Origin of the sequence: Brevibacterium epidermidis NBRC 14811, from assembly GCF_001570805.1 — a bacterium.
Lineage (GTDB): Bacteria > Actinomycetota > Actinomycetes > Actinomycetales > Brevibacteriaceae > Brevibacterium > Brevibacterium epidermidis.
The window spans coordinates 113,962-164,885 of the sequence record NZ_BCSJ01000009.1 but is presented as its reverse complement, the minus strand read 5'-3'; the positions used below and the strand labels follow the sequence as shown (position 1 = coordinate 164,885).

Annotated in this window: 46 protein-coding genes (1 of these 46 running past the window's edge); 22 read left to right on the top strand and 24 right to left on the bottom strand. The window is 62.7% G+C overall.

Features of this window, described 5'->3' with window-relative positions:
* Positions 1-143 precede the first annotated feature (143 nt).
* The gene (locus tag BEP01S_RS06870) at positions 144-1,409 is read left to right on the top strand and encodes an SLC13 family permease (RefSeq protein WP_062241699.1); all 1,266 of its coding nucleotides are present in this window, start codon (positions 144-146) and stop codon (positions 1,407-1,409) included.
* 30 nt (positions 1,410-1,439) lie between these two features.
* Here BEP01S_RS06870 and scpC read toward each other — a convergent pair whose 3' ends face one another.
* From scpC to BEP01S_RS16920, 3 genes are all read right to left on the bottom strand, one after another.
* A complete protein-coding gene (gene scpC, locus BEP01S_RS06865; protein WP_062241697.1) occupies positions 1,440-2,945 on the bottom strand; it encodes a succinyl-CoA:acetate CoA-transferase ScpC in 1,506 nt (501 codons plus the stop codon).
* 113 nt (positions 2,946-3,058) lie between these two features.
* On the bottom strand, positions 3,059-3,970 hold the full coding sequence (locus tag BEP01S_RS06860; RefSeq protein WP_083532604.1) for a formylglycine-generating enzyme family protein: 912 nt from the start codon (positions 3,968-3,970) through the stop codon (positions 3,059-3,061).
* Positions 3,971-4,169: 199 nt separating this feature from the next.
* Entirely contained in the window at positions 4,170-4,313 is a 144-nt protein-coding gene (locus tag BEP01S_RS16920) for a GPGG-motif small membrane protein (protein ID WP_167195029.1), read from the bottom strand.
* 218 nt (positions 4,314-4,531) lie between these two features.
* On the opposite strand from BEP01S_RS16920, the gene BEP01S_RS06855 reads away from it, so the two are divergent.
* Entirely contained in the window at positions 4,532-5,275 is a 744-nt protein-coding gene (locus BEP01S_RS06855) for a 3-keto-5-aminohexanoate cleavage protein (protein WP_062241736.1), read from the top strand.
* A 45-nt stretch (positions 5,276-5,320) separates the two neighbouring features.
* Positions 5,321-6,109, top strand: coding sequence for a fructosamine kinase family protein (locus tag BEP01S_RS06850; protein WP_062241695.1), 789 nt, complete (start codon positions 5,321-5,323; stop codon positions 6,107-6,109).
* 2 nt (positions 6,110-6,111) lie between these two features.
* On the opposite strand, the gene BEP01S_RS17225 is transcribed toward BEP01S_RS06850, so the two are convergent.
* Positions 6,112-6,927: a DUF4352 domain-containing protein gene (locus BEP01S_RS17225; protein ID WP_062241693.1), complete on the bottom strand. Its 816-nt coding sequence runs from the start codon at positions 6,925-6,927 to the stop codon at positions 6,112-6,114.
* Positions 6,928-7,086: 159 nt separating this feature from the next.
* Between BEP01S_RS17225 and BEP01S_RS06840 the strand changes: the two genes are divergently transcribed.
* Together BEP01S_RS06840 and BEP01S_RS06835 are read left to right on the top strand one after the other, a co-directional pair.
* Positions 7,087-8,508 carry a sensor histidine kinase gene (locus tag BEP01S_RS06840; RefSeq protein WP_244882134.1) on the top strand — a complete coding sequence of 474 codons (1,422 nt, stop codon included), beginning with the start codon at positions 7,087-7,089 and terminating at the stop codon, positions 8,506-8,508.
* Positions 8,509-8,576: 68 nt separating this feature from the next.
* Positions 8,577-9,242, top strand: a complete 666-nt coding sequence (locus tag BEP01S_RS06835) for a response regulator (RefSeq protein WP_039207269.1) — start codon at positions 8,577-8,579, stop codon at positions 9,240-9,242.
* Positions 9,243-9,287: 45 nt separating this feature from the next.
* Here the strand turns inward: BEP01S_RS06835 and BEP01S_RS06830 are convergent, their stop codons facing one another.
* Together BEP01S_RS06830 and BEP01S_RS06825 are read right to left on the bottom strand one after the other, a co-directional pair.
* The gene (locus BEP01S_RS06830) at positions 9,288-10,652 is read right to left on the bottom strand and encodes an MFS transporter (RefSeq protein ID WP_062241689.1); all 1,365 of its coding nucleotides are present in this window, start codon (positions 10,650-10,652) and stop codon (positions 9,288-9,290) included.
* Positions 10,653-10,753: 101 nt separating this feature from the next.
* Positions 10,754-13,864, bottom strand: a complete 3,111-nt coding sequence (locus tag BEP01S_RS06825; protein WP_083532603.1) for a cytochrome P450 — start codon at positions 13,862-13,864, stop codon at positions 10,754-10,756.
* 111 nt (positions 13,865-13,975) lie between these two features.
* Here BEP01S_RS06825 and BEP01S_RS06820 point away from each other — a divergent pair, with 111 nt between their 5' ends.
* Positions 13,976-14,890: a LysR substrate-binding domain-containing protein gene (locus BEP01S_RS06820; RefSeq protein ID WP_062241686.1), complete on the top strand. Its 915-nt coding sequence runs from the start codon at positions 13,976-13,978 to the stop codon at positions 14,888-14,890.
* 45 nt (positions 14,891-14,935) lie between these two features.
* Here BEP01S_RS06820 and BEP01S_RS06815 read toward each other — a convergent pair whose 3' ends face one another.
* A complete protein-coding gene (locus tag BEP01S_RS06815; RefSeq protein WP_062241684.1) occupies positions 14,936-15,733 on the bottom strand; it encodes a PaaX family transcriptional regulator in 798 nt (265 codons plus the stop codon).
* A gap of 149 nt (positions 15,734-15,882) precedes the next feature.
* Between BEP01S_RS06815 and BEP01S_RS06810 the strand changes: the two genes are divergently transcribed.
* Genes BEP01S_RS06810 through BEP01S_RS06785 form a run of 6 tightly spaced genes read left to right on the top strand, consistent with a single transcriptional unit; the run spans position 15,883 to position 23,612 of the window.
* Positions 15,883-17,256 (top strand): MFS transporter, encoded by a 1,374-nt coding sequence (locus tag BEP01S_RS06810; RefSeq protein WP_062241683.1) that lies wholly within the window; start codon positions 15,883-15,885, stop codon positions 17,254-17,256.
* Positions 17,253-18,830 carry an acyl-CoA synthetase gene (locus BEP01S_RS06805; RefSeq protein WP_218004330.1) on the top strand — a complete coding sequence of 526 codons (1,578 nt, stop codon included), beginning with the start codon at positions 17,253-17,255 and terminating at the stop codon, positions 18,828-18,830. The genes BEP01S_RS06810 and BEP01S_RS06805 overlap by 4 nt, the downstream gene beginning before the upstream one ends.
* Entirely contained in the window at positions 18,827-19,651 is an 825-nt protein-coding gene (locus BEP01S_RS06800) for a crotonase/enoyl-CoA hydratase family protein (protein WP_083532597.1), read from the top strand. Before BEP01S_RS06805 ends, BEP01S_RS06800 begins: the two co-directional genes overlap by 4 nt.
* A 2-nt stretch (positions 19,652-19,653) precedes the next feature.
* Positions 19,654-21,720, top strand: coding sequence for an acetoacetate--CoA ligase (locus BEP01S_RS06795; protein WP_062241681.1), 2,067 nt, complete (start codon positions 19,654-19,656; stop codon positions 21,718-21,720).
* Positions 21,717-22,685 (top strand): 3-hydroxyacyl-CoA dehydrogenase NAD-binding domain-containing protein, encoded by a 969-nt coding sequence (locus BEP01S_RS06790; protein WP_062241679.1) that lies wholly within the window; start codon positions 21,717-21,719, stop codon positions 22,683-22,685. Before BEP01S_RS06795 ends, BEP01S_RS06790 begins: the two co-directional genes overlap by 4 nt.
* Positions 22,686-22,727: 42 nt before the next feature.
* Positions 22,728-23,612 carry an amidohydrolase family protein gene (locus BEP01S_RS06785; protein ID WP_062241730.1) on the top strand — a complete coding sequence of 295 codons (885 nt, stop codon included), beginning with the start codon at positions 22,728-22,730 and terminating at the stop codon, positions 23,610-23,612.
* Between the two features lie 57 nt (positions 23,613-23,669).
* Here the strand turns inward: BEP01S_RS06785 and BEP01S_RS06780 are convergent, their stop codons facing one another.
* From BEP01S_RS06780 to BEP01S_RS06765, 4 genes are all read right to left on the bottom strand, one after another.
* Positions 23,670-24,251, bottom strand: a complete 582-nt coding sequence (locus BEP01S_RS06780; RefSeq protein WP_062241677.1) for a PadR family transcriptional regulator — start codon at positions 24,249-24,251, stop codon at positions 23,670-23,672.
* A 78-nt stretch (positions 24,252-24,329) separates the two neighbouring features.
* Positions 24,330-25,733, bottom strand: a complete 1,404-nt coding sequence (ligM, locus tag BEP01S_RS06775) for a vanillate/3-O-methylgallate O-demethylase (RefSeq protein WP_062241675.1) — start codon at positions 25,731-25,733, stop codon at positions 24,330-24,332.
* A gap of 135 nt (positions 25,734-25,868) precedes the next feature.
* Positions 25,869-26,744 (bottom strand): formyltetrahydrofolate deformylase, encoded by an 876-nt coding sequence (gene purU, locus BEP01S_RS06770; RefSeq protein ID WP_062241673.1) that lies wholly within the window; start codon positions 26,742-26,744, stop codon positions 25,869-25,871.
* 12 nt (positions 26,745-26,756) lie between these two features.
* The gene (locus BEP01S_RS06765) at positions 26,757-27,662 is read right to left on the bottom strand and encodes a methylenetetrahydrofolate reductase (protein WP_157070531.1); all 906 of its coding nucleotides are present in this window, start codon (positions 27,660-27,662) and stop codon (positions 26,757-26,759) included.
* A gap of 258 nt (positions 27,663-27,920) precedes the next feature.
* Between BEP01S_RS06765 and BEP01S_RS06760 the strand changes: the two genes are divergently transcribed.
* Positions 27,921-29,237: an MFS transporter gene (locus BEP01S_RS06760; protein WP_244882132.1), complete on the top strand. Its 1,317-nt coding sequence runs from the start codon at positions 27,921-27,923 to the stop codon at positions 29,235-29,237.
* A gap of 52 nt (positions 29,238-29,289) precedes the next feature.
* On the opposite strand, the gene BEP01S_RS06755 is transcribed toward BEP01S_RS06760, so the two are convergent.
* Positions 29,290-30,339, bottom strand: a complete 1,050-nt coding sequence (locus BEP01S_RS06755) for an acyl-CoA dehydrogenase family protein (protein ID WP_244882131.1) — start codon at positions 30,337-30,339, stop codon at positions 29,290-29,292.
* A 603-nt stretch (positions 30,340-30,942) separates the two neighbouring features.
* On the opposite strand from BEP01S_RS06755, the gene BEP01S_RS06750 reads away from it, so the two are divergent.
* Positions 30,943-31,677: a phosphatase PAP2 family protein gene (locus BEP01S_RS06750; RefSeq protein WP_244882128.1), complete on the top strand. Its 735-nt coding sequence runs from the start codon at positions 30,943-30,945 to the stop codon at positions 31,675-31,677.
* A gap of 6 nt (positions 31,678-31,683) precedes the next feature.
* On the opposite strand, the gene BEP01S_RS06745 is transcribed toward BEP01S_RS06750, so the two are convergent.
* Complete coding sequence (locus BEP01S_RS06745; protein ID WP_062241725.1) at positions 31,684-33,510, bottom strand: acyl-CoA dehydrogenase; 1,827 nt, start codon at positions 33,508-33,510, stop codon at positions 31,684-31,686.
* A 205-nt stretch (positions 33,511-33,715) separates the two neighbouring features.
* On the opposite strand from BEP01S_RS06745, the gene BEP01S_RS06740 reads away from it, so the two are divergent.
* The 7 genes from BEP01S_RS06740 (at position 33,716) to BEP01S_RS06710 (ending at position 38,568) form a co-directional block, all read left to right on the top strand.
* On the top strand, positions 33,716-33,943 hold the full coding sequence (locus BEP01S_RS06740) for a hypothetical protein (RefSeq protein WP_062241665.1): 228 nt from the start codon (positions 33,716-33,718) through the stop codon (positions 33,941-33,943).
* Positions 33,944-34,055: 112 nt separating this feature from the next.
* The gene (locus BEP01S_RS06735; RefSeq protein ID WP_062241663.1) at positions 34,056-34,328 is read left to right on the top strand and encodes a hypothetical protein; all 273 of its coding nucleotides are present in this window, start codon (positions 34,056-34,058) and stop codon (positions 34,326-34,328) included.
* A gap of 180 nt (positions 34,329-34,508) precedes the next feature.
* A complete protein-coding gene (locus BEP01S_RS06730) occupies positions 34,509-35,828 on the top strand; it encodes a dicarboxylate/amino acid:cation symporter (protein ID WP_083532596.1) in 1,320 nt (439 codons plus the stop codon).
* 202 nt (positions 35,829-36,030) lie between these two features.
* Positions 36,031-36,471, top strand: coding sequence for a hypothetical protein (locus BEP01S_RS06725; protein WP_039207251.1), 441 nt, complete (start codon positions 36,031-36,033; stop codon positions 36,469-36,471).
* A gap of 83 nt (positions 36,472-36,554) precedes the next feature.
* Positions 36,555-37,577 carry a D-cysteine desulfhydrase family protein gene (locus BEP01S_RS06720; protein WP_062241661.1) on the top strand — a complete coding sequence of 341 codons (1,023 nt, stop codon included), beginning with the start codon at positions 36,555-36,557 and terminating at the stop codon, positions 37,575-37,577.
* Between the two features lie 38 nt (positions 37,578-37,615).
* Positions 37,616-38,083, top strand: coding sequence for a ribonuclease E activity regulator RraA (rraA, locus tag BEP01S_RS06715; RefSeq protein WP_062241659.1), 468 nt, complete (start codon positions 37,616-37,618; stop codon positions 38,081-38,083).
* A 134-nt stretch (positions 38,084-38,217) separates the two neighbouring features.
* Entirely contained in the window at positions 38,218-38,568 is a 351-nt protein-coding gene (locus tag BEP01S_RS06710) for a PH domain-containing protein (RefSeq protein WP_244882127.1), read from the top strand.
* 28 nt (positions 38,569-38,596) lie between these two features.
* Here the strand turns inward: BEP01S_RS06710 and BEP01S_RS06705 are convergent, their stop codons facing one another.
* The 10 genes from BEP01S_RS06705 to BEP01S_RS06660 all read right to left on the bottom strand — a co-directional run bounded on the left by BEP01S_RS06705 (position 38,597) and on the right by BEP01S_RS06660 (position 49,326).
* Positions 38,597-39,106 carry a hypothetical protein gene (locus BEP01S_RS06705; protein ID WP_062241653.1) on the bottom strand — a complete coding sequence of 170 codons (510 nt, stop codon included), beginning with the start codon at positions 39,104-39,106 and terminating at the stop codon, positions 38,597-38,599.
* Positions 39,107-39,199: 93 nt separating this feature from the next.
* Complete coding sequence (locus BEP01S_RS06700) at positions 39,200-40,717, bottom strand: aldehyde dehydrogenase family protein (protein ID WP_062241652.1); 1,518 nt, start codon at positions 40,715-40,717, stop codon at positions 39,200-39,202.
* Positions 40,714-41,475 (bottom strand): HD domain-containing protein, encoded by a 762-nt coding sequence (locus BEP01S_RS06695; protein WP_062241650.1) that lies wholly within the window; start codon positions 41,473-41,475, stop codon positions 40,714-40,716. Before BEP01S_RS06695 ends, BEP01S_RS06700 begins: the two co-directional genes overlap by 4 nt.
* Complete coding sequence (locus BEP01S_RS06690; protein ID WP_062241648.1) at positions 41,472-42,788, bottom strand: NAD(P)/FAD-dependent oxidoreductase; 1,317 nt, start codon at positions 42,786-42,788, stop codon at positions 41,472-41,474. The genes BEP01S_RS06695 and BEP01S_RS06690 overlap by 4 nt, the downstream gene beginning before the upstream one ends.
* A gap of 1 nt (position 42,789) precedes the next feature.
* Positions 42,790-43,110 carry a 2Fe-2S iron-sulfur cluster-binding protein gene (locus tag BEP01S_RS06685; protein ID WP_039207242.1) on the bottom strand — a complete coding sequence of 107 codons (321 nt, stop codon included), beginning with the start codon at positions 43,108-43,110 and terminating at the stop codon, positions 42,790-42,792.
* A gap of 65 nt (positions 43,111-43,175) precedes the next feature.
* The gene (locus BEP01S_RS06680; RefSeq protein WP_062241646.1) at positions 43,176-43,922 is read right to left on the bottom strand and encodes an SDR family NAD(P)-dependent oxidoreductase; all 747 of its coding nucleotides are present in this window, start codon (positions 43,920-43,922) and stop codon (positions 43,176-43,178) included.
* A 3-nt stretch (positions 43,923-43,925) separates the two neighbouring features.
* Positions 43,926-45,806: a PEP-utilizing enzyme gene (locus BEP01S_RS06675; RefSeq protein WP_244882126.1), complete on the bottom strand. Its 1,881-nt coding sequence runs from the start codon at positions 45,804-45,806 to the stop codon at positions 43,926-43,928.
* Between the two features lie 70 nt (positions 45,807-45,876).
* Positions 45,877-46,974 (bottom strand): PEP/pyruvate-binding domain-containing protein, encoded by a 1,098-nt coding sequence (locus BEP01S_RS06670; protein WP_062241643.1) that lies wholly within the window; start codon positions 46,972-46,974, stop codon positions 45,877-45,879.
* An 11-nt stretch (positions 46,975-46,985) separates the two neighbouring features.
* On the bottom strand, positions 46,986-48,254 hold the full coding sequence (locus tag BEP01S_RS06665) for a cytochrome P450 (protein WP_062241641.1): 1,269 nt from the start codon (positions 48,252-48,254) through the stop codon (positions 46,986-46,988).
* A gap of 277 nt (positions 48,255-48,531) precedes the next feature.
* Complete coding sequence (locus tag BEP01S_RS06660) at positions 48,532-49,326, bottom strand: IclR family transcriptional regulator (protein WP_062241638.1); 795 nt, start codon at positions 49,324-49,326, stop codon at positions 48,532-48,534.
* 162 nt (positions 49,327-49,488) lie between these two features.
* Between BEP01S_RS06660 and BEP01S_RS06655 the strand changes: the two genes are divergently transcribed.
* Positions 49,489-50,448 (top strand): VOC family protein, encoded by a 960-nt coding sequence (locus BEP01S_RS06655; protein WP_062241636.1) that lies wholly within the window; start codon positions 49,489-49,491, stop codon positions 50,446-50,448.
* A gap of 109 nt (positions 50,449-50,557) precedes the next feature.
* Here the strand turns inward: BEP01S_RS06655 and BEP01S_RS06650 are convergent, their stop codons facing one another.
* On the bottom strand, positions 50,558-50,924 hold the 3' portion of the coding sequence (locus tag BEP01S_RS06650) for a heavy metal translocating P-type ATPase (RefSeq protein ID WP_062241634.1). The gene runs 1,817 nt beyond the window's last position; 367 of the gene's 2,184 nt are visible here — the last part of the coding sequence; its start codon lies beyond the right edge, outside the window; its stop codon occupies positions 50,558-50,560.

Below are 50,924 nucleotides of genomic sequence, written 5' to 3'. Positions count from 1 at the left end.
CCCCCCCCCCCCCCGTAGACTGCCTGATCAGCTCATATGCCGAATAGGGCTGATCCCTCCTGGTGACATGCACTAGCTTGAATCGCGTGCCCCAGTCGCCGGCGCGAAGAAGCCGGCAGCGGATCCTAGGAGGAGCTGAGCCCATGAGTGCAGAACTGATCTGCGTCGTCGTCCTCGGACTGATGTTCGTCATCGGAACCTGGCGGGACATAAATATGGGGCTGCTCGGCTTCCTCGCAGCTGCCGGAGTCGGCGGTCTCGTACTCCACCAGGCCCCGGAGGAGTTCCTGGCAGGATTTCCCGTCGATCTCTTCCTCACTCTGGTGGGCCTGACCTACCTGTTCGGCTTCGCCCAGAACAACGGCGCAATCGAGGTGATCGTCAATTGGTGTGTGAAGCTCGTCGGCGGGCGCGTCGGACTCATGCCGTGGATCTTCTTCGCACTCACGGCTGTCCTCATCTCGCTGGGAGCGCTCTTCGCGGTGGCCATCATCGCCCCGCTGGCGCTGACATTCGCACGCCGGCACCGGATCAATCAGTTCATGGTCGGTCTGCTCGTCGTGCACGGAGCACTGGCCGGCGCGTTCTCCCCGATCAGCGTCTACGGCATCTTCATCAATGACTATCTGACCACGAACGGTCTCACACCGACGCCGCTGACCTTGTTCCTCGCTCCGTTCGTGTTCAACGCCGCCTTCGCTGTCGTCGTCTGGTTCGTCCTCCATCGCAGGCCCGGATTGCGCGCCGAAGCCGACGACGCACTCACCCAAGCCGAGTCCGTCGGCAACGACGGAACCACCATCCGGCTCACACGCTCTCAGATCCCGACCCTCATCGGGCTCATCGCCATGGCGCTCTCAGTGATCATCTTCAGCTGGGATGTGGGCCTGGTGACCATCACGATCTCGGTGATCCTCGCCGCCATCGATCCCGCCGCAGGCAAAGCCGCGATGTCGAAGGTCTCGTGGTCGATCGTCATCCTCATCTGCGGTGTGCTCACCTACATCGCAGTTCTTCAGGAAGCCGGAACCGTCGAATGGGTGTCGGCCGGAATCTCAGCGATCGGCGTACCGCTGTTGGCGGCGCTGCTCCTGTTCTACATGTCGGGTCTGATCTCAGCGCTGGCGTCGTCTCTGGCGATCATCGGGGTCGTCATCGCTCTGGCGGTGCCGTTCCTCGAATCGGGAGACGTCCATGTCGGCGGATTCGTCGCGGCTCTGGCGATCGCCGCGACCATCGTCGACATCAGTCCGTTCTCGACCAACGGCGCGATGCTCTTGGCCAATGTCCATCCGAGCATTCGCGACCGCTACTACAGGCAGATGATCGGCTACGCCGGTCTCATGTGCCTCATCGGGCCCGGGCTCGCCTGGGTGGTCGCGGCAGCACCGACCATCATCGGCAGCTGAACCGGCGGGGCCGTACGGCCCCGCAGCTGATCACATGTGACCGGTCGTAAGGAAATTCTCGTGCCAGGACAGAGCCTCGGCGAGGATGTGCGGGGTGTGCCGACCGGTCGGGTTCGCCGCGAGCGCCCGCTCGAGGTAGTCGGTGAGACGATCTCGGTAGTCCGGGTGGGCGCAGTTGTCGATGATCTTCCGTGCCCTGGCCACCGGCGGCAGTCCGCGCAGATCGGCCAGGCCCTGTTCGGTGACGAGGATCTGAGTGTCGTGTTCGGTGTGGTCGATATGGCTGGCGAACGGCACGATCGCCGAGATCGCTCCCACTTTGGCCTGCGAATTCGACACGAAGAAGTTGAGGTAGGCGTTGCGGGCGAAGTCACCGGAGCCGCCGATGCCGTTGATGATCGACGATCCGGTCACGTGCGTGGAGTTCACGTTGCCGTAGATATCGGCTTCGACCATCCCGTTGATCGCGATGACGCCGAGGCGGCGGATCGCTTCGGGATGGTTCGACATCTCCTGAGTGCGCAGCAGGATCCGGCCCTTGTACGACTCGATCCGGTCGTTGAAATCCGCCGCCCGCTCGGCAGACAGCGAGAACGCCGTCGCCGACACCGAGGTGAGCTTTCCGCTGTCGATGAGGTCGAGCATTCCGTCCTGGATGACTTCCGTATAGGCGGTCAGTCCCGCGAACTCACTGTCGGCGAGATTGCCCATCACCGCATTGGCGACATTGCCGACGCCTGACTGCAGCGGCAGCAGCTCCGACGGCAGCCGATCTGCGGCGATCTCATGGCGGAGGAAGTCAACGAGGTGGCCGGCAATCTCCTTCGAGTCCTCATCGGCAGGCTTGAACGGCAGGTTCCGGTCCGGCGCGTTCGTCTCCACCACGGCGACGACCTTCGCCGGGTCGACACGCAGATAGGGGTCACCGATGCGCTGCATCGGCTCGAGCAGCTGGATCGGCAGCCGCTCGGGCGGGCGCCGGGTTCCGTAGTAGACGTCGTGGAAGCCTTCGTACCCACGCGGGTGCCAATCGTTGACTTCGAGGATGACCTTATCGGCCAGGTCGAGCCACGTCTTCGAGTTCCCGACGGAGCTTCCGGGCACCAGCAGACCGTTGGGCAGGATCGCCGCGACTTCGACGACGGCGACGTCGAGGTTGCCGTAGAAGCCGAACCACGCCTGCTGAGCCGCATGGCTGAGGTGAGTATCGACGTAAGCGGTGTCGCCAGAGTTGATCGAGGCCCGCATCGCCGGATCGGATTGGAACGGCAGACGCTTGCTCACCGCGTTCGCTTCGGCCAGCACTCCGTCGAGTTCCGGCGCCGTCGAAGCTCCCGTCCACAGTTCGACGCGGAAGTCTGCGCCCTTCTCGTGTGCGGCCTGAGCGCGTGCGGCCACTGCCCCCGGCACTGCCTTCGGGTAGCCCGAACCGGTGAATCCGCTCATGGCCACACGTTGGCCATTGTCGATATGGCGGGCCGCAACGTCTGCGGTGACGATCTTCGTGCTCAGTTCGGGACAGGTGATTCTCGACATGACTTGAAGTCTATCGGGCGGCAATATGCTCGGCCGAGGCGGTCCCGCTGTCGATCGAGACGAAGCACCTGATGAGCCGCCTCGGTGCGGAGCTCAGGGACTGAACTCAGCGCTCAGAGCGCCTCTCGGACGACGCGGAAGCCGATGTTCGAAGCCGAGGAATCAGGAGTGTTCGACGAGCGGGCGGCCACCCGGTAGCGATTGCAGTAGGAGTCGTGGCACAGGAATGACCCACCGCGCATGATCCGCTTGTCTCCGGTGTCCGGGCCTTGCGGATCGGACTGCGGGGAATGCTGGTAGTAGTCGCGGGCGAACCAGTCGGCGCACCATTCCCAGACATTGCCGACAGTGTTGAACAGGCCCAGACCGTTGGGGGCGAAGTGCCGGGCCGGTCCGGTGCCGACGAACCCGTCGTCGAGGGTGTTCGTGCGCGGGAATTCGCCTTGCCAGATATTGCAGTTCCACTCCCCGTCGATGAGCAGTCGGTTGCCCCACGGATAGCGACGGCCTTTGAGGCCGCCGCGGGACGCGAGCTCCCACTCGGCCTCGCTCGGCAGCCGAGTGCCGGACCACTCGCAATAGGCGCGGGCATCGTCCCAGCTGATGTGGACGACGGGATGGTCTCGTCGGTCATCGATGGTCGATCCGGGACCTTCGGGTGCCGCCCAGTTCGCGCCGGAGACCTCGACCCACCAGGGCACACCCGGGGCCTGCCCGAGCACATGAGTTCGGGCTCCCGGATTGGTCTCCAGGAGCATGGCGAACACCGCCGAGGTGCCCAAACGTTCCGCCGTCGTGACGAACCCGGTGTCGGCGACGAACCGGGCGAAATCGTCGTTCGTCACGCTTGTCGTGGCGATGTCGAATTCGGTGAGGTCGACCCGGTGGCGTGGTCCCTCCCCATCGGCGGGATGACCGTCGCCGAAGGGATCTCCCATATCGAAGGTGCCGCCGACGGTGACGAAATCGAAGCTGAACTCAAGGTTCGACTCGGAACTCACGGCACGACCAACCGCAAGATCCATTGGTTGGCTGTCCCCCGCCTCGGCGCGGTTGGTCGCGGGAGCGCAGCATGAGTGGCCGTTCTGCGCTTCGGCGGCGCCGTGATCTCCGTTCTTCGTCACGTGTGCGTGCCCCTTTCGTACCGGGTCCGCCTCTGAGCGGTGCGGACTCTGGGAACACCCTATGACTTCGGCCGATGCCGGGGACAGCCCGGTCCGATAGTCAGGCGAAGAGGCTGACTCCGCCCGGTCCCACGAGGCAGCCGACGACGATGAGGACGATGCCCCACAGCAGCTGCTTGCGGAAGAGGGCGAAGATGCCGGAGATGACGAGGATCGCCGCGATGATCCAGAGAATGAAAGCCATGATGTGTTCCTGTCGTCAATTGATGCACCTCGGTCGAGGATGGTTCATCCTTGCACGAGATCTGGCTGCTTTCGGGCTCATTTCGGACGACACGCCGTATCGATCCGCACCATGACCGGTCTGTGTCTGCGCAGTGTCTTGGCGATGATTCCAGGCTGGCTTTCAGGGAGTTGCCGAAGGACCTGTACTCGCTGCCGCGAATGCGAGACAGTGGGCAGATGAACACACCTGTTTCGCCCGAGTCTCTGCTGCATGCCGCCCTCAACGGTGGTCGCGACCACCCGGCGACTCCGCGGACACCGAAGGCCATCGCCGACGAGGCGGCTGCCGCTGTGGAGGCAGGTGCTCAGGTCATCCACCTCCACCCATTCGATGCCTCGGGCCGACAGACCTTCGACGACGTGGCGGTCTCGGCCACTCTCCGAGAGGTGCGTGTCGTGTGTCCGGGGATTCCGATCTCCTTGAGCACCTCGGCCGAGATCGAGCCGGATCCGCAGAAGCGCCTGACGCTCATTGCCGGGTGGACGGAGTTGCCCGACCTCGTCAGTGCCAATCAAGGTGAGGCGGGAATTCGCGAGGTGTGCGAGATGCTCATCGGTCGCGGCGTCGGCATCGAGGCGGGTCTGCTCAGTGTCGACGATGCGACGTCATTCGTCGGCTCGGGCCTGACAGACCGCTGCGAACGCGTACTCGTCGAAACCACCGAGACCGATCCGGATCGTGCCCTGACGGACGCCGCCGCGATCGAGCGGGTCATCGCCGAGGCGGACATCGAACTGCCGCAGGTCCATCATGGGGAGGGCATCGCCTCCTGGGTCGTCAATGCCCGAGCCATTCGGCGCGGCCATGGCATCCGCACCGGTTTGGAAGATACTCCGGTCCTCATCGACGGCAGTCAGGCAGCGGGCAATGGCGAGCTCGTCGCAGTGGCGGCTGGCCTTCTTGCCGAGCTCGGGTCCTGATCTGAGATCACGCGGCCGATCGCGCAATCCGGTTAGCCTGGGGCCATGACTGATTTCCTCAAACTGCGGAAGTCCGCCCCGGACGGGTTCTTCGCCGCCGAGGCCGCCGGGCTGAGATGGCTGGCCGAACCGGGTGTGGTCCCGGTCGTCGACGTTGTCGAACATGGTGCGGATTTCCTGCGGCTGCGCCGCCTCGAAGAGACCGGTCCTTCCGCCGAGGCGGCCGCCGCCTTCGGTCGCGACCTCGCTCGGCTTCACGATGCAGGTGCTCCCGGTTTCGGATGGGCACCGGCTCCGCAGTCGTTCTTCGGCCCCCTCGACAATCCCTTCGAAGTCCCGGCCGAGCCTGTCAGCGACTTCACCGAGTACTGGGTCGAGCAGCGCCTGCGCCCTTTGGTCACGGCGGTTGCCGGGGACCTCACGGGTGCGGATCGGGCCACGGTCGCCTCGGCAATCGATGCGATCTCATCCGGAGCCTTCGCCGGGATCTGCGGCGAAGGCGAGGAGGCACCGGCACGCATCCACGGTGATCTGTGGGCGGGCAACCTCATGTGGACTCCCGACGGCGTCACTCTCATCGATCCGGCCGCGCACGGCGGTCACCGGTTGGAAGATCTGGCCCTGCTCGGCCTCTTCGGAACCGCACATCTCGACGAGATCTATTCCGGCTACGAACAGACCCATCCGATGCCGGACGGGTGGCGGGATGACCTGCCGGTTCACAGCTTCTTCGCTCTGCTCGCTCATATCCGTCTGTTCGGTCGCGGGTTCCTCGGGCAGACGGTCCGTGCCGCCCGGTCGATCATCGCCCGGGCGGACCAGCTGGACCGGTGAGGTCACTTCAAGGAGATCTCCACCGGGTCGGAGAACAGTCCGCCGGCGAAGGTCAGCTTGCTCGGATCGACGTCTTCGGGAACGTCGAAGACGAGGACGCCGTCGGCGGTGTTTCCGGGATTGATCTCTTCGAGGAAGAGGATGTTGTTCTCGGCCGCATAGATACCGGCTTCTGAGTCGGCGGAGTAGGTGTTGCCGGCATCATCACCGAGTTTGATGTCGTCTTCGAAGAAGAAATTCGGTTCCGATCCGGTGTTCTTCACCGACAGTTCGATCTGGACGAACTGTCCCTGAGCCTGCGCGTTGAGGAATTCGTCGCCGACCTGTGAGACTCCGTCTTCGACCTTGGCGACGGTGATCTCCCAGTCATCGGCAGCCACAGTGTCTCCGATTCCATAAGATGCTTCCTCCGCAGCCTTGTCCGCAGCCTCCTTCTCCGCTGGCTTCTTCTCCGCGGACTCCCCCGACTGCTGGGCGTCGGACGAGCCGCTCTCCGAGGTGCCGGTGTCCTCTCCCCCGCCGCCGAGCGCGCTGGCAATGGCGATGACGACGATGACGACGAGCAGCCAGAACCACCAGCGTTTGAGCAGCGGTTTCTTCTGTTTCGGCGGCTTCTGACCGTAGGGCTGCTGCGGGTAGCCGCCGGTCCCGTAGGCCGGTGCGTTCTGTGCCGGTCCCCACTGCTGGGGGCCAAAGTTCTGCGGCGAGGTTTGGTGCTGGGCGTTGTGAGGGGGCTGGTGCTGCGGGGACCACTGATGCTGGGGCTGTGGAGACTGCGGCTGCTGCGGGGTGGTCTGGGGATTCTGGGGATGGGACATGACGCTCCTTCGAAGCTGGATCTGGCTGACTGCTCCAGCTTCGTCCCGTCCGCGCTTCGGCGCGTCCACACTCGGGCTGGATCCTGCCAGCCGATCGGTTGACCTCCTCCAGCCTGAAGGTGGACTACGCGTGTCAGCCCCCGCGGTTACGATTCTCTTGTGTCAGAACAAACCGTCCCTCGCCGCAGGATCCCGCGCGGTGTGCGCATCGCCGGCAGCATCCTCATCGGTGTCATCGCCTATCTCTTCGGGTTCTTCACCTCGTCGATGGCGCTGACCGCGAACGCCTGGGCTTTCTCCGACGGGGAACTCAACGACACGGGGCTCGTGGCCGTCCTGCTGCTGTTCCTCGTGTGGGGACTCGTCTTCCTCCGACACAGTTGGCCCTGGGTGCCCTTCGTCGCCGGAGCACTGCTCACAGCGGGGTGGGGCGATGCGCTGATGCTCCTCATTGCGGTCTTCCACCTCGTCATCCGAGCACCCCGGCGGCAGGCGATCATCGCCTCGGCGGTGAGCACCGGACTGATGGCGTTCTCCACGGTGAGGATGTGTCTGGCACCGCCGGAGCACAATCCGTTCAGCATCTTCTTCCTGCCCGACCCGGCACAGGTCACGGGACTCGAGGCGACCATCCCTCCGGAGGATTCGCACCTGGCGATCAGAATCATCACGATCGCAGCCGGCGTCATCGGATTGTGTACGGCGCTGGGGGTCGGCGCGCTTCTGCGTCGGACGCGGAGGATGAGAGCGGTCGAGTCGATCGCCGAACGGCAAGCACAGCGCAATGAGTCGCTCACGGCCGAGATCGCGCGGCAGTCCGAACGAGAGCTCTTGGCACGCGAACTTCACGACACGCTCTCCCACCGCCTATCGGTGATCTCGCTGCACACCGGCGCCCTTGAGGTCGGAGCACAGACCGACCCCGAGGTCGCTTCGACGGCGTCAGCTCTGCGGGAGGAGGCCCGCGCGTCACTGGAGGATCTGCGTCATCTGGTGGGTGGCGTGAGGAACGGCGATCTGGCTGATCCGCGGCCGGGCCATGAGAACTCGTCCCCTCCGAGCCGCGCAACGATGGCTGCGATTCCCGAACTCATCTCCTCCGTGGCGTCCACAGGCACGGTCATCCGTCCACTCATCGTCATCCAGGACGTGGACTCGTGCCCGCCCGCGCTCGACCGTGCGGCCTATCGAATCGTCCAGGAGGCACTGACGAACGCGATGAAACATGCGCCGAATCTGCCGGTGACGGTGGACATCGCAGTCTCGGCGGCCCGCGGCATCCGGATCTCAGTGAGCAATCCGCTCCCCAGCGCTCCAGGCCCAGTCGATGTTCCGCCGCGCCCACGATATGCGCCGGGACCGGCGCGAGGAGCCGGTGCCGGCGCGCCCGATCACGGACCGGGACCGGCCGGTCACCGCCCGGGTCCGCAGGACGCTCAGTTGGGATCGACCGGATCGGGATCCGGTCTGGTCGGCATCCGCGAGCGCACCGAGATGTTCGGCGGCGAAGCGTCGATCGGGGTGTTCGGCAATGAGTTCCGTGTCCAGGTGTGCTTTCGATCCCTCTCACCCCGGACCTGAGGCGATGCGGAACAGGGACTTCCGCGCCGCGCCGGTCCGTGTCATGGGCCTCGGGTATTGTGACGATCATGAACCAAGCCGCCCCGATCCGAGTCATGGTCGTTGATGACGATCCCATGGTCATCACCGGGATCCGGGGAATCCTCCAGGCCGCCGACGGCATCGACGTCGTCGCCTCGGCGCTGAGCGGGGAAGAGTCCATCGAGAAGGCGTCTCTGCACTATCCCGATGTCGTGCTCATGGACATACGGATGCCGGGAATCGGCGGGATCGAAGCCACCCAGCGTCTGCTCAACAGCGTCCGGCCGCCGAAAGTGGTGTCCCTGACGAGCATGAGCAGCGACGACTACCTCTTCAGGGCTCTCGAGGCAGGTGCCGCCGGATACCTCCTCAAGGACATCGGCCCTGTGGATCTCGCCGCTGCGGTACGCAAGGTCCACGCCGGTGAGCCCATTCTTGCTCCGCAGTCGATGCGACAGGTCATCGCCAAGGTCAGGTCGAACTCCGATCATCGCCTGCAGCGGGAGGCTGTGGAGCTGTTGGCAGGGCTCACCGACCGCGAGCGGCAGATCGCCGAACTCGTGGCCGACGGCCTGTCGAATCAGGAGATCGCCGAGGAGACGTTCATGAGTCTGGCAACGGTCAAGACTCACCTCAACCGGATCAACGTCAAACTGGACACGAACAATCGCGTGCGCATCGCCACGATGGTCGTCAGAGCTCAGAGGAACTGACGCTCCCCCGGCATGCCCGGCCCCAGCAGGTTCGGCTCGGCCGATTCAGCGTTTCGCGATCCGCCACGTCCCGGCACTCTGCTCATCTTCGTTCGCCACCGACAGGTCGATGCCCTTCCGGTCGCGGACCAGCGAAACCGCCAGCAGCGAGATCCCAGACATGACCAGCAGGTACAGCGACACCGAGGCGGTGCTCCCTGTCGCCTGCAGCAGGCCCTGAGCGATCGTCGGGGCAAACGCACCACCGAGGACGGCTCCCAAAGCGTAGGAGATGGCCACCCCGCTGAACCGGATCGAGGCAGGGAAGAGCTCGACGTACAGAGCAGCCTGCGGGCCGTAGGACAGCCCCAGTCCGATCGAGAAGATACCCAGTGCCAGATACAGCAGGCCGAGGTTGCCGGTGTCGATGAGCCAGAACAGCGGGAAGGCAGTGACGATCAGGATGATGAATCCGATGACGTAGGTCTTCACTCGCCCGATGCGATCGGCCAGCACTCCCGAAGCCGCGGTGGAGACCAGCCAGACGAATGATCCGAAGGTGATAGCCAGAAGCACATCCGTCTGGTCGAAGCCGACAGGGTCGGTCGCATACTTCGTAACGAAGCCGCCTGTCGTCATGTACCCGCTGGCGTTGTTGCCCGCGAAGATCAGAGCGGCGACGAGGACCAGGGGCAGGTGCTTCTTGAAGAGCACGAGGATCGGTGCCTTGCGTTTGGCGGTCTCGGCGGTCATCTCCTGGAACACCGGGGTGTCTTCCACTGCGCGACGCACCCAATAGCCGACGCCGATGAGCGCGACGGACAGCAGGAACGGTATGCGCCAGCCCCATTCCATGAAGGCCTCGCCCGGTGAGATGACGCCGGTCATCAGCGCGATCACACCGGAGGACAGCAGCATCCCCAGCGGAACGCCGAGCTGCGGGTACGATCCGGCTCGTCCGCGTGAACCGGCATCGGCGTGTTCGACGGCGAGGAGCGCTGCGCCTCCCCATTCTCCGCCTGCGGACAGCCCTTGGACGATGCGCAGCAGGATGAGCAGTATCGGTGCGGTGATGCCGATGGTCTCGTACGTGGGGATGAGTCCGATGAGGGCGGTCGCCACACCCATCGTGACGAGGGTGACGACGAGGATGGCTCGGCGCCCGAGGCGGTCGCCGAAATGTCCGGACAGGAATGCGCCCAGAGGGCGGAAGAGGAAGGAGATGCCGATGGTGGCGAAAGCCAGCATCTGCCCGATGCCCTCCCCCGCCGGTGCGAAGTAGAGATGGGCGAACACGAGTGCCGCAGCCGTCGAATAGGTGAAGTAGTCGTACCACTCGATGGTGGTGCCGATGACGGCGGCGAAGGCGACTCTGCGTTGGTTGGTCTTCTGTGTCGGCTCAGCTGCCGCCGAGGTGGGTGTCCCTGTCATGTGAACGTCCTTGTCCAGTTGTGGTCGGTCTTCTTTGTCCGGGTTGGTGAGATCGTCTCGGACCGTGCTCGGATTTCCTCTCCGAGCACGGTCGGTCGCCGTCAGACGGCAGCGAGTTCGGTGCCGACTGTGGTGAGTACGCCTTCGGCCCACTCGCATGCTGCTTCGGCTGCCGGCACGACTGCGCCTGCATCATGGCGGCCGTATTCGGCTTCACGCACCGCGCCTCTTGCCTCGAGAGCTTCAGTGAGAAGCTCACTTCCGCGCGAGTAGGTCCGTGTGTAGCTGGCATCGCCGAGGCCGAACACGGCGAAGCGGATTCCCCGGAGGTCGACGTCCCGCGCCTTCAGCGACTGGTAGAAGTCGGTCGCCGATCGCGGTACGTCCCCGTCCCCGTAGGTTGAGCAGATGATCAGGTGGAACCGATCTGGGTCGAGGTCGTCCGGAGAGATTTCTGCAAGGTCGGTGACCTTCAGATCGTCGCGGTCGCCGAGGAATGCGCCGATCTCTTCGGCGACGAGTTCCGCATTGCCGGATTCCGTGCCGAACAGGACAGTGACCGGCAAGCCGGGGGCCAAGCCTTCCGAGGAATTCGCCGAGGTGTCCTGCAGCGACTCGTCGAGGCTGCAGTCGCCGGCCACCGCCAGGAGTTCGTTTTGTGAGGTGATCTTGGCCCTGCATCGTCCGGGTCCGGCGCCGAGGCGCTCCTTGAGATCGATGCGCCGCCAGGATGCGAAATCGGTGGCCTTGGCGTGCGGAGCCAGTCCGGGGGCACCGGTCGTCATCGATCCGGCGTTCAGCTCTGCCGCGATCTGTGCGGCCAGGCTTCGCGCATCGGCCCGCTGGTCGGGGATGGTCCCTCGGCCGTTGCCTTTGAGCCAGCCGATGGCGAAGAGACCGTCGCTGATCTTTCCGTCGCCGGGAATCGGTGAGACGGGGCAGATGCCCTGTCGGGCGCTTGTCATCGGGTCGCGGACGAATCCGATCGCGGTGATCACCGAGTCGACGTCAAGGCGGATGTTCTCTTCGCCGGAGCACCGCAGCTCGATCTCGGACACGGCACCGTCCCCGGTGAGCGCCTCGGGGGTCGTTTCGAACCACCAGTGGAGGTGGATAGTGTCGTCTGCTGCCTGCGCAGGCGCGGAGTGCGTGAGTTCGGCGAGGGCATCGAGTTTCGCGTCCTTTCCGGGGATGCGCGTCGTGAGGTCGACACCATGGAGTTCGTGTACAAGACCGGTCAGTCGTCCGACTTCGCGGATCATCACGGGGTCGAACTTCGCCGTAGCTGCGGTTGAGCGGCCGATGATGTCGATCCGAGAGATGTCGCGTCGCAGTGCGCTATAGGCGCTGTCATCGATATCGCTGCCGTCGAGCGCTTGAGCATCGCAGGTGAGGAGTCGAAGCACGTCGATGGCGACGTTGCCCTGGCCGATCACGGCCACCCGTGAACCGAGAGCGGGATTGTCGGTGAGGCCGTCATCGTCTCGTTCGTCGGGGTGGCCGTTGAGCAGTCGGGTGATTCTGCCGGCCGAATAGACGTGGTTGAGGTCGGCGCCGGGGATGTCGAGGGGACGGTCGTGGGACAGACCGCTAGCGAGGACCACTGAGTCGTATCCGGACTTGAGTTCGTCCATGGTCACATCGACGCCGAGTTCGGTGTTGCCGATGAATGTCGCACGGGGATCGGTGAAGAGACGGTCGAACTGTGCGGATACGGATTTGGTTCCCTGGTGATCTGCGGCCACTCCGTAGCGCAGCAGTCCGTAGGGGACGGGGAGCCTGTCGTAGACGTCGACTCGGCTTCCCAGCACCTGGCGGAGGATCTCCTTCGCAGAGAAGCAGCCGGACGGACCGGCGCCGACGACGGCGATTCTCGGACCTTCGGCGTCCGGCGAAGCACCGGCATCGTCCTGAGTGCCGGAGCCGGTTCGCTCGTCTCTATTGGTGCGGGAGATGCCGTAATTCGGAGTGTCTTCTGCCGAATCCCAGGTCACCGGGAGGCTGAGCATTCCGCGGAAAACCCAGCCGCCGATTCGGGTCTCCCGGGTTCGGTCGATGTCGAGTCCCTTGAGGGAGTTGAAGAGGAGGGGCAGCGCCACCTCCGCGATCTCTGCCCGTGCGGCCCAATTGCCCAGGCATACGTGCACACCTTTGCTGAAGGCCAGGTGGGGTTTGACTTCGCGGTGGATGTCGAAACGATGCGCGTCGTCCCACACACTTTCGTCACGATTGGCCGAGAGAACGCAGATGCCCAGCTTCGCGCCTGCGGGAAGCAGTTTGCCGGCGAGTTCGGTCTCGCACGTGGTCTGGCGGGAGTACATGCCGATGGGCGCGACCCAGCGGATGGTCTCTTCGAATACGGTCGGCCACAGTGAGGGATCGGCGATTGCCGCGGCCCGCTGGTCTGGATTCTCGAACATCGCCAGGGCTGCGACGCCGAGAGCGTCGCGTGGTTCGTTGAGGCCGCCGCCGATCGTCATCTTGATATTGGCTCGGATCTGCTCGATGGGCATCTGGTCGCCGGGCATGGACAGCAGCCCAGAGATCAGCGAGTCATCTCGGTGGGCCAGGTGGTATTCGAGCATCTCGTCGAGCGCGGCGTCGACTTCGTCGAAGGACTTCTTGCCCTTCGCCCAGACGTCAGGATCATCGGCGTAGTTGCCGGTGGCGTCGATCATCGTCTGCGACCAACGCTGCAGATCCGACTGGTCGGCGTTGTAGAGTCCGAGCATACGGCGCAGCGTCTCGCTCGCGTACGGTGCGGCGAAGTCCCAGATGAGATCCGCCTCAGGGCCTTTTCGAATGAGGTCGGCCAGAAGGTCTTCGGCGACCTCGCGGTACATCTTCGTCCAGACTCGTTTGACGTAGCCCGGTTTGAGGACAGGCTGCCAGGCGCGTCGCTGTTCGTAGTGCATGGGATCGTCTCGGCGCAGCATGGAGTGCCCCATGGCACGGATCTGCAGGGATCCTTCTTCGTCTGCGGAGAAGACTTCCTGGTCGTGTTCAGTGGCACTGACGGCTTCGTAGCTGGTGATGAGGTAGCGATTGACGGCAGGAACCCAGTGCACGCCACCTTCGGCTCGAAGACGTTCGTAGGTCGGGAACGGATCGTCGTAGAGCTCCGGGATCGTCACCCAGTCGGCAACCGGGACTGTCGACGCTGCGCGGGAAACGACTGCGGATCGGTTGGGGGCATGCAGTTGAGAAGTCATCGCCGTCTCCTCTTCGTTGAGTGCTTCTGTGAGGCTGTTCACATCAGTATGTGCACTACCCTTAGAAAGGAAAAGCGGAATTAACCGGATAACTAAATCGGATCTGCGAATATGAACTCTGACCAGCCACCGAACTTCACTCTGCGACAACTGTCCTACCTGATGGCAGCGGCTCGCCTGGGGACGATCTCCGCCGCTGCGGGAGAGCTGCACGTCTCGTCGTCGGCGATCTCTGACGCCATCACCGCGCTTGAGCACGAACTTCAGTCTCAGCTCTGCATTCGGCGGAAGTCGCAGGGTCTGGTGCTCACTGCCGCAGGCAGGCAGGTTCTCGACAGGGCCCGCCCCCTGCTGGCCGATGCACGCGACCTCGAGCTTCAATTGAAGACGACGGACGGTCAGCTCGCCGGCCCAATCACCATCGGCTGCTACCCGACTTTGGCACCGATGGTCCTCCCGGTCCTGCTCGACGGCTTCGGACGACTTCACCCGCAGGTGAGCCTCGAGATCATCGAGGCCACCCAGGATCTCCTCGTCGGCAAACTCGACTCGGGCGAGATCGACCTGGCATTCGTCTACGAGACGCTCGTCCCGGGCACACCGAACCGCGCCGCGCTCTTCGCACAGCCTGCACACGTCGTCCTGGCTGCCGATGATGAGTTCGCCCGACGGGAGACGATACGACTCGAAGACCTGGAGAATCGGGATCTCATCCTGCTCGATTCACCACCGTCGAGCCACCACACCCTGTCGATGTTCGCCGATCGACAGCTCCACCCGAACATCCGGCACCGCACGACGAGCTACGAGGTGGTCCGGACCCTCGTCGCACGTGGGCTCGGATATGGAATCCTGGTCCAGCGCCTAGCGAACCCGAACAGCTACGAAGATCTGCCGTTGGTCACCAAGGAGATCGAGCCCGCGGTGAAGCCGGTCAGCGTCGAGGCGATCTGGCCCGCTCATTCCACGATCGCGCCCAGGGTGCAGGCACTCATCGAATTCGCGCTGGCGCAGAAGTGGATCTGACCGGAGACACAGGAAAACAGCGTCAGGACCTTCGCCAGGTTGCGTCTACTCGAGCGTGCCGGCGAAGAAGTCGCCGAGGACAGGCGCTTCTCTTTCACCGAGGCGCTCGTTGAGCTCGCCGAACAACTGAGCCTGCATCATTCCGGGCCAATCCTGCGGCAGAAGGACAGCAGGCAGTTGCGGATCCAACCGGGTCAGGCCCAGCCATTCACATTGCAACTTCACTCGCGCCACCAGTGCTTCCACTGGCGACATAGCTTCCGAGTCGAAAATCTGCCACCGGTCGCCGAAGGCAGCGTATTCCACTGAGAGCGCATCGAGATCGAACGCCGCCACGAGTTCGTCGTCAGTCGTAGGAGGTTGAGGTCGGCCGCAGATGACGATCGGGGAGACTTCGAGCTGCTCGGCGTCCAGCACAGACATCAGCTCCCGCTCCCCCGGGGCCACCCAAGTGCCGCCGTCGACCTGACCGAAACCCGCCCACGACAGCTGGGACCAGATCTTCTGCCGTAGTGATCTCCGCGACTCAGGCACCTGAATCCTGACCATCGTCCAACCGCCATCCCAGTCCTGGGACCGCCATCCCGTGAACATTTTGCGGCCACCTTCACCGAGGATCTGAGACCCGGTCTCGGTCAACGCGTAGAACGTCTTCCTACCCTCCTTGTGACGGGATACAAATCCCTTGGCAGTCATTCGCTGCAGCACCGACCTCGCTGCGGTCTCACCGACGCCGAGCCTATTCATAACGAAGACGATCGAAGCTCCACTGAGGGGACGAGTCGATCCAAGCAGGTGTTCACCGACGAGGGCGAAGAAAAGCGACTGCGGGCGAAAGTCCATACCCCGATTCTATGTGCACCCTCCACTCGAAAGCGCATATATACCGCAATCTATTGACGCTCCGTCTGCACATTGCATAGTATCGAACCGGTTCGATCACCGCCGATCAAACCTTCAGCCAAAAGAGCCGTTCAGTCAGCGAGGATTACATGGCTTCCGCGAACTCCACCTCAAGCAAATCGACACCGATGCTCAAGCGAGCTGCCGCATCGGCGTACCTCGGCAGCGTCATCGAATACTATGACTTCTTCGTCTACTCGGTCTGCGCCGCCCTCGTATTCAAGGACGTGTTCTTCTCCAACCTCTCCCCTGCGGTCGGCACTCTCGCCAGTCTGGCCACATTCGCAACCGGCTATCTGGCCCGCCCCCTCGGAGGCATCGTCTTCGGCCACTTCGGGGACAAACTCGGCCGCAAACGCATGCTCGTGCTCAGCATGTTCACTATCGGAATCGCCTCAACTGCGATCGGCTTGCTGCCGACCTACGAACAGGCGGGACTCATCGGTCCCGTTCTCCTCATCCTCATCCGTGTCGTCCAGGGTGTTGCCATCGGCGGCGAATGGGGCGGAGCCATGCTCATGTCCGCCGAGCACTCAACGAAGAACCGCGGCTTCTGGGCCAGCTTCACCAGCGCCGGCGCTCCCACCGGGCAACTCGTCTCCGCGCTCGTCATCGCCGCAGTCCTGGCGCTCATGGGTCCCGAGGCCTTCATCGCCTGGGGCTGGCGTCTGCCGTTCCTCGCTTCGATCCTTCTGCTCGTCGTCGGCATCATCGTCCGCTCTGCAGTCGACGAATCTCCTGAGTTCCTCGCCGCGAAGACACGCGCGCCCTCACGGCGCATCCCGATTGTCGCTGCTCTGCGCGACCAACCCGTGACCCTGCTGTTCGCCGTCGGAGTTGGCTTGTCCGCGTTCATGTTCCAGGGCCTGCTTACAACCTATTCCGTGGCCTACGGCGTGCAGATCGGTGTCGAACAGCAGACGATACTCAACGCCTTGTCATTCTCCTCGTTCTTCGCGATCTTCGGGATCATAGGCTGGTCCCGACTGTCCGATACGATCGGTCGTCGGCCATTGGTCATCGCCGGTGCCGTGCTCATCGCTGTGTGGAGCTTTGTCCTCTTCCCGATGATCGAGACCAAGGACGGTCTCATCATCACCATCGGCATGATCATCGGCCAGGGCGTCATCCACCCGATGATCTATGGACCTTTGGCCGGTCTCTACTCCGAACTCTTCGACACCGAGCACCGCTACACCGGGGCATCACTCGGCTATCAGATCGCAGGTATCGGCGCAGGCATTTCACCCGTCCTGTTCGCCGCAATCATGAGCTCGGCCGATTCTCCCTCCACGGTCCCGCTATCGATCGTCATCACGGTCGTCGCCGCCATCAGCATCCTGTGCATCTGGAGGCTCGGCGAGACGAAATCCCGCAACCTGTCAGAACAGTACCCCGGCGAGACACCTACCAACTCCAAGAACGGCACTCCGCCTGCAGTAACGGAAGGACCAACCCTGTGACCTTCTCCCACCCCACTCTGACCCGACTCTCTGAAATCCAGGCCACCGATTACGGCAACAAGGTGGCAATCAGCTTCGACGGCATCCAACACACTTACGCCCAGATGCACGAACGCACCCTGACCTGTGCGGCAGAGCTGCACGCGCAGGGAGTACGTCGTGGTGATCGCGTCGCCTACCTCGGCCCCAACCATCCGGCCCTGATCGTCGTCCTGCTCGCCTGCCTCCGCCTCGGCGTGATCTTCGTCCCGCTCAATTGGCGACTTGCGCCTCCCGAACTCGACTACCAGCTCACACTCGCCGAAGTGTCTCTGTTGTACGTGGCGCCCGAATCGGCCAAGACCGCTGACGGTCTCAGTACCGACGTGGCCCAGGAGACGGTGCAGTGGCACGATACGCCCACCTCGCCGACGGGTCCCCTCGTGCCAGCGGCCGACGTCGACGGCGAGCAGCCAGCGTTTCTACTCTTCACCTCAGGGACGACCGGACGTCCCAAAGGTGCGGTCCTCTCACACGCCAATCTGATGTGGAATTCTTTCAATCTTCTCCTCAACACGGACCTCACTGTCGACGACGTCACCCTCGTCGTAGCTCCCCTCTTCCACGTCATCAGCCTCAACCAGCAGGTGATGACCAGCTACCTGCGCGGCGCGCACATGCTCGTCGAGTCGAGGTGGGACGTCAATCGAGCCCTCGATGCCATCGAATACGAAGGACTGACCTGGATGGCCGGAGTCACAACGATGTTCGCAGACATGTTGCAGTCGCCGAGGTGGGAGAGCGCTGACCTGTCGTCACTGCGATTCGTCAATTCGGGCGGTGCCCCGGTCCCGGTCTCCCTGATCCAGAGTTACCAGGCGAAGGACATCATGTTCTGCCAAGGTTACGGACTCACCGAGACTTCTCCTGGATGCACTTTCCTACCAGCTGCACACGCCCTCGACAAGGCCGGATCGGCTGGACGGGCAGTTCCCTTTACCGAAGTCGAAGTCCGCGACGTCGCCGGAAATGCCTGCTCCCCCGGTGTCAAGGGCGAAATCGTCGCCCGCGGCCCCAACGTCACCGATGGCTACTGGAACAACCCGAAAGCCACAGATCAGGCCTTCTCCCCTGGCGGTTGGTTTCATACAGGCGACATCGGCTACCTCGACGACGACGGATTCCTCTTCATCGTCGACCGCCTCAAGGACATGTTCATTTCCGGAGGTGAGAATGTCTATCCCGCCGAAGTGGAGTCTGCTCTCTTCGAGCATCCTGGTGTCAGCGAAGCAGCGGTCGTCGCCGCAGCCGATGAGAAGTGGGGAGAGGTCGGACACGCCTTCGTCGTCTCGGCCGGATCGGACGCCTTGCCAACACCGGATGAACTGAGCGACTTCCTTCTCGCTCGCCTCGCCAAATACAAGGTCCCCAAGTACTTCGACCTCGTCGATGAACTCCCACGCACCGGCTCGGGAAAGATTCACAAGGTCTCCCTGCGCACCGCTGATGCGCTCGGCGCACACTCGAATCCTCCGGCGACGACCACGACCGAGGACAAACCAGCACCAACCGCACCATCAAAGGACCATAAATGACCAACCTCCCCTCGTCCCACCTCACAGACGTCTCCGACCAGCCGAAGACGACCGACATCTCCGAGTCCCTTCGGTTCACCTCCGAGGACGACATCGGCATCCTCACACTCGATCGACCTGCCAAGCGCAACGCCCTCGACGATGCGACGGTTGCTGCTCTCGGCGAATTCTTCCGCACCCCACCTGAGGTCTCCGCCATCGTACTGACCACCGTCGGCGAGCATTTCTGCGCGGGGCTCGATCTCTCCGAGATGGCCGAGCGCGACGCGGTAGGCGGCCTCCGCCACTCACGTTCCTGGCACGCGACGATGAATGCGATCACCGAATCCGAGATCCCCGTAATCGCCGTCCTCCAGGGCGGAGTAATCGGCGGCGGCCTCGAACTCGCGACTGCGGCTCATCTGCGGGTGGCCGAGGAGTCCGCGTATTTCGCCCTGCCCGAGGGCAAACGCGGCCTCTTCGTCGGCGGAGGCGCCTCGGTACGGGTGCCCCGCCTCATCGGACTCAGCCGAGTCCAGGACATGATGCTCACCGGCCGCCGCTTCGACGCCGCTGAGGCCGAGAGCATCGGACTTGTCAACTACCGCGTCCCCTCCGGCGAAGGACAGGCGAAAGCCCTTGAACTCGCAGCCTCGATCGCTTCGAACTCCCGGGTGACGAACTATGCGATCACCCAGGCGCTTCCACGCATCGCCGAAGCCGGCCGCGACGAAGGCTACATGTTGGAGGCCCTCATGGCATCCGTCGCCCAGTCGAGTGCCGAGGCGAAAGAGCTCATGCGGGCATTTCTCGATGGCTCCGGGCCCAAAGTGAGGAAGTGAACATGTCGACGATCATTCGAGAAGTTCCCGCCGGCGCCATCGGAGACAGCAGAATCGGTGACTTCCTGTCCTGGGTCAACGAAAAACACGGAATGTCTCTCACCAGCTGGACCGAGCTCTACACCTGGTCGGTCACCGACGTCGAGGACTTCTGGGAATCTGTGTGGATCTATTTCGGTGTCACAAGCCACACTCCATATGATTCGGTGCTCGAAGCGCGCGTCATGCCCCATGCGAAATGGTTCACCGGTGCCACGCTCAACTATGCCGAGCACTCCCTTGGCGCCCCCGAACAGGCAGACGACCTCGCCGTCACCGCAGTCTCTCAGACCCGCGACGATTTCGCTCTGACCTTCAACGAGCTGCGCTCCGAGGTCGCCCGAGTCCGTTCCGGTCTCATCGCACTCGGGGTGACCAAGGGAGATCGTGTCGTGGGCTACCTGCCCAACCAGCCCGAAGCGCTCGTGGCGTTCCTTGCCGCTGCGAGCCTGGGCGCGATCTGGGCCAGCTGCGCCCCCGAATTCGGCACCCAGTCGGTCATCGACCGCTTCTCCCAGGTCGAACCCACCGTCCTCCTGGCAATCCCCGGCTACAGATACGGGGCCAAAGACGTTGAACGCACCGACGAACTCGCCGAGGTAGTCGCCGCCCTCCCGAGCCTGACCCACCTCGTATCCGTCGACTACGGATCCTTCAGTCTCGATTCGGAGCTGCGCGAGGCTTTCACGACAGGGGCTGGACTCGACCATCCGATCGACGTCGTCGACTACATGGACCTCGGAACCACCTCGGCGAGAGATGACGGGACGAATGCGGACGGCAGTGCTCCGGACACAGTACTCACCGAGCTCGAATTCGAACCGGTCCCCTTTGACCACCCTCTGTTCATCCTCTTCTCCTCCGGAACGACCGGGAAGCCGAAAGCCATCGTGCACAGCCACGGCGGCATCCTGATCGAGACGATGAAGAATCACGGCTTGCATTTCGACCTCGGCCCAGGCAGTCAGTTCTGCTGGTTCTCGACGACCGCCTGGATGATGTGGAACGCTCTGGTCGGCGGACTCGTCGTCGGATCATCTATCGTCATGATCGACGGCAACCCGAACTACCCGGATTCGAAGGAACTGTGGCGCATCGCCGCGAGTAGCCGCACCACGCTCATGGGCATGGCTCCCGGAGCGATCATGAGCGCGCGCAAGGACGGCTTTCGGCCTACGGAGGAATTCGATCTGTCCATGGTCGAACAGTTCGGCGCAGCCGGTTCCCCGCTGCCGGCCGAGGGCTTCGAATGGCTTGTCGAGCAGTTCGGACAGGATGTGTTGGTCAATGTGGGGTGCGGTGGCACCGATGTGTGCACCGGCATCCTCCAGGGCTCACCTCTGGCTCCCGTGTATTCCGGTGAGATGACCGCGCCTTCGCTCGGCTTTGCGGCCACAGCCTTCGACTCGGACGGTCAGGAGATCCTCGACGAGCTCGGAGAGCTCGTCATCACCCAGCCCGTTCCCTCGATGCCTGTGACTTTCTGGGGAGAAGACGGCGACGACCGATTCGAGAAGGCGTACTTCGAGAAGTTCCCAGGCGTTTGGCAGCACGGCGACTGGGTTCGGTTCTCCTCTGACGGCGGAGTCGTCGTCACAGGCCGATCTGACGCCACCCTCAACCGAGGCGGGGTGAGGCTGGGCACCGCAGACTTCTATTCCGTCCTCGACACCCTCGACGAGGTGGCCGATGCCCTGGTGATCCATCTCGAGGATCCCGATGGCGGCATGGGAGAGCTCGTGGTCTTCGTCCAAACCGAATCCGACGTGTCCTTCACCGATGATCTCTCGGCCCGAGTCAGCCATGAGCTCAAGACCCGACTCTCCCCACGGCACATTCCTGACGAGATCGTTCCCGTGGCGAAGGTCCCTCTCGGTCGGACGGGCAAAAAGCTCGAAGTCCCGGTCAAACGCATCGTCCAGGGTGCCGCACTCGACGAGGTCGCGAGTCCCGGTGCTCTGCAGGATCCGCTCTCGCTTGATGAGTACGTCGCTTTTGCCGAAGCGCGGGGGGAGAGGGAGTCAGCATGAGCGCTGGGAAGAACACGAGTCCGTTCAATGATGCGAGTGAAAGACTTGCAATCGCCGTCATCGGCACTGGAGTCATCGGGGCCGCCTGGGTCTCGGGCTTCCTCGCCGCCGGCCACAGCGTCACTGCCTTCGACCCGGCTGACGGAGCGGAGAAGCGGTTGCTCGAGCAGGTGAAGGCCAACCTGGAGGTGACCGCCGGAGTCAATGACTCGCAGCTCAATCGATTGGCCTTTGCGCCCACCCTTGCCGAGGCAGTTGCCGCAGCCGACTTCGTCCAGGAGAACGGTCCGGAGCGCCTCGAGGTCAAGCAGGCGATGCTTGCCGAGGTCGACGCCATGGCACCCGAGACGGCAATCATCGCCTCGTCGACGTCGGGATTCTCTCCGAGCGAGATTTCAACTGAAGCGACGAAGGCTCCGGGCCGCATCATTGTCGGACATCCTTTCAACCCGGCGCACCTCGTCCCTTTGGTGGAGGTGGTCCCCACCCCCGGGGCTTCCGTAGAGCTCGTCGATCGGGCGATGAAGATCTACCGGTCTATCGGGAAGAAGCCCATCCTGGTTCGAGCAGAGCTTCCCGGCCATGTGGTCAACCGCCTGCAGGCCGCGCTGTGGCAGGAGGCATACTCATTGGTCAATGAGGGTGTGGTCTCAGTGTCTGACATCGACACTGCGATCTCATATGGCCCCGGGCTTCGGTGGGCGATCCTCGGACCCTTGGCTCAGCAGTCGCTGTCGGGAGGCGCCGGCGGAATGCGTCACGTCCTCGACCATTTGGGACCGCCGCAGGAGGTGTGGATGCACGACCTCAAGCAGGTTCATCTCGACGAGGTTCTCAAGGAGAAGCTCATCGCCGGCGTCGACGACGAACTCGCGGGCAGGGACTCCACCGCCATCGCTCGACAACGTGACGAGATGCTCATCAGCCTGCTCGAACTGAAATCCCGCTACGAGGAGCTTCCCTAAGCTTCGTATCCATTGTTCAACCCATGACTAGGAATTATGACGATGATCTACCAGCCAGCCATCGACACCGAGACGATCACGGCCATCGACGTACACACCCACGTCGAAGCCGACGACCACCATCACACCTCGCTCGACCAGGAGCTCCTCGATGCTTCGGCGGGGTACTTTCGGGCGTCGGTTCCCCGCACCCCTACCGTTGCCGATCTCGCCGACTACTACCGTGAGCGGAAGATGGCGGCAGTGATCTTCACGGTCGACGCCACAACAGCGCTCGGCGGACATCCGCCAGTTTCATCAGAAATGATCGCCGGACAAGCCGCGGAGCACAACGACGTCCTCATCCCCTTCGGGTCCGTCGATCCCCGCAAGCCTGCAGAAGCGGTCGACCGCATCCGCGACCTTGCGACGAACTACGGAGTGAGGGGCATGAAGTTCCACCCCAGTCTGCAGGGATTCGACCCGAGCCACTCCGACTACTACCCGATCTACGAGGTGTGCGCCGAGCACGGACTCGTCGCGCTCTTCCATACGGGCCAGACCGGAATCGGCGCAGGATTGCCAGGAGGCCGCGGGATCAAGCTGAGGTACTCGGACCCGATGCTCCTCGACGACGTCGCTGCGGACTTTCCGGAGCTGACTATGATCCTCGCGCACCCGTCCGTACCCTGGGCGGATGCATCGATCTCGATCGCCACGCACAAGGCCAATGTCTTCATCGATCTCTCCGGATGGTCGCCGAAGTACTTCCCGCCGCAGCTGACCCGGGCCATCGGATCGATGCTCAAAGAGAAGGCTCTGTTCGGCTCCGACTTCCCTCTCATCACTCCCGAGAGGTGGATCAGCGACTTCGAGAAGCTGGACGTCAGGGAAGAAGCAGTGCCGCTGATCATGAAGGAAAATGCGCTGCGCGTACTGGGCCTGTGAGCGTATGATCGAGCTGGCGTCAGCCCGGACCGGCGCAATCGGTCGAAGAGCGTGTATTCACCCCTCGAGGTGCTCGGTCAGCTTCAGCCCGCGCTGTGCCCACGCGATCTCACTGCGGGCACGGTCAGCGAGTCCTTCGTAGGCGAATCGCTTATAGGTGATTGTCATCTCACGGTCCGTGTCGGCTGTGACGGCGAGTCGACGGTTGAGCATCGGTGATTCGAGCGCATCTATGTTGGCTATCTCGTCTTCGATGTACTCGAGCTCCCCTCTCCATACTTCGATGTGCTTGCGAAGGAAGGATATCCGCGCTTCGTGGTTCGCGGATTCGAGGTAGGCGGCTTTCAGATGAGCGGCGTCGCGTGTGCGCTGATACTTCAGCGGAGAATTCATCCAATCGATGAACGATGATTCCCCCGCATCGGTGACGTGGTAGACCCGACGCATGCCAGCGGTCCCACGCGCCTGCTCCTCGGGAAGGATGAGTCCTTCTTCGGCCATCTTGCGCAGTTCCGGATAGATCTGCGAGTCGGGGGCGTGCCAGACATGGCCTACAGACTGTGAGAACTGCTTGGCCAGGTCATAGCCCGACATCGGTTCGATCCGGAGAAGCGCGAGGATGGCACTTCGTAGACTCATCTCGTTGGTCCTGTTCTGTTTGTCTGAAGACGAGGAGGGTCCGGGCTGCACAGCCCGGACCCTCTCACATTACCGTTCTCAGGCTTTGTAGCCGGTACGCCATCCTCCCTGGTAGGTCTGGCGCGCAACAGTCGAGTACGGCACGGGGCTGACTACCGCGCGAACCTCGGTCTGCTCGTGAGGCTCGACGGATGCTTTCTTGGTTCCGCCACCCGGCTCGCCCCAGACGACCTTGAGTTCGGCACCCTCGGGAACGTCAGGATCGACGACGGCCAAGGAAAGCCCGCGACGCTCGTTCGCTGAGTAGCCTGTGAACATCGAGAAGCCGACCGTATTGCCATCGGCGTCGACGACCTTGTCGTAATTTGCCGAACCGTAGTTCGCCAGCGGAAGGTCGAAGTACTTGTAGTTCGGGCCGTCGACATTCAGAGGTGAGGAGAGCACCTTGCCGAGGTCGTCTGCATCCCACGCGAGAGTGACCTTTCTGCGCTGCGCGGCCGGATCCATCTTCTCCAGGGAGCTGCGGCCGATGAAATCGTGGTCGAACTTGATGAAAGATCCGTAGCCGAGCTCCCAAGGTGTCAGGTAGTAGTCCTCGATGTTTTCGGAGACGAACGAACCTGCAAGAGTGCCGGTCGCCTCGTAGCTGTCGGCTCCGAGCCATTCGCGGAATGTCCGTTCTTCCTCGCCGGTGTAGATGGCGGGCAGCGGAGAGGGAATCCATCCCGATTCGAGGGTGTTCGATGGGTAAGCGCGCGAACCGACCTGGAGCATGCCGAATTGACTGCCGGCCTCGACGATTGCGTCACGGATGACTTTGTGGTCATCATAAGGACCCCAAAGCTCTAGGCCAGGAGCACCCGCCATGCCGTGACGCAGTGTGCGCACCTGCTTGCCGGCGATGGTCATCGACGCCATGTTGAAGAAGCCGATCTTCTCCAGCGGACCGCCGTTGAGCTTCTCGATGATGTCCCATGCCTTGGGGCCTTGGATCTGGTAGCGGTAGTACCGACGGCTGACCGGATCACCGTAGGGGCGCGACGGCGAACGACGGTCGACCTCGATGTCGAGGTCCTTGTAGTCGCCCGTCTCCGCGTGGAACATCAGCCAGTTCGAAGCTGGCGCACGACCGACGTAGACATACTCGTTTTCAGCCTCGTGGAAGAGGATGCCGTCACCGATCACATGTCCCGACGCCGTAGTCGGCACGTACTGCTTTGCCTTGTTCACAGCGAACTTCGCAACCGAGTTGATTGCGGTGTCGGAAATCAGTTTGATGGCGTCCGAACCGCGCAGGAAGACATTGTCCATGTGGTGCGACTGGTCGTAGAGGACTGCCGTCTCTCGCCAAGCGCGCTGCTCCTTGATCCAGTTCGAGAAGTCCGCAGGCACAACAGGATAGATATAAGATCCGATCTGCGAGTTGCGGAGGAGTTCGACAGGATTGCTCTTGTCGAGAATCTGCTGGAGATTGTCAGTCATCGTCGATGAACCTCTCTTGTTGTCAGGGATGCTCCGCTCTGAAACATCCGGTCTTGTGTGATGCTGGTCGGGAGTTGATGCATTGATGCGGCCGACTTTGACGTGTAGGTGAAGCACTGGAGATAAGACGCCGGATCAGTCGAATACGATGGTTTGGTTACCATGCCGGATGACTCGGTCTTCGGCGTGCAATCGGACTGCCTTCGAGAGCACCGCCCGTTCCACGTAGGCTCCTCTCGCCTGCATGTCGCCGGCGGACATCTTGTGGTCGACTCGGGTGACGTCCTGCTCGATGATCGGACCTTCGTCGAGATCCCTCGTCACGTAATGGCTGGTCGCTCCGATGAGCTTCACGCCACGTTCCTTGGCTTTCCGGTATGGCCCTGCACCGATGAAGGCGGGTAGAAACGAATGGTGGATGTTGATCACTGGAACTTGGACGTCATCGAGGAATTTCTCGGACAGGATCTGCATGTACCGGGCGAGGACTACGAGATCGACGTTGCCGGCCAGCAGCTCGATGATGCGGGCTTCTGCTGCGGATTTGTCTGGCCCCTGTGAAGGTACGTGGAAGAACGGGATTCCGAACTGGCGCACTGCTTCCGCGACGTCTGTGTGGTTCGAGATCACCAGGGGAATCGATACTGGCAGTTCGCCGCGCTGGTGCCTCCACAGCAGTTCGAGCAGGCAGTGATCACTCTTCGAGGCGAGCACCGCCATGCGTTTGAGAACCTTCTGCTCCTCGAGGCGGAAACGCATTCCGAGGGGTTCGAGAGTTGACGCAATGTCAGCCCGGATATCTGGAAATGTGGCAGAGAGACCCTCCTTGCGGAAGACGACGCGCTGAAAGAAGTCTCCTCCTTCCGGATCGGTCGTGTACTGGTCGAGGGAGACGATGCTGCCGCTGTTCCGAGCAATGAGCGAAGTGACTGTCGACACCAGTCCCGATTGATCAGGGCCAGTGACGATCAGGGTTGCGCAGTCTTTGCGCTGTTCGGCGAGATCGGTCATTTCATCGCCACCTCACTTTCGGGCAGTGAACTTCTGCGTCCACTCGGCAGTGGCCAACAATCCACCGAAAGTGTAGAAATGTGTTTTCAGGGTCTCCGGTGATTCCGGTTCACCTGCCTGGTCAGTCAGGTCTCGGACGAATCTGTCTGGCCCGGCGGTGCCGACGAGATTCGTCAGTGAGAATCCGTATTTCTTCACGATGCCGGCGCTCGTGCCCACACCGAACCGTCGGGCATAGCCGAGAAGTCTTTTGATACCCGCCGGGCCTGGTGTGCCAATCCGGATCACCGATTCGATGCCACGGTCGCGAACCTCACTGACCCATTCACTGACTCGCTGCGCGTCGAATGCGAACTGGGTGAGAACGACCTGGTCCAGATTCTGCTCTGCCAACGCAGAGACCTTGGCACTCAGGTGATACCAGAGATCGTCGTCACTGATATCGGGATGGCCCTCGGGATAGCCGCCGACTCCCACTTCGGCGACCCCGTAGTCGTGCAGGATTCCGGTGCGAATGACCGACAGCGAATCTTCGTACGGCCCCTCCGGCGTCGCAGGATCGCCGCCGACGACGAAGACGTGTTTCGTCGCATCAACTTGCTGCAGTGCATCGAGAAATTCTCTGAGCTCCCGTTCGGACTTGAGCCGACGGGCGGAAATGTGAGGAACCGGAACGAAACCCAGATCAGCTACAGCTTTCGACGCTTCGACTCGCATCGGGAGGTCTTCATTGCCGAGGAAGGTGACATTGATCCGCGTCCCCGGCGGGATCGCATGTGCTGCTTCTCTGAGATTGGGAATGTCCTTTCCGGTCATCTCGAGTGAGAAGTCGTCCAGTAGGCCCGTTGCGGTAAGTGACGCCACGGTCAGATTCCTTTCGTAGACACTGCTTTGTGCTCTCCAGATGACTATATGCATAGGTACTTGCCTATGTCCATAGGTAAATTACCGGGCAAACGATTCTCGCTTGGTTCACACACAAATGGAGGCCCGTCGTCGCCGCTCGCCGTCGCATTCAGGCGAAGGGATGGCATTGCCTGCACAACAGGACGCTGATAATGTGCAGCACATCACCATTTACCTATCGGTATAGGTATGCCGCAGCGAGGCGGCCCGGCCGACACATCTGAATCGGAGAAATGCGTGGATCTACGAGAACGAATCAACACTTCCCATATGTCGTCCTATCAATGGCTGATCGTCGGCATCTGCACTTTCCTCAATGCACTAGACGGGTACGACGTCCTGGCTATCTCATTCACATCGAATGAGGTCAGCGATGAGTTCAGCCTGTCAGGGACCACGTTGGGACTTGTCATGAGCGCGGCGCTCCTCGGCATGGCGGTCGGCGCACTGGTTCTCGGGCCGGTAGCCGATCGGATCGGACGTAAGAACATGATGATGATTGCGCTCAGCGTCAATGCCGTCGGGCTGTTCTTCACCGCAACCTCGACATCGGCTGCCGAACTCGGCCTCTGGCGCGTCGTCACAGGATTGGGAATCGGCGGCATCCTGGTCAGCACCAATGTCATCTCGGCCGAATACGCATCACGCCGCCGTCGCGGACTGGCCATCAGCATCTACGCCGCCGGTTATGGAATCGGCGCTGCCGTCGGCGGCAGCGTGATGATCAGCCTCATCGGAGCATTCGGATGGCGGTCAGTCTTCGTCTTCGGCGGCAGTCTGACCGTAATGTCCTTGTTCCTTGTCATTTGGTTGATTCCAGAGTCCGCTTCGTACCTCTACAACCGGAAGCCGACCAACGCTCAGAAGCGCCTCGACGCCATCGCCGCGAAGCTCGGACACAATGAACCGGTCGACCTCTCTGCAGCAGAATCGGACACGGAATCCGGTGCAGGCACCGGCAAAGGCGTGAGCTCACTGCTCAACCGCCGCAATCGTCGAGTCACCCTCGTCGTCTGGGCTACCTTCTTCATCGTCATGTTCGGGTTCTACTTCGTCAACTCGTGGACTCCGCGCCTGATGAATGAGACAGGACTCAGCGAGTCACTGTCGATGGTCGTCACTGTGGGCCTGACGGTGGGCGGGGCCATCGGCTCTGTGACATTCGGACTCTTCACCTCGCGCTGGTCGACCCGTTCCGTCCTGATGAGCTTCTCTGTCCTGGCCGCGATATTCATGGCAGTCTTCGTCTTCACCGCTCAGTGGCTGGCGATCGTCATCATCTTCGGAGTGCTGGTCGGAATGTTCACCAACGGCTGCATCGCCGGTCTCTATGTCCTCACGCCACAGTCCTACTCAGCGTCGATGCGATCGACAGGGTCAGGCTGGGGAATCGGCATCGGACGCTTCGGCGCCATCATCGCCCCGACAGCCACCGGTGCCCTGCTCGACGGGGGCTGGAGCCCGCAGGCGATCTACGTGCTCGTCGGCGTCATCCTACTCCTGGCAGCGCTCGCACTGCTCGGCATGCGCGGCATCGATGTCGAAGCGAACCGAAAGCCGGAGCCTGTGACCAGCCCTGCCCTATAAGCAGGCCCTCTTCATCGGCACCCGGGTGCTGAGGGGCGAACTCGTCGGCGACTCAGACGAATGCGGATTCTCCAGTCAATGCCGGGCCGACGATGAGCGCAGTGACTTCATGTGTGCCCTCATAGGAGTAGACGGCCTCGGCGTCGGCGAAGAAACGCGCCGCGTCGTTCTCGAGCAGAATTCCGTTGCCGCCGTGGACCTCACGAGCCAGCGACACTGATTCACGCGCCATGCGGGCAGTCTGCATCTTTGCCAAGGCAGAATTCGCATCGACGTAGTTTCCGGCGTCCTGCTGTGCCGACAGCTGGACGACCATGCCCAACGATGCAGTGAGATTACCCAAGATCCGCGCAAGCTTCTCCTGGACAAGTTGGCAGCTGCCGATCGACCGGCCGAACTGCTCACGCTTCCTCACATACGCCAGGGCCGCGTCAAGGGCTCCCGCCTGCAGGCCGGTGGCGATCCATGCTACGTCGGATCGCATCACGCGCAGGATCCGATTGACGTCACGCCAGGAGTTCATCTCGCGCAATCGGGCCGATTCGGGGACTGCGACTTCCTCGAACCTGATCACAGAGTTCTGCATCGGACGTAGGGCGGCTTTTCCAACCATGGTGTCCATGCTCAGGCCGCTGCTCTCACTCGGAACCAGGAAGACCTTGACCTGGGAGTCTGCAACGTCGCGAGCGAAGACCGCGATAATGTCAGCCGTCGACGCGCCTCCGATCCATCTCTTAGCGCCGTCGATGATCCAGCGCCCTTCGCCGTCGCCGGCTGCCTCGTCGAATCGCGCCGTGGTGGCGAGGCCTCCGGCGATGTCAGACCCATGGTCAGGCTCGGTCAGCGCGAAGGCTCCCGCGAGGGCGAAGGATCGCACCTTCGGGTCGAGGACTGCGACCTGTTCGGGCGCGCCGCCGTGTCGGACGGTCGCCCGGAAGAGTCCGGACTGGCCGTTGTGCATCGTCGCCACCGACGCATCCGTGCGTGCGAGAACATAGTTGCGGAAGCCCGAGAACATGGTCGAGTCGGCTTCCACTTCGGCTACGCCTTCGGGCCGCATGAGGTCAAGTGACGCCAAGGTCTCGCGCACTGAGGGCGGCATCGTTGCCGACTCCCAGGCCCGGGGCATAATTGGCCCCACTTCCTTTGCAAGTACTGCACGCAGCTTATCGAGCGCGTCTCTGGCTGCCTGACTGAGATGCATCGAGGCAAACCCGTACCATCGAGTCCGATGGTCGTCTCTGAATCGACGATCGGCATTCTGCGGCACTTCCCTTCCTTCGGTCTATGTTTCAGTGTGGTTGGGACCACATGAAACCAAAAGCAGAATAATCCTTATAACTAATCCGGAATCGCGAACATGTGCACCTGAAGGGTCTCGGATCTCAGCTTGCGTCGGGCGGCGACTCGCCCGGTGTCCTTGGTCAACACGCCCACTCGATGCTCGACCAGCAGCGACACCGCCGGCAACCCGATACCGCACCTCCAAGCATGAGATGGTCGGAACTGTCGCGGGACACAGAATCAGCTGCGACGCGCTGGTGCAGCAGTGGACTCGGGCAGGAGCGACGGGCAGCCTGAATTCGCCACCGGGCAGAGTCAATCCCTGCATCCGAGGGACAACCACGGAGTGCAAGACAGAATTCACCGTGTCTTTATCCCCCACAGCAGAAGTGATTGCCCATTCCGTCTAAAATCGACTCTGATGGTTGCTGAACGCTATGTCGAATCCGAGAAGACGATCAGCAACCCCTCAGATCGCAGTCAGTGGACAGAACGAGCACAGGGGTTGCTGTCTTGGGCAACCTCATTCTGGGTCTTGGCGATCGGCTTCGTCATCGTCACACTCGCCGCGGCCGGCCCCCTGCGAGTCTGGGACTACAAGCTCAATCGACGATGGCTCTACCTCTTCGAACCCGACCTCGTCTGGTTCTTTCAGCACATCCTCGATCCCATCGCAGGCCAGGCTGTCTGTCTTCCCGTCCTGGCGATCACCGCAATCGTCCTGGCACGCAAACGTCGGTCCTGGCGCCCGATCGTCTTCGCGATCGCCGTCGAAGCAGCTTTCTACCTCGGCATCGGTTCGCTCAAGGTCCTTTTCGCCCGACCGTCGACCACCCTTCACGACCCGCGGTTCTTCCACGGCGGTCTGATCGAAATCGGCGGCCGTGGAATCAGCTACCCGTCCGGGCACGCGGCCGAAGCAGTACTCATCTACGGCGCGGTCGCCTACCTCATCGCCACCTACAGCGACGTCTCCACCAGAACCGCGCAGCTGCTGTGGTGGGGCGTCGCCGCCGTCAGCGTAAACTCCGTGGTCGTGTCCTTCACCCTCGGCTGGCACTGGGCCACCGACCTCATCGGAGGTCTGCTGATCGGCGGGGTCTTCCTGCGACTGCTCATCATCGCCGACAGGCGAATACCCGATCTCAGTACCTGAAGTCGTTCACAGCCAGGTGTCGTCGAGGTCGGCGAACGTCGTCGCCCTGCTTTCGACGAGGTCGAACCACGGCCCGGTCTGCGGCAGTTCGTGAGCGAAGAAGTACCGTGCCGCCGCGATCTTTCCCTTGAGGAACGCCGAATCGCCGCGTTCACCGGCGGTCGCTCCGGCAGCCATCCCCTGCTGCAGCCACAGCCACGCCATCACTGTGTGTCCGACCGCTTCGAGATAGGTCCAAGCATTGTCGAGAGCCACCGTAGGATCTCCGCTCGCCCACACTGCGGTGGTCACGGATTCGATGCGATCCATGGCTGACTCCAGGGCAGCGGTTTCGGCGGTCCAATCGGAACGGTCGGCCGCCTCGGCGAGGGTCTCTCGCATCTGCTCCAGCAGCACCTGCAGTCCGGCCGCACCTTTCATAATGACCTTGCGGCCGAGGAGATCCTTAGCCTGAATGCCGTGCGTGCCCTCGTGGATCGGGTTGAGTCGATTGTCGCGATAGAGCTGCTCGACATCGTGATCGCGAGTGTACCCAGCACCGCCGAGCACCTGGATAGCGTGATCGTTGGCCTTCAGACACCACACGCTCGGCCAGGTCTTGACGATCGGAGTGAGCACATCGAGCAGCAGTGCGGCGCGCTCACGCTCCGCCTCGTTATCTGCGGTCTCGGATTCGTCGAGCAGACGCGCGGCATAGAGGATGAGTCCGAGTCCGCCCTCGACATAGCTCTTCGACGACAGCAGCATGCGCCGGACATCGGAGTGCTCGACGATCGGGACCGGCGGACCATCAGATCCCTTGGCGCCGTCGGGCCGACCCTGACGCCGGTCGCGAGCATAACGGAGGGCATCGAGGTACCCGTGGTAGCCGAGCCCCACGGCACCGGCGCCGACCCCGATGCGAGCCTCATTCATCATGTGGAACATGCAGGCCAGCCCCTGGCCCCGCTCTCCCACGAGGAAGCCGACCGCACCCGCGGAGCCCGCCGGAGTGTGCGCACCCTCACCGAAGTTGAGCAGCGTGTTCGTCGTTCCCCGCCATCCCATCTTGTGGTTGAGCCCAGAGAGGACGACATCATTGCGCTCACCGAGGCTGCCATCGTCGTTGACGAGGTACTTCGGCACGAGGAACAGGCTGAGACCCTTGACTCCCGGCTGGTCGCCGTCGGCACGTGCCAGGACGAGGTGGACGATGTTCTCCGAGAGCTCGTGATCGCCACCGGAGATCCACATCTTCGTTCCATGGATGCGGAAGGCGTCGTCCCCGCCGTCGGGGTCCGGAACAGCTTTCGTCGTGACGTCGCCCAAAGAGGAGCCAACATCGGGCTCGGACAGGCACATGGTGCCGAAGAAGCGGCCGTCGAGTTCGGGCAGCACGTACTTCTCGATCTGTTCCTCGGTGCCGTATTCGAGCAGCAGATTGGCGTTGCCCATAGTCAGCATCGGATAGCTGGCGGTGCCGATATTGGCCGCCTGGAACCAGGCGAAACAGGCCTTCGCGACCGTCTGCGGCAGCTGAATGCCGCCGACGCTCTCATCCATCGTCGCCGACAGCAGGCCGATTCCGGCGAACTGGTCGAGCGCAGACTTGATCTCGGGGATCAGCGTCACCGCCGTGCCGTCGAATGTCGGCTCGTTGAGGTCGGACTTGCGCGCGTGAGTGGCGAAACGTTCTTTCGCCAGTTCCTCGCTGGCTTCGAGCACGGAGTCGAAGACCTCACGCGAATGGTCGGAGAAGCGAGGCCGCTGACAGAGTTCGTCGACCTTGAGCCAGTCATAGAGTTGGAAGTCGATGTCCTCGGCGGAGAGGATGGATTCTGTCGCAGTCGTCAAGACGCCATTGCCTTTGCTCTTTTCAGTCACTAGTCCAAGCTATGGCTAATCGTTCGTTAAGTAAAGTCGTTTGCTCCCTCGCGCTGCAGAAAGTTCGCCGATTGGACAGCCGCGAGGTCCGCCAGGCGCTCCTCACCCCTGGGATTCCCCACTCGGGAGGACTATAATTCTCTCTACAATCTGCGTGGGAATGGGGCGAAGGATCATGACCGCAGAAATGAATCGATCGTCGAAGCTGGCCGACATGATCGAGCAGATCTCGAAGGCGTTCAAGAGCGCCAACATCGGCCAAGGACAGAAAGTCGGCTACCGCGAAGACAGCTCCGAGGAACGGCTGCAAGCCACAGCTGAGCACGAAGGAGTGAAGCTCTATCGCAATCCCGACGGCTCACATCTCGCCGTCGACGAATCCCACTCGAGCTACGAGGACTGAGCGTCGATTCAGAGTTCGGCTCGACGCTTACTTGGGAGGCACCCCTGGACGAATCCATGAAAACAGCTGTGGTCAGAGGTACAACGTCTTCGAATAGGTGAGGTGTTGACGGATGACCGATCAGACTGGCCCACAAGACAATCAAACCGATCCACAGACGAAGATCGACAAGATCAACGACAAGCTCGACGAGTTCGCGTCGAAGGCCAGTGGGCCCGATGTCGCCTATGGCGCCACGGCCGGATTCGTCGAAGAGATCTCCGAAGAAGAACTCCAGCAGGCGGCTCACGAAGACGGTGTGACTCTGTACCGCAATGCCGACGGTTCGCATGAAGCGATCGATGAGTCAGCTGTCCCACAGAAGTCCGACAGCGAAGAGTCGTAGAAGCCCTTCCGAACTGCGGGTTCACAGACTCGGCAGTTCGGACATTCAACAGTAGTGAGAGACCCGGTACGCGGCCATCCGCGTGCCGGGTTTCGCTGTGCCCCAGGTAGGATCGCCAAGGCCATGACCACACGCCGCACAGTCGGCGGAACAATGATGCTGATCTGAAAGGCAGAGCCTATGTCCTCCCCCACTGCCTCGCCTGCGCAGTCCTCCGACACGAAGACACAGCCATCGGGATTCCTCCGGATCCTGCGCAACTATCGCTTCCCGCTCTTCATCCTCACCGGCGTCGTCGTCGGCGCGATCATCGGCCTCGTCTTCGGTGAACGCGCCACCGTCATCAAGCCGTTCGGCACTCTGTTCATCAACATGATGTTCACGCTCGTCGTGCCGCTCGTGTTCTTCTCCATCTCCTCCGCGGTCGCGGGGATGTCCTCGGCCGCACGACTGGGCAAGATCATGGGCAGCATGCTCGGCGTCTTCGCCGTCACCGGCATCATCGCCTCCATTGTCATGGTCGCTGCTCTGCGCATCTTCAACGCCACCGACGGAGTCCAAGTGGAGATGCAGGAGCCGGAGAACGTCGAGGAGGTCGGGTCAATCGGTGATCAGCTCGTCCAGACCGTCGTCGTCGACGACTTCTCGAAGATCCTGTCCGCCGAGCACATGCTCGCTCTCATTGTCTTCGCCGTCATCGTCGGCTTCGCCACCAGCAGGATCGGCGACGCGGGCAAGCCGTTCGCCAAGTTCCTCAATTCCGGCACCGAGGTGTTCCTCAAGTTCACCTCGATCGTCATGTACTACGCACCGATCGGTCTCGGCGCCTACTTCGCCGCCCTCATCGGTGACCTCGGCTCCCAGCTCGTCGGGGACTATGTTCGAGCCTTCCTCGTCTACTACCCGGTGGCGATCGCCTACTTCATCCTCGCTTTCACCTTCTACTCCTTCCTCGCTGGCGGCCGCCGAGGCGTCTCTCGGTTCTGGAGCAACATCCTCGAACCCACCGCGATCTCTTTGGGTACGTCCTCCTCGGTGGCGGCGATCCCCGCGAACCTGCGTGCGGGAGAGAAGATCGGAGTCCCCCGCGATATCCGGGAGACCATCGTGCCGATCGGCGCCACGATCCATATGGAGGGCTCGAGCCTGTCTGCGATCCTCAAGATCGCCTTCCTCTTCGCAGTGTTCCAGCGCGACTTCTTCACCCTGGAGAACATCCTCATCGCCATCGCCGTGGCGCTGCTGGCCGGAATGGTCATGGCGGGCATCCCCTCCGGCGGTTTCATCGGCGAGCTCATGATCATCACCCTCTACGGATTCCCCGCGGCGGCGCTGCCGATCATCCAGATCATCGGGACCGTCATCGATCCTCCGGCCACCACCGTCAATGCGGTCGGCGACCAGGCGAGCTCGATGATGGTCGCCCGCATCCTCGACGGCAAGGACTGGATGGACAAGACCGACGAAGTCGATCACGATTCGATTCCGGAAGCCCCGTAAATCTGTCACACTTCCGAACTCACGGATTACGACAAGGCACCTTCTAACTCAATGTCTCGGAGATGTCATAGGAACGCAATAGGACTTCCGCATTTGCGACGTAGCGTCTCAGCTTCTGCTCAGACTTCCGGATTCGGTTCTCACCTGGGCTGACGATACTCAATTCCAGCAGTGACCCTGATCTGGAAGAGGAGAAGTCACCATGCCCACCACCTTCCGCAGCCACGCCGGCGCGTGGGGGACCGCCGTGATCGCCGGTCTCGCTTCTCTGGGACTCGCAGCCGGTCCGGTTTCGGCCTCCACCGATACGTCATCCGCGCCCGCTGCCACTCAGGCGCCCCAGAGTTCGGGATATCCGACCAGTGCTGTCGAATACGCGGACAAACTGGTCAGCGCCTACGGAAACGGTGAGGGCCAGGTCATGGACCACCTCGCCACACGCAACGTCGTGGCTGCCCTCACCGAGCGCCACGACAAGCACGCCGAACGCTGGCACCGCACGTCAGCCGATTCCGGCAAGGGCATCACCTGGGTGTCCTACACAAACTTGGAGACCCAAGAAGTCATGAACCTGACGGTGAGAAACTCGATCGCCGTGGACAAGGGCGGCGACGCCGTCCGTGAGATCGAGTTCATGGACTGAAAACGACCCACTGTCACACCATTGTCCGAATTCTGCCCGGCGTCTTGTCAGCGCGGCCGACCGGCTCGGTAGACTCGGGAATCATGGTCGCCCTGAATGAAGTCCCGCGCCGCAGCTACACCGATGGCGCTACCCCGCTCGAACATCTGCAGTGCTTGTCCGCCGAACTCGGCGGGCCGCAGATCTGGATCAAACGCGATGACCAGCTGGGGCTGACTCAGGGCGGGAACAAGACGCGCAAGCTCGAGTACCTCATCGCCGATGCCCTGAGCCAGGGGGCGGACGCGCTCATCACCGTCGGCGGGGTCCAGTCCAACCACTGCCGACTGACCTTGTCCGCCGCCCGCGTCGAAGGCCTCGACTGCCACCTCATCGTCGAAGAGGATCTCGGACCCGAAGGCACCGCCCTCGGTCCGGCAGGGTCGAATCCGCCGGAGTACACGGGCAATTTCCTGCTCTTCGACCTCCTCGGCGCGAATTCGGTCACGGTGCTCGGCCACGGCGCCGACCTCCTCGGCGAGGCTGAGATTCTGGCCGACAAGCTGCGTGCAGAGGGCAGGAAGCCCTATGTCATCCCGGTGGGCGGGTCGAATCCGATCGGTGCGCTCGGCTACGTCGACTGTGCCGTTGAGATGCTCGACCAATTCGCCGAGGCAGGGGTGGACTCACCCACGATCGTCACTCCCAGCGGCTCAGCCGGAATGCAGGCCGGGCTCGTCGTCGGACTCCACAGTGCAGGAAGCAACATTCCGGTCATCGGCATCAATGTCAGCAGGACACAGGCGGATCAGGAACCGAAGATCGTCGACCTCGTCGATGCCACGGCACGGTTCCTCGACCTGCCACCTGTCCCCCGCGATGCCACGACGGGACTCGGTGACTATTTCGGGACCGGATATGCTCTGCCGACCCCCGAGATGGTCGAGGCTGTCCGTCTCTTCGCTCGCACCGAGGGAATCCTCCTCGACCCCGTCTATACCGGTAAGGCCGCAGCCGGTCTCATCGACCTCATCAGATCCGGCCGTTTCACTTCCGAGGACACGGTCGTCTTCATCCACTCCGGCGGAGTCCCCGGACTTTTCGCGCGCACCCAAGCGTTCGCCTGAGCACCTCCCAACACCCATCACCAACGAAAGGCAGACAGATGACAGTTTCGACAGCAGACCTGTGGGACGAACGCGGCGAGGAGCTTTATTCGATCGCCCTGAACTTCGGCGATTTCGGAGCCAAGACCTCGTTCTCCGGACCGGCCCGCACGATCCGCTGCTTCCAGGACAACGGACTGGTCAAGCAGACCCTCAATCAGCCCGGCGACGGCGCTGTGCTCGTCATCGATGGTGATGGTTCGATCGCCACTGCCCTTATGGGAGACATGATCGCCGAGGCGGGGGTCCGCAATGGCTGGAACGGTGTCGTCATCAACGGCGCCGTCCGCGACCGTGAGGCACTGGCCGAGATGGAGTTCGGCATCAAGGCTCTGGCGAGCAATCCGCGCAAGAGCGCGAAGGACGGAGCCGGTGAGATCGACGTGACCGTGGAGATCGGCGGGGCGACGATCCGCCCCGGAGCGATGGTCTTCGCCGACGCCGACGGTGTCGCCATCGAGAAATAGAGCAGCAGAAGTTCTCTTTCTCCCGTCACCGAATGTTGACGGTGGAGCCGGCTTGGATACGGTCATTGTGTAGCAGTTTGCGCAATCGTGCAGTATAGCTGTAGTTTCCTTTTATGACCTCAGAGCTACAGGCCATGGCCGCATGGACATTTACGTCAGAATGCCCGATCCCCGATGATCTCGGCGACATTCTGGTGCCCGGTGAAACTCCCGTAACCGCCTTCAAAACGATCCGTGATTCGGCCGTGTTCACCAACAAACGGTTGATCATCAGGGACGCGCAGGGCATCCGGGGCAAAAAGATCGAAATGTATTCGATCCCCTACTCGTCGATCAACATGTGGTCCAGTGAGAACAGTGGGACCTTCGATTTCAACGAGGAGCTCGAGCTCTGGACCCGAGCTGGCCACCTCAAGATCAAGGTTGCCAAGGGGCTCGACGTCCGTAAACTCGATCGGCTGATTGCCCAAGTCGTCATCGGTTGAAGCACGAATCCGAACGCGCCTGAACGGCTCAGAGGTGGATGGTGTCGAAGCTCTGCTCGGCCGAGTCCCAAATGTCAGCGACGGCGATATGACGGTCAGCAGTGAGGTCCTCGACGGTCGACCGGTCGTAGAGGTACGACCACTCCCCTGCTGACACGACTCCGGTGACCATGAGGATGTCATAGTCGAAGGCCGCCTGTGAGGTCGCCTGGACGATGAATGCTGTGGCTTCCAAGTCCTTGGCCTCGTTTTCGTCTGAGGTGAAGTCGACATGGAGGCGTTCGGGTTCAGTCTCCTGGTTGAAGTCGGGGTTCGTCTCTGATTCGAGACTCACCTCGACACCGTCCAAGGACTGCGCCACATAATCCGAGAGCTCCTCGAGGGAATCGAAGCCCTGCGCTGCGACCTCCAGTGTCGCCGTCGGTGCCGATTCGGGTTCCGATGTTGAGCCGGAATCGGAACCGCAGCCGCTGAGGGCGATGAGTGCGGCGGTCAGGAGCCCGGCGAGAGCAGGGGCGGACTTCGAATCGAACCTCATGGCACCAGCCTATCGGCGGACGCGTGCTGGTACCGCATCGCCTAGGTCGCACCGAGTCTGGTCGCACAAGGCACAGTCGCACCGTGCTCGGTCTCACCGCTTCCGGTGGATCGATTTGTACGTGATGTACTGACTGAGCCCTTCGACGCCGTATTCGACGCCGAGGCCGGAGTCATGACGCCCGCCGAAGGGTGCCGAATGATTCGAACCGAAGAAGTTCACTCCCACCGATCCTGAATCGACCTGTTCGGCTACTGCCTGAGCGGCCTCTGCGTCGCCGCCGACGACGATGCCGCCGAGTCCGAACTCAGTGTTGTTGGCCAGGGAAACGGCTTCGTCGGAGCCCTGCGAATCGTCGTAGCGCAGGATCGAGATCACGGGGCCGAAGATCTCCTCCCGCGCGATGCGCATCTGCGGGGTCACCTCGGCGAAGACCGTCGGTTGGATGAACATCCCGGCCTTTCCGTCGATGTCGACTTCTGCTGCAGCTCCCCCGGTGACGGGAAGAGCGCCCTCCTCGTGAGCGGAGGCGATGTATTCCATGACGGTCGTGTACTGGGACCGTGATGCCACAGGCCCGAACACTGTGTCTTCGGCAAGCGGATCCCCTTGCCGCCCCTCGGCGATCGTCCGTCCCACCACCTCAGCGACCTCGTCGTACCGGGAAGCCGGTGCGATGATCCGGGTGGAGATATAGCAGGTCTGTCCGGTGTTGCGCATGCACGATCGCACGAGCACCCGCCCCATCGCCTCCAGATCGGCATCGGGCAGCACGATCGCCGAGGATTTGCCGCCGAGCTCCAGCGTCACCGGGCGCAGCAGTTCGCCACAGGCAGCGGCGATGCGCCGGCCCACCGGGGTCGAACCGGTGAACGCCACCTTGCTGATTCCCGGGTGGCGGACGAGGGCATCGCCGAATCGTCCGGGACCGGTGAGCAGGTTGACCACGCCGGCGGGCACTCCGGCGGCGGCGACGGCATCGATGATGAAGCGAATGGACAATGGAGTCACCGACGCGGGTTTGATGACTACGGCGCACCCGGCCAGAAGCGCGGGAGCGAGCTTGACGACGACGAGGTTGATCGGGAAGTTCCACGGTGCGATCAGTGCGCAGACTCCGATCGGGTCCTTGCGCACCACCGAATAGGAGTCGACGGCGGCAGGGAAGTCACGAATGTCCTCATCGTCGATCCACGCAGACAAGGTGGCGAAGTGGCGGAAGATTCCAGCCGCATTCGCCGCCGCTCCCCGGGTCTCGGAGATCGGGGTGCCGTTCTCCAGGGTGTTCGTCCGTGCCAGGTCTTCGCTTCGCGCTTCGATCTCCTCGGCGATCCGCACCAGATATTCCGCCCGCTCGGCCGCGGTCAGGCTCGCCCATTCGTTCATCGATGCCTGGGCTGCGGTCACGGCGCGATCGAGTTCCGCCGAGGTGGCTGCCGGCACAGAGCCCCACACTTCGTCCGTCGCCGGATCGATGACCGGGTTGCGTTCGGAATCGGCGGCGGGCGTCCAGACGCCGTCGATGAAATGGTCATCGACGTGGCTGTACGGCAGGTCTCGGCGCAGGCCGGCTCGGGTCAGTGTCGGAGAGACGGTGTCGACGGTGCTCATCGGATGACCTCGGTGCGCAGCAGGTCCCGCTGACGGCGCAGGTCTGCTTCGGCCATGGTCACTGCTGCTTCGGTGATGAGTTCAGGGATGATCTCCCTCTCAAGCCGGTCGGTGTAGGTGGCCATGTCCATGTCGAACCACGACGCGGACAGGGCGATTCCGGCCCGGTCGAAGCGCCACTGACGGTCGGCGTCACGGACCAGGGCGTCCTCGAGGCTGAAGGCGACCGGACGGGTGTCGTGGCCGTCGATGATCTCGCAGACGCGTTCGACGAAGTCCTCGGAATAGCCGAGGCCCGGCAGGACCCGGCGTGCGACGAGGCAGCCTTCCCGTTCGTGTTCGAACCGGATCGTGGCTTTGCGCCAGTCACCGCCGAAGCCTTCTGAGATGATTCGGGATTCGTCGACATGTGCCCAGCCGGTGTCGTGGAGGATGATCGTCACGAGCACGAGCTCACGGTCGGCCGAGGGATAGGCGTCGCAGAGTCGCTCGGCATAGGCGGCCGAGATCGGCAGGTGCACGTCGTTGCCGCGGGTGCGCGTCTCGGGTTCGATCTGCTTCCACAGCGCCTCGAATCCACTGCTCGGAGTCGAACAGATCGGCTGTGTGTCGACCGTCCCTTCCATCGGGATAGGGCGGACGGGAAAGTCGGTGGCGAAACGGACGGCTCGAGGGTCGTCGGCGGTGTCACCGGACTCCGCTGCCGCCCAGCTCGGATAGTCCTGCTCGCGGCTGCTGCTCTCGGTACGGGTGTTCATCGGGAATCCTCTCGGTCAACGGCGATGGACTTGAGCATGACGTTCATATCGCCGGCCTGGTCGGCAGGTATCTGCTGGTTCTTCGCCAGAGCAGTGCGCACGGCCATGAAGTCCAGGGGAGCATTGACGCAGTCGGCTGCGATGATCTGCCCCTCGCGGTAGTACAGGACGCTGAACTTGCCCTTCTCGTCGTCGCGACGAACCACGGTGGAGTCGAAGCCCATCGACAGTCCGGCGATCTGCAGCTTCATATCAGCCTGGTTCGACCAGAACCAGGGAATGCCGGCATATTCCTCACGTCGGCCCGAGACCGAATAGGCGGCGACCTTCGCATGTTCGATCGCGTTATTCACGCTCTCGAGGCGGATCCGCTCCCCCTCCGGCGCGTCCGGCAGCGGGTTGGGCATGTTCGCCACGTCTCCCACGGCGATGGTGGTGCCATCGGAGGCGAGCGCATAGCGGTCGACGACGATCCCGTTGTCGGTCTCCAGGCCCATCTGCTCGGCCAGTCCGGTGTTCGGGATGACGCCGATACCGACGATGACCAGCTGGGCCGGCACCACGGTCCCGTCTGCCAGTGCCACTCCGGACACACGTCCGCTGCCGTCGTCGATCAGTGTTTCGACCCGGGAGTTGAGGATGATGTCGAGTTCACGGTCCCGGTGCGCCTGGTAGAAGTACTCGGAGGTCTCTTCTCCGACGGCGCGCCCGATGAGTCGGGGGCCGTGCTCGAGCACGGTGGCGTTCTTGCCCATTCCGTGCAGGGAGCAAGCGACTTCGAGACCGATGAATCCGCCGCCGATGACGACGACGTCGGTGAAGTCGTCGAGGCTGCCCTTCAGCGACAGCGCGTCATCGGCGCTGCGCAGATAGGTCACTCCTGACAGATCGGAGCCGGGAACCTCGAGGGGTCTGGCCCGCGCCCCTACGGCCAATGCCAATCGGGCGAAGGGGTATTCCTCACCGTCGGTGGCGATGGCGACTCCGGAGCCGTCCGGGTTCTTCGCGATCTTCTCGATGCGCGAGTTCTTGACGAGTTCGATGTCGTGCTCGTCCCAGTATTCGGCGCTGCGGAAGATGAGGTTCTCTTTGTCGACCGTGCCCTGCAGGAACTCCTTCGACAGGGCCGGGCGCTGGTAGGGACGGTGGTCCTCCTCGCCGAGGAGGGTGATCGATTCGGTGAATCCGGTCCCCCGCAGTGAGATCGCCAGCTGCACTCCGGCCTGGGAGGCTCCGATGATGAGCATCCCGGTCTGTGTGCGAGCCGGTCGATCCTGTGCGTCGGCCGGTCTCGTCTGCGTTGTCGTCGTCATGTCACACCTGGGTTTCCGGAGTGGTCACGTGCAGGTCGGTGTCATCTGTGATCTTGAGCTGGCAGGACAGGCGGGAGTTGTCTTCCCGGTCCTCGGTTGTGCCCCACAGCATCTCGTCTTCCATCTCCGACATCGGGTCGAGCCCGTCGAGGTCGGATTCGGCGACGAAGACGTGACAGGTGGCGCATGAGAGGGACCCGCCGCATTCGGCGACGATGCCTGGCACTCCGTTGCGCACAGCGGTCTCCATCACGGAGTCGCCGACTTTGGCGTCGATGTCGCGGGTGGTGCCTTCGGAATCGGTGAAATGTACGGTCGGCATGTCATTCCCTTTCCTACAGTGGTGCTGGTGGTCTGTGGTTGCTGTGTCGTTGAGTGCGTCAGTATTCAGATGAACTGTCGGCCGCCATCGACGACGAGTGTCTGGCCGGTGATGTATCCGGCGTCGGGTGAGGCAAGGAACATCGTGGCGCCGACGATGTCGTCGGGTTGGCTGGCACGGCGGATGGCGCCGCGGTCGACTCCGTAGGTCGCTGCATCGTCCATGAGCTCGTAGCTGGCCTCGGTGAGCGTGAACCCGGGAGCGATCGCGTTGACCGTGATGTCCCTGGTGCCCAGTTCCTTCGCCAGCACCCTGGTGAGTGCGATGACCCCACCTTTGGACGCGACATAGTGCGCCCACTGGGTGGACCCGGACATCACCGTGGCCGAGGACAGGTTGACGACTCGTCCTCCTGCCGGCATGTGGGGGCTGACTGCCCGTGTCACCTGCCAGGGTCCCTTGAGGTTGACACCCATCACGAGGTCCCACTCGTCCTCGGCGATGTCCTCGAAGGGAGACCGGGTGATCCCGGCGTAGATCGCGGCATTGTTGACGACGACGTCGATGCTGCCGCCGCCGAAGTCCGCAGCCGCCTCGGCGAGTTTCACCGTCGAGTCACGGTCGGTGACGTCGACTTCGCAGGCCAGGGCCTCCCCCGAGGCGGCGCGCAGGGCCGTGGCTGTCTCCTCCGCACCAGCGAGGTTGATGTCGGCGACGACCACTCGGTCACCGGCCGCAGCGAACCCTTCGGCGAAGGCGCGTCCCAGTCCTCCGGCGGCGCCGGTGATGAGCACGGTGCGTGGATCAGCCATCGTTCAGCTCGCTGCCGTGGCGTGGGCATGGCTGTGGGCGCCGGGACCGCTGACTTCGGGGACGGAGTCTTCGAGGTCGAGGATCTCCACGGTGCCGCGGGTTCCGTCCACGCGCAGTCGCTGACCCGTCCGGATCGTCGTCGACGCGTTGCCCGTGCCTGTCACGGCCGGCAGTGCGTACTCACGGCAGACGATGGCGGCGTGGCTCATCATTCCGCCGATGTCGGTGACGGTGGCCTTGAGTTTGCCGAAGATCGGTCCCCAGCTGGGTGCGGTGACCGGGGCGACGAGGATCTCGTCCTGTTCGATCTCGTGGATCTGTGACGCGTCCATGACGACTCGGGCCACTCCTTCGACGACTCCGGGTGAGGCGGCCATTCCGCGCAGGCCGGTGACGTTGTCGGAGTCGGCTTCGAGCCAGGACTGGACCTGTTCGGTGGTGATTCCCCACAGCATTCGGGTGAACGGTTCGGTGATGGCCTCCGGCGGGGTGTTCAGTGCTGGCTGCGGACGAGCGGTCTTGAGTGCTGCGACGATCTTCTTGCGCTCTTCGAGGATCGGCGGCCAGTAGGCCGGGGCGATCGGACCCTGTGGGGCGCCCACTCCCCACGCGGTGACGAGGTCGAAGAGGACGTCCCGGACTTCGTTGCGGTTGAGGTAGAGGAAGTCGCCTGTTTCGGCGAAGACTCCGTGTTCGACGAGGGTGGCGGCGAGTTCGCGGACCTTGCGCCAGAACACTCCCATCGTCCAGTGCTCGATGTAGAAGTTGTGGTTCTCCACGTACGGGTAGGCGGTGGCGGCCAAGTGTCGTTTGGCTTCGAAGGTCGCCCCCTGCTCGTCATCGAGGAGATCGCGATACTCGGAGACGATGCGTTCCTTCTCTTCGATGAGTGCTTCGGTCGGACGCATGATGGTCTGCCCCTCGTCGAGGCGGCGAATGTAGTCGGCGATGAAGCCGAGCGGGATCGAGAAGTTCTCTTTCCAGTACTCGTCGTGGGCGTAGAAGCCGTTGCCGGTGGTGAAGTTGAACCAAGGGTCCTGAGCTTTCTCCCACTGGGCCAGCCAGGCGGTGCCGCCATCGGCTGCGGCGATGGCCCGCAGCGTCGCCTCGGCGTCGTCGGTGTTGTCGAATGCAGCCTGCAGGCCGAGTTCGACGGCTGTGGTTGCCAGCTGTTTGAGTTCGTCGTCGGGGCGGAAGAGCTCCATGTCCACGCCCTGGACCATCGTTGCGATCGACTGGTCGGGGATGTCGGGGAAGATCTCCTTGCAGTAGTTGAAGAAGTCGAGATAGGCGATGTAGCCGAGGTTGAGGAATTCGAAGTGGTACTGCCAGTTCTGGTAGGCGAGCTGGATGAGTCGGTCGAAGTTCTCGAGCAGTCGCTCGGATCCGTCCTTGGCCTTGCCGGAGAGGATGTCATCCATGGGGACCATATCGGGAAGCTTCGAGAAGTCGAGCGCCTCGATCTCGTCGATGGTTCCGCGGACCTTCGTCTTCCACTGTTCCAGGAGCGGTTCCCAGTTGGCGAAGTAGTGGCCGATGCGGGCTTGGAACTCCGGCAGCCGAGCCTCGATCTGGTTTTCGGGCACGGGGATGGGCGACATGTAGAGGTAGCCCTGGTGGATGCGGAAGTCGATGCCGTTGGCATTGGGGATCATCAGGTGACGGGCGTTGTATTGGCCGAGGCACTTGACGGCGAACTCTCCGCCGATGGTCTCGAACGGCTTGAACACGGTCGGCCAGTGCTGCGAATCGCAGAACCAGAACTTCTCGTCCTCTATCTCCTTCAGGCTGTCCTGGAATACGAGGTAGTAGGGGTAGATCCTCTCCCAGCCTTCGGCGCCGGCTGGGACGGGAAGATCGGAGGGACGGGGAAACGACTTCATTGACATTGTCTGCTCCATTGCATCGGTGGTTCGTGAGTTCGGTCGTAAGTGAGGTTCGCTGCGGCAGGGTTCAGCCGCTCTTCTTCATCAGGGAGGCAGTGATCGATCCGAGGTCGATTCCGCCGGTCGAGGCTGCAGCAGGCGCAGCCGGCTTCGTCGCGGCCGCGGGTTCTTTCTCGCTCTTCTTCTCTGCAGAGGAATGGACCGTCTCCGGCCGGGACTGCAGCAGGAGCAGGTTCTCACCCTCCGGCAGGTCCCGATCAAGTGCCCATTCGATGTCCTGCGGGCATTTGTAGTGCTTCTCCGCCCGCTTGGCCAGGGTCGCCACTTCGGTGAGCTCCTCATCAGAGAGGCACCGGACTTCGGCGCGTTCGACCGGCACCTCGCGTTCGGCGAGCTCCCCGTCGGCGGGGACGAGTTCGATGTGCTTCTCTCCGATATGTTCGTTGACGACCTGGAGGGTGATCTTGTCCAGCAGAATGTTGTCGGGAGTGACGAGACCGGAGACGACGGTCTCTCCGACGCCCCAAGACGCGTCGATGGCGATCTTCGACCGGTCGCCGTTGGCGGGGTTCATCGTGATCGCCACTCCAGCGGTCTTCGCATTCACCATCTTCTGCACGACGACGGCCATCGACAGGCCCTCATCGGGAATGTTGTTCTTCAGCCGGTAGATGATGGCTCGGGACGTGTAGAGGGAAGCCCAGCACCGGCGGATGTGTTCGGTCACCGCTGCGTATCCGCTCAGCCACAGGTAGGTGTCCTGCTGGCCGGCAAAACTGGCGTCGGGCAGGTCTTCTGCCGTGGCCGAGGACCGCACAGCCATGGGTACTTCTCCCCCGCAGGCGGCAACGAGCTCGTCGTAAGCGGTCTTCGTGGCGCTCCGAACAGCTTCGGGCACCTCGGAGTCGGTGAGCCGACGGCGGATGCGAGCGGAGATCTCGTCGACCTCAGTTACGTCATCGGGATTGAGAGCTCCGAGTTCGGTGACGATCTCCTCGGCGATGCCGGATTCGGAGACGAAGGAGTCGAAAGATTCGGTTGTGACGACGAATCCGGGTGGCACGGGCATTCCTGCCTGCGTCATGGTCACCAGCGAGGCACCCTTGCCGCCGAGGTCTTCCAGGCGGGGTTCGGACGTGGAGTCGAATGATTGTACGAAACTCATGGACTTCTCCTTCACCAGGTCACCGGGACGGTCTTGGGCACGCGGAACGAGAGGTTCTCCCGGAAGTCGATGTTCTCACCGTCGACGAGCTTGAGATTCGGTGCCAGGCGGGTGATCTCCTGCAGGCAGATCTTCGCCTGCAGCTTCGCGAGCATATTGCCCAGGCAGTAGTGGATGCCGAATCCGAAGGACAGATGTTCACGGGCGTTGGGTCGGTCGATGTCGAAGTCCTCTCCGCCGTCGAAGCGGGACTCGTCACGGTTGGCTGAGCCCATGAGCAGCAGCAGTTCGTCGCCCTCGGCGATCTTCACGCCTCCCACCTCGGCGTCCTTCAGCGCTTTGCGGCGCCAGCCGACGATCGAACCGGAGTACCTGAGGACCTCGTCGACCGCTTTGGGGATCTTCTTCTCATCGTCGATGAGCGCCTGCCATTGATCTGGATGGGCCAACAGCACTCGCAGGGTGTTGCCGATCAGCGTTGTCGTCGTCTCATGGCCGGCGAAGAGGAGCGAGTAGAGGACGGACGCGATCTCATGGTCGCTGATCTCCGCGCCTTCGGACTGCGCTGTGACCAGGTCGGCGGTCATCGAATCTCCGCCGTTCTCATGGGCGTCGGCGACGATGCTCAGACATTCCTGCCAATACTCGACGAGGTTGTGGGCGTGTGGGATCTGCTCCTCGTCCGACAGATCTCCCCACGTCATGGCGGCGCGGGAGTCGGACCAGCGTTTGTAGGTATCGACCTTGTCGATATCGGCACCGATGAGCGTGAGGATGGTGATGGTCGGGATGTCATAGGCGAGATCGCGGATTATCTCACCGTCTTTGTCAGGACGCGCAAGCATCGTTTCGATGCGGCTGACGACGTTGTCGCGGATCTCTGGTTCGAGCTTCTTGAAGCGTCGCGGCGTGAATGCCTTCTGCACGATCTCACGAATGCGGGTGTGCTCCGGCGGGATGCGTGCCGAGAGCCCGGAGTAGGCGGTGAAGCCTCCGTCTTTCATGATCTTCGTGGCCTGCGGTCCGCGTTTGCGCACCGGGGCCTGCGCGTTCTCCGAGGAGAAGGTCTCCCAGTCTTCGAAGACCGCTTTGATGTCGTCGTAGCGTGTCACGACCCAGTAGCCGACTCGCTCATCGAACATCACGGGTTCTTCCTTGCGCATCTCGGCATAGGCCGGGAAAGGGTTCTTCATGTCGAAAGGTTCGTACCCGTGGTGAGAGCCTTCAGCCGCGCCGCTGTAGGGGCACTTGCCGGTCTCTGCTGCGGATTGCAAAGTCATTCCATCTCCTGTGATGCGGGTCACTGCTGACAGTGATGATCACCCTACAGGCACGAACGAGATTCTCGATGGCTCGGCTTCCATTCAACGGAAGCGAGTTGGAAGCGCCGAGTTTTCCACCCAGCGCAGCAGCGACTGCCCTTTTGACGAGGTCAGCGGCCTACCTTGGGGTTAACGAAAAGTCTGCGAAGCCCATGTGGCCGATTGCGAGCGCAACCTCGGCGAAGCTACTGGCTGAGCCCCGGGGGCCAACAATATGGCTTGCCGATCAGCACCCTCAGCGGTGAGAGCCCAGCAGCGTCTCGAGGGGGATCCTCGCGGTGGCCGCCTCGATGCGCTCACTGACTCCCTTGAGCGTCGCCAGATGGTGCGTCAGCGTACTGGCCTTTTCGGAGGCGACGACGAGGCCGATGCTCGAACCGATGCGACCGGTATGGAAGACGGGGACCGCGATCGAGCAGGCACCGGGTCGCTGCTCTTCGTTGGTCACAGAGAACCCTTCGATCCGGATCTGCTCGAGCTGCTCGGCAAGCAGCCCGGGATTCGTCACCGTCCGAGGCGCTACTTGGTCGAGCGGCTGCCGCAAGTAGGCCTCGGAGAGCCAGTCTTCTTCGAAGGCGAGCAGCACCTTTCCGACCGCAGTCGAATGCATCGGCAGTCGTCCGCCGACCCGCGAGGCCCGTGGGACCCTCTCGGTTCCGTAGACACGGTCGATGTAGAGCACCTCACGGCCGTCGCGGATGGCGAGTTGAGAAGTCTCGCCCGTGAATGAGTAGAGGTCCTGGATGAATGGTCGAGCCGTCTCTCGCAGCTGCCTGCCGACGTTCTGCCCCATCTCCCACAGTCGCAGGCCCAGCTGATACCGACCCTGCGGAGTGCGGGAGAGAAACTCCCAGTCGACGAGCTCGTTGACCAGTCGGTGCGCGGTGCTCAGGGGAATCTGCGCCGCCTCGGCGAGTTCGGTCAATGTGAAGCTGCGGCGCGGCTCTTCGAAGGTCGTCAGCAGGCTGAGGACCTTGTGAGTGACGGTGCGGCCGGCCTTCGGCACCTCCGGGCGCTGATTGTGCTCCATGACGGAGAATCTATCGGATCTGTCAACGACGCCAACGTCGATGAACGCTTACGGCGGGCCGCCTCGGCGCGGGTCGGGAATATATCCCACATCAGTATAGTTGAACGTTAAACTAACTTGATCTACACTGGAATCAACAGCCCATCCGCTCAGGAGAACAGCATGACCACCACCCCCACCCAGGCACCGGCCTCCATCGCCCCGCAGACGACCGCCGTCGATGAGAAGCGACTCAGCGCGGCCACCGGCATGGACGCAGTGACCCTGCGAGTCGGTGATCTCGAGAAGATGTCGAACTACTACTCGAACGCCCTGGCGATGGAACCCCTCGAGGAGACCGCCCGCGATGGCGAGGTCCACCGTGTGCTCGGCCGCGGCACCACTCCCCTGGTCAAGCTCGTGGCCACCCCTGGCCTTCCCGGCGTCGATCCCAAGCAGGCCGGCCTGTTCCACACGGCTTTCCTGTTCGACACCAAGGAAGCCCTGGCAGCCACGGTCGCTCACGCCGCGCAGAACACGAACAGCACCTTCGTCGGCTCCAGCGACCACCTGGTCAGCCAGGCCTTCTACTTCACCGATCCCGAAGGCAACGGCATCGAACTCTACGTCGACCGCGCCCGTTCGGAATGGACGCACTCTCTCGACGGTGAGGTCCAGATGGACTCGCTCTACCTCGACCCGAACCGTTTCCTCGAACGCCACCTCAATCAGGACGTCCTCGCGAACACTGTCGCTGAGCCCGGCATCGTCGGCCACGTCCACCTGCAGGTCGGCAACATCCAGCAGGCCCGCGAATTCTACGTCGACGCACTCGGGTTCGGGCCCTCGCTGTCGTCGATGCCCGGTGTCCTCTTCGCTGCGGCCGGCGGATACCACCATCACGTCGCCATGAACACCTGGAACAGCCGTGGCGCAGGACCGCGGGCGGCGAGCCTCGGCCTCGGAGACGTTGCGATCACCGTTCCCGGTCGCGAGGACCTCGATGCCCTCGTCGCTCGTCTACGTGCACACAACCTCGACTTCGCCGATGACGGACGCTCCGTCCACGTTGTCGATCCGTGGGGCACACAGGTCACGCTGGCCACCGGAACCAGTTCCATCGACGAGACTCTGGCGCGCTGACTCTCCGCCGGCACTGATTCTCCACCGGTGCGGACATTTCCACCGTCCAGAATGAACTGAGGCGGGTGATGCTCAATGGCATCACCCGCCTCAGTCGTCTCCGCTGCGATCAGCTCTTGGAGAGCACTCGCTCGACAGCCGCCTGTGGGTCCAGGTCGAGTCGGCGCAGCAGCTGGGCGTTGAGGGCGACGACGATCGTCGAGATCGACATCAGGATCGCGCCCACGCTCATCGGCAGAACGAAACCGATGGGGGCGAGGATTCCTGCCGCCAGCGGCACCGACAGCAGGTTGTATCCGGCGGCCCACCACAGGTTCTGCTTCATCTTCCGGTAAGTTGCCCGAGACAGCTCGACGATCGAGAGGACTGACCGCGGATCGTCGGAGGCGAGAATGACTCCGGCCGAGCCGATTGCCACGTCGGTTCCGGCCCCGATGGCGATGCCGACATCGGCCTGCGCCAATGCGGGAGCATCA

What these genes read in the sequence shown, in the direction of transcription:
- BEP01S_RS06780 (WP_062241677.1), bottom strand. Translation starts at nt 24,251, where the DNA reads ATGAGTCTACGAAGTGCCATCCTCGCGCTTCTCCGGATCGAACCGATG.
- BEP01S_RS06750 (WP_244882128.1), top strand. Translation starts at nt 30,943, where the DNA reads ATGGTTGCTGAACGCTATGTCGAATCCGAGAAGACGATCAGCAACCCC.
- rraA (WP_062241659.1), top strand. Translation starts at nt 37,616, where the DNA reads ATGACAGTTTCGACAGCAGACCTGTGGGACGAACGCGGCGAGGAGCTT.
- BEP01S_RS06760 (WP_244882132.1), top strand. Translation starts at nt 27,921, where the DNA reads ATGTCGTCCTATCAATGGCTGATCGTCGGCATCTGCACTTTCCTCAAT.
- BEP01S_RS06850 (WP_062241695.1), top strand. Translation starts at nt 5,321, where the DNA reads ATGACTGATTTCCTCAAACTGCGGAAGTCCGCCCCGGACGGGTTCTTC.
- BEP01S_RS16920 (WP_167195029.1), bottom strand. Translation starts at nt 4,313, where the DNA reads ATGGCTTTCATTCTCTGGATCATCGCGGCGATCCTCGTCATCTCCGGC.
- BEP01S_RS06755 (WP_244882131.1), bottom strand. Translation starts at nt 30,339, where the DNA reads ATGCCGCCCTCAGTGCGCGAGACCTTGGCGTCACTTGACCTCATGCGG.
- BEP01S_RS06810 (WP_062241683.1), top strand. Translation starts at nt 15,883, where the DNA reads ATGGCTTCCGCGAACTCCACCTCAAGCAAATCGACACCGATGCTCAAG.
- BEP01S_RS06710 (WP_244882127.1), top strand. Translation starts at nt 38,218, where the DNA reads ATGGCCGCATGGACATTTACGTCAGAATGCCCGATCCCCGATGATCTC.
- BEP01S_RS06820 (WP_062241686.1), top strand. Translation starts at nt 13,976, where the DNA reads ATGAACTCTGACCAGCCACCGAACTTCACTCTGCGACAACTGTCCTAC.
- BEP01S_RS06800 (WP_083532597.1), top strand. Translation starts at nt 18,827, where the DNA reads ATGACCAACCTCCCCTCGTCCCACCTCACAGACGTCTCCGACCAGCCG.
- BEP01S_RS06825 (WP_083532603.1), bottom strand. Translation starts at nt 13,864, where the DNA reads ATGACTTCTCAACTGCATGCCCCCAACCGATCCGCAGTCGTTTCCCGC.
- BEP01S_RS06670 (WP_062241643.1), bottom strand. Translation starts at nt 46,974, where the DNA reads ATGAGTTTCGTACAATCATTCGACTCCACGTCCGAACCCCGCCTGGAA.
- BEP01S_RS06855 (WP_062241736.1), top strand. Translation starts at nt 4,532, where the DNA reads ATGAACACACCTGTTTCGCCCGAGTCTCTGCTGCATGCCGCCCTCAAC.
- BEP01S_RS06860 (WP_083532604.1), bottom strand. Translation starts at nt 3,970, where the DNA reads ATGGATCTTGCGGTTGGTCGTGCCGTGAGTTCCGAGTCGAACCTTGAG.
- BEP01S_RS06685 (WP_039207242.1), bottom strand. Translation starts at nt 43,110, where the DNA reads ATGCCGACCGTACATTTCACCGATTCCGAAGGCACCACCCGCGACATC.
- BEP01S_RS06735 (WP_062241663.1), top strand. Translation starts at nt 34,056, where the DNA reads ATGACCGATCAGACTGGCCCACAAGACAATCAAACCGATCCACAGACG.
- BEP01S_RS06815 (WP_062241684.1), bottom strand. Translation starts at nt 15,733, where the DNA reads ATGGACTTTCGCCCGCAGTCGCTTTTCTTCGCCCTCGTCGGTGAACAC.
- BEP01S_RS06785 (WP_062241730.1), top strand. Translation starts at nt 22,728, where the DNA reads ATGATCTACCAGCCAGCCATCGACACCGAGACGATCACGGCCATCGAC.
- BEP01S_RS06680 (WP_062241646.1), bottom strand. Translation starts at nt 43,922, where the DNA reads ATGGCTGATCCACGCACCGTGCTCATCACCGGCGCCGCCGGAGGACTG.
- BEP01S_RS06655 (WP_062241636.1), top strand. Translation starts at nt 49,489, where the DNA reads ATGACCACCACCCCCACCCAGGCACCGGCCTCCATCGCCCCGCAGACG.
- BEP01S_RS06870 (WP_062241699.1), top strand. Translation starts at nt 144, where the DNA reads ATGAGTGCAGAACTGATCTGCGTCGTCGTCCTCGGACTGATGTTCGTC.
- BEP01S_RS06720 (WP_062241661.1), top strand. Translation starts at nt 36,555, where the DNA reads ATGGTCGCCCTGAATGAAGTCCCGCGCCGCAGCTACACCGATGGCGCT.
- BEP01S_RS06835 (WP_039207269.1), top strand. Translation starts at nt 8,577, where the DNA reads ATGAACCAAGCCGCCCCGATCCGAGTCATGGTCGTTGATGACGATCCC.
- purU (WP_062241673.1), bottom strand. Translation starts at nt 26,744, where the DNA reads ATGACCGATCTCGCCGAACAGCGCAAAGACTGCGCAACCCTGATCGTC.
- BEP01S_RS06695 (WP_062241650.1), bottom strand. Translation starts at nt 41,475, where the DNA reads ATGAACACCCGTACCGAGAGCAGCAGCCGCGAGCAGGACTATCCGAGC.
- BEP01S_RS06790 (WP_062241679.1), top strand. Translation starts at nt 21,717, where the DNA reads ATGAGCGCTGGGAAGAACACGAGTCCGTTCAATGATGCGAGTGAAAGA.
- ligM (WP_062241675.1), bottom strand. Translation starts at nt 25,733, where the DNA reads ATGACTGACAATCTCCAGCAGATTCTCGACAAGAGCAATCCTGTCGAA.
- BEP01S_RS06660 (WP_062241638.1), bottom strand. Translation starts at nt 49,326, where the DNA reads ATGGAGCACAATCAGCGCCCGGAGGTGCCGAAGGCCGGCCGCACCGTC.
- scpC (WP_062241697.1), bottom strand. Translation starts at nt 2,945, where the DNA reads ATGTCGAGAATCACCTGTCCCGAACTGAGCACGAAGATCGTCACCGCA.
- BEP01S_RS06665 (WP_062241641.1), bottom strand. Translation starts at nt 48,254, where the DNA reads ATGACTTTGCAATCCGCAGCAGAGACCGGCAAGTGCCCCTACAGCGGC.
- BEP01S_RS06700 (WP_062241652.1), bottom strand. Translation starts at nt 40,717, where the DNA reads ATGAGCACCGTCGACACCGTCTCTCCGACACTGACCCGAGCCGGCCTG.
- BEP01S_RS06690 (WP_062241648.1), bottom strand. Translation starts at nt 42,788, where the DNA reads ATGACGACGACAACGCAGACGAGACCGGCCGACGCACAGGATCGACCG.
- BEP01S_RS06730 (WP_083532596.1), top strand. Translation starts at nt 34,509, where the DNA reads ATGTCCTCCCCCACTGCCTCGCCTGCGCAGTCCTCCGACACGAAGACA.
- BEP01S_RS06740 (WP_062241665.1), top strand. Translation starts at nt 33,716, where the DNA reads ATGACCGCAGAAATGAATCGATCGTCGAAGCTGGCCGACATGATCGAG.
- BEP01S_RS06830 (WP_062241689.1), bottom strand. Translation starts at nt 10,652, where the DNA reads ATGACAGGGACACCCACCTCGGCGGCAGCTGAGCCGACACAGAAGACC.
- BEP01S_RS06725 (WP_039207251.1), top strand. Translation starts at nt 36,031, where the DNA reads ATGCCCACCACCTTCCGCAGCCACGCCGGCGCGTGGGGGACCGCCGTG.
- BEP01S_RS06765 (WP_157070531.1), bottom strand. Translation starts at nt 27,662, where the DNA reads ATGCATATAGTCATCTGGAGAGCACAAAGCAGTGTCTACGAAAGGAAT.
- BEP01S_RS17225 (WP_062241693.1), bottom strand. Translation starts at nt 6,927, where the DNA reads ATGTCCCATCCCCAGAATCCCCAGACCACCCCGCAGCAGCCGCAGTCT.
- BEP01S_RS06705 (WP_062241653.1), bottom strand. Translation starts at nt 39,106, where the DNA reads ATGAGGTTCGATTCGAAGTCCGCCCCTGCTCTCGCCGGGCTCCTGACC.
- BEP01S_RS06675 (WP_244882126.1), bottom strand. Translation starts at nt 45,806, where the DNA reads ATGAAGTCGTTTCCCCGTCCCTCCGATCTTCCCGTCCCAGCCGGCGCC.
- BEP01S_RS06795 (WP_062241681.1), top strand. Translation starts at nt 19,654, where the DNA reads ATGTCGACGATCATTCGAGAAGTTCCCGCCGGCGCCATCGGAGACAGC.